This window comes from Citrobacter freundii complex sp. 2024EL-00216 (assembly GCF_043945515.1).
Taxonomy (GTDB): domain Bacteria; phylum Pseudomonadota; class Gammaproteobacteria; order Enterobacterales; family Enterobacteriaceae; genus Citrobacter; species Citrobacter portucalensis.
In genome coordinates, this window is sequence record NZ_JBIMRA010000026.1 from 1 (window position 1) to 57085 (window position 57085).

The 57085-nt window shown below is 50.6% G+C and carries 59 protein-coding genes and 1 pseudogene; 42 read left to right on the plus strand and 18 right to left on the minus strand.

Annotated features, from left to right (window positions below):
• On the minus strand, positions 1-71 hold a 71-nt coding region (locus tag ACHHZ7_RS21975; RefSeq protein WP_001568368.1), incomplete at its 3' end, for an IS1 family transposase.
• 394 nt (positions 72-465) lie between these two features.
• On the opposite strand from ACHHZ7_RS21975, the gene add reads away from it, so the two are divergent.
• Positions 466-1467 carry an adenosine deaminase gene (gene add, locus ACHHZ7_RS21980; protein ID WP_008784687.1) on the plus strand — a complete coding sequence of 334 codons (1002 nt, stop codon included), beginning with the start codon at positions 466-468 and terminating at the stop codon, positions 1465-1467.
• 104 nt (positions 1468-1571) lie between these two features.
• On the opposite strand, the gene ACHHZ7_RS21985 is transcribed toward add, so the two are convergent.
• Positions 1572-2612 (minus strand): oxidoreductase, encoded by a 1041-nt coding sequence (locus ACHHZ7_RS21985; protein ID WP_060682249.1) that lies wholly within the window; start codon positions 2610-2612, stop codon positions 1572-1574.
• A 241-nt stretch (positions 2613-2853) separates the two neighbouring features.
• Between ACHHZ7_RS21985 and blr the strand changes: the two genes are divergently transcribed.
• The 12 genes from blr (at position 2854) to gstA (ending at position 13205) form a co-directional block, all read left to right on the plus strand.
• The gene (blr, locus tag ACHHZ7_RS21990) at positions 2854-2979 is read left to right on the plus strand and encodes a division septum protein Blr (RefSeq protein ID WP_003029134.1); all 126 of its coding nucleotides are present in this window, start codon (positions 2854-2856) and stop codon (positions 2977-2979) included.
• 291 nt (positions 2980-3270) lie between these two features.
• The gene (gene ydgT / locus ACHHZ7_RS21995) at positions 3271-3486 is read left to right on the plus strand and encodes a transcription modulator YdgT (protein WP_008784684.1); all 216 of its coding nucleotides are present in this window, start codon (positions 3271-3273) and stop codon (positions 3484-3486) included.
• Positions 3487-3577: 91 nt separating this feature from the next.
• On the plus strand, positions 3578-4018 hold the full coding sequence (locus tag ACHHZ7_RS22000) for a DUF2569 domain-containing protein (protein ID WP_060682250.1): 441 nt from the start codon (positions 3578-3580) through the stop codon (positions 4016-4018).
• A 75-nt stretch (positions 4019-4093) separates the two neighbouring features.
• The gene (gene rsxA / locus ACHHZ7_RS22005; protein ID WP_003029144.1) at positions 4094-4675 is read left to right on the plus strand and encodes an electron transport complex subunit RsxA; all 582 of its coding nucleotides are present in this window, start codon (positions 4094-4096) and stop codon (positions 4673-4675) included.
• Positions 4675-5253: an electron transport complex subunit RsxB gene (gene rsxB, locus ACHHZ7_RS22010; RefSeq protein ID WP_032943340.1), complete on the plus strand. Its 579-nt coding sequence runs from the start codon at positions 4675-4677 to the stop codon at positions 5251-5253. The genes rsxA and rsxB overlap by 1 nt, the downstream gene beginning before the upstream one ends.
• The gene (gene rsxC / locus ACHHZ7_RS22015; protein WP_192464110.1) at positions 5246-7363 is read left to right on the plus strand and encodes an electron transport complex subunit RsxC; all 2118 of its coding nucleotides are present in this window, start codon (positions 5246-5248) and stop codon (positions 7361-7363) included. Before rsxB ends, rsxC begins: the two co-directional genes overlap by 8 nt.
• The gene (gene rsxD / locus ACHHZ7_RS22020) at positions 7364-8416 is read left to right on the plus strand and encodes an electron transport complex subunit RsxD (protein WP_008784680.1); all 1053 of its coding nucleotides are present in this window, start codon (positions 7364-7366) and stop codon (positions 8414-8416) included. It begins immediately after the preceding gene.
• Between the two features lie 9 nt (positions 8417-8425).
• Entirely contained in the window at positions 8426-9046 is a 621-nt protein-coding gene (gene rsxG / locus ACHHZ7_RS22025; protein WP_032943336.1) for an electron transport complex subunit RsxG, read from the plus strand.
• 2 nt (positions 9047-9048) lie between these two features.
• Positions 9049-9741 (plus strand): electron transport complex subunit E, encoded by a 693-nt coding sequence (locus tag ACHHZ7_RS22030; RefSeq protein ID WP_008784678.1) that lies wholly within the window; start codon positions 9049-9051, stop codon positions 9739-9741.
• Positions 9741-10376: an endonuclease III gene (nth, locus tag ACHHZ7_RS22035; protein ID WP_003029161.1), complete on the plus strand. Its 636-nt coding sequence runs from the start codon at positions 9741-9743 to the stop codon at positions 10374-10376. Before ACHHZ7_RS22030 ends, nth begins: the two co-directional genes overlap by 1 nt.
• A 613-nt stretch (positions 10377-10989) precedes the next feature.
• Entirely contained in the window at positions 10990-12495 is a 1506-nt protein-coding gene (gene dtpA / locus ACHHZ7_RS22040) for a dipeptide/tripeptide permease DtpA (RefSeq protein ID WP_020996425.1), read from the plus strand.
• Between the two features lie 104 nt (positions 12496-12599).
• On the plus strand, positions 12600-13205 hold the full coding sequence (gene gstA / locus ACHHZ7_RS22045) for a glutathione transferase GstA (RefSeq protein WP_060682252.1): 606 nt from the start codon (positions 12600-12602) through the stop codon (positions 13203-13205).
• Positions 13206-13288: 83 nt separating this feature from the next.
• On the opposite strand, the gene pdxY is transcribed toward gstA, so the two are convergent.
• The 5 genes from pdxY to anmK form a co-directional block, all read right to left on the minus strand.
• Positions 13289-14149 carry a pyridoxal kinase PdxY gene (pdxY, locus tag ACHHZ7_RS22050; RefSeq protein ID WP_060682253.1) on the minus strand — a complete coding sequence of 287 codons (861 nt, stop codon included), beginning with the start codon at positions 14147-14149 and terminating at the stop codon, positions 13289-13291.
• Between the two features lie 64 nt (positions 14150-14213).
• Positions 14214-15488, minus strand: a complete 1275-nt coding sequence (tyrS, locus tag ACHHZ7_RS22055) for a tyrosine--tRNA ligase (RefSeq protein ID WP_020996426.1) — start codon at positions 15486-15488, stop codon at positions 14214-14216.
• Between the two features lie 126 nt (positions 15489-15614).
• Complete coding sequence (gene pdxH, locus ACHHZ7_RS22060; protein WP_003029169.1) at positions 15615-16271, minus strand: pyridoxamine 5'-phosphate oxidase; 657 nt, start codon at positions 16269-16271, stop codon at positions 15615-15617.
• A gap of 59 nt (positions 16272-16330) precedes the next feature.
• Entirely contained in the window at positions 16331-16660 is a 330-nt protein-coding gene (mliC, locus tag ACHHZ7_RS22065) for a C-type lysozyme inhibitor (protein ID WP_395149209.1), read from the minus strand.
• An 87-nt stretch (positions 16661-16747) separates the two neighbouring features.
• Positions 16748-17869 carry an anhydro-N-acetylmuramic acid kinase gene (gene anmK, locus ACHHZ7_RS22070; RefSeq protein WP_060682255.1) on the minus strand — a complete coding sequence of 374 codons (1122 nt, stop codon included), beginning with the start codon at positions 17867-17869 and terminating at the stop codon, positions 16748-16750.
• Positions 17870-18143: 274 nt separating this feature from the next.
• Between anmK and slyB the strand changes: the two genes are divergently transcribed.
• Entirely contained in the window at positions 18144-18611 is a 468-nt protein-coding gene (gene slyB, locus ACHHZ7_RS22075; RefSeq protein WP_003029175.1) for an outer membrane lipoprotein SlyB, read from the plus strand.
• 46 nt (positions 18612-18657) lie between these two features.
• On the opposite strand, the gene slyA is transcribed toward slyB, so the two are convergent.
• Positions 18658-19098: a transcriptional regulator SlyA gene (slyA, locus tag ACHHZ7_RS22080; RefSeq protein ID WP_008784672.1), complete on the minus strand. Its 441-nt coding sequence runs from the start codon at positions 19096-19098 to the stop codon at positions 18658-18660.
• Between the two features lie 192 nt (positions 19099-19290).
• On the opposite strand from slyA, the gene ACHHZ7_RS22085 reads away from it, so the two are divergent.
• From ACHHZ7_RS22085 to ACHHZ7_RS22095, 3 genes and pseudogenes are all read left to right on the plus strand, one after another.
• Positions 19291-19527, plus strand: coding sequence for a DUF1656 domain-containing protein (locus tag ACHHZ7_RS22085; protein ID WP_003029180.1), 237 nt, complete (start codon positions 19291-19293; stop codon positions 19525-19527).
• 2 nt (positions 19528-19529) lie between these two features.
• Positions 19530-20393 carry an HlyD family secretion protein gene (locus ACHHZ7_RS22090; protein WP_032941777.1) on the plus strand — a complete coding sequence of 288 codons (864 nt, stop codon included), beginning with the start codon at positions 19530-19532 and terminating at the stop codon, positions 20391-20393.
• Positions 20390-22430 (plus strand): annotated as a pseudogene (locus ACHHZ7_RS22095) (FUSC family protein). Before ACHHZ7_RS22090 ends, ACHHZ7_RS22095 begins: the two are co-directional and overlap by 4 nt.
• On the opposite strand, the gene sodC reads toward ACHHZ7_RS22095, so the two are convergent.
• From sodC to ACHHZ7_RS22110, 3 genes are all read right to left on the minus strand, one after another.
• Entirely contained in the window at positions 22406-22930 is a 525-nt protein-coding gene (gene sodC / locus ACHHZ7_RS22100; protein ID WP_060682257.1) for a superoxide dismutase [Cu-Zn] SodC, read from the minus strand. The pseudogene ACHHZ7_RS22095 and the gene sodC sit on opposite strands and share 25 nt — an antisense overlap.
• Positions 22931-23011: 81 nt before the next feature.
• Positions 23012-23908: an aldo/keto reductase family oxidoreductase gene (locus ACHHZ7_RS22105; RefSeq protein ID WP_048214269.1), complete on the minus strand. Its 897-nt coding sequence runs from the start codon at positions 23906-23908 to the stop codon at positions 23012-23014.
• A gap of 49 nt (positions 23909-23957) precedes the next feature.
• Positions 23958-24197 carry a DUF1289 domain-containing protein gene (locus ACHHZ7_RS22110; RefSeq protein ID WP_003832768.1) on the minus strand — a complete coding sequence of 80 codons (240 nt, stop codon included), beginning with the start codon at positions 24195-24197 and terminating at the stop codon, positions 23958-23960.
• Positions 24198-24298: 101 nt separating this feature from the next.
• Here ACHHZ7_RS22110 and ACHHZ7_RS22115 point away from each other — a divergent pair, with 101 nt between their 5' ends.
• The 4 genes from ACHHZ7_RS22115 to rnt all read left to right on the plus strand — a co-directional run bounded on the left by ACHHZ7_RS22115 (position 24299) and on the right by rnt (position 27298).
• Positions 24299-24898 (plus strand): TetR/AcrR family transcriptional regulator, encoded by a 600-nt coding sequence (locus ACHHZ7_RS22115; protein WP_060682258.1) that lies wholly within the window; start codon positions 24299-24301, stop codon positions 24896-24898.
• Between the two features lie 54 nt (positions 24899-24952).
• Positions 24953-26050 (plus strand): alkene reductase, encoded by a 1098-nt coding sequence (locus ACHHZ7_RS22120; RefSeq protein ID WP_060682259.1) that lies wholly within the window; start codon positions 24953-24955, stop codon positions 26048-26050.
• Positions 26051-26147: 97 nt separating this feature from the next.
• Positions 26148-26555: a lactoylglutathione lyase gene (gene gloA, locus ACHHZ7_RS22125; RefSeq protein WP_003832762.1), complete on the plus strand. Its 408-nt coding sequence runs from the start codon at positions 26148-26150 to the stop codon at positions 26553-26555.
• Between the two features lie 95 nt (positions 26556-26650).
• Positions 26651-27298 carry a ribonuclease T gene (gene rnt, locus ACHHZ7_RS22130; RefSeq protein WP_048226615.1) on the plus strand — a complete coding sequence of 216 codons (648 nt, stop codon included), beginning with the start codon at positions 26651-26653 and terminating at the stop codon, positions 27296-27298.
• A gap of 53 nt (positions 27299-27351) precedes the next feature.
• On the opposite strand, the gene grxD is transcribed toward rnt, so the two are convergent.
• Entirely contained in the window at positions 27352-27699 is a 348-nt protein-coding gene (grxD, locus tag ACHHZ7_RS22135) for a monothiol glutaredoxin 4 (protein ID WP_003832760.1), read from the minus strand.
• Positions 27700-28033: 334 nt separating this feature from the next.
• On the opposite strand from grxD, the gene ACHHZ7_RS22140 reads away from it, so the two are divergent.
• The gene (locus ACHHZ7_RS22140) at positions 28034-28864 is read left to right on the plus strand and encodes a C40 family peptidase (RefSeq protein ID WP_008784666.1); all 831 of its coding nucleotides are present in this window, start codon (positions 28034-28036) and stop codon (positions 28862-28864) included.
• Between the two features lie 127 nt (positions 28865-28991).
• A complete protein-coding gene (sodB, locus tag ACHHZ7_RS22145; RefSeq protein ID WP_003029205.1) occupies positions 28992-29573 on the plus strand; it encodes a superoxide dismutase [Fe] in 582 nt (193 codons plus the stop codon).
• Between the two features lie 39 nt (positions 29574-29612).
• Here sodB and ACHHZ7_RS22150 read toward each other — a convergent pair whose 3' ends face one another.
• Together ACHHZ7_RS22150 and cydH are read right to left on the minus strand one after the other, a co-directional pair.
• Entirely contained in the window at positions 29613-30782 is a 1170-nt protein-coding gene (locus tag ACHHZ7_RS22150; protein ID WP_008784665.1) for an MFS transporter, read from the minus strand.
• Between the two features lie 175 nt (positions 30783-30957).
• On the minus strand, positions 30958-31047 hold the full coding sequence (gene cydH / locus ACHHZ7_RS22155; RefSeq protein WP_003029209.1) for a cytochrome bd-I accessory subunit CydH: 90 nt from the start codon (positions 31045-31047) through the stop codon (positions 30958-30960).
• Between the two features lie 297 nt (positions 31048-31344).
• On the opposite strand from cydH, the gene purR reads away from it, so the two are divergent.
• The gene (gene purR / locus ACHHZ7_RS22160; protein WP_003832757.1) at positions 31345-32370 is read left to right on the plus strand and encodes an HTH-type transcriptional repressor PurR; all 1026 of its coding nucleotides are present in this window, start codon (positions 31345-31347) and stop codon (positions 32368-32370) included.
• Here purR and punR read toward each other — a convergent pair.
• A complete protein-coding gene (gene punR, locus ACHHZ7_RS22165) occupies positions 32367-33299 on the minus strand; it encodes a DNA-binding transcriptional activator PunR (RefSeq protein ID WP_003029215.1) in 933 nt (310 codons plus the stop codon). The two genes, purR and punR, sit on opposite strands and share 4 nt — an antisense overlap.
• A 112-nt stretch (positions 33300-33411) precedes the next feature.
• Here punR and punC point away from each other — a divergent pair, with 112 nt between their 5' ends.
• Complete coding sequence (gene punC, locus ACHHZ7_RS22170; protein WP_032943314.1) at positions 33412-34617, plus strand: purine nucleoside transporter PunC; 1206 nt, start codon at positions 33412-33414, stop codon at positions 34615-34617.
• Positions 34618-34907: 290 nt separating this feature from the next.
• Positions 34908-36056: a cyclopropane fatty acyl phospholipid synthase gene (cfa, locus tag ACHHZ7_RS22175; RefSeq protein ID WP_008784662.1), complete on the plus strand. Its 1149-nt coding sequence runs from the start codon at positions 34908-34910 to the stop codon at positions 36054-36056.
• 41 nt (positions 36057-36097) lie between these two features.
• Here the strand turns inward: cfa and ACHHZ7_RS22180 are convergent, their stop codons facing one another.
• Positions 36098-36745 carry a riboflavin synthase gene (locus ACHHZ7_RS22180; protein WP_003832752.1) on the minus strand — a complete coding sequence of 216 codons (648 nt, stop codon included), beginning with the start codon at positions 36743-36745 and terminating at the stop codon, positions 36098-36100.
• A gap of 217 nt (positions 36746-36962) precedes the next feature.
• On the opposite strand from ACHHZ7_RS22180, the gene mdtK reads away from it, so the two are divergent.
• A complete protein-coding gene (mdtK, locus tag ACHHZ7_RS22185) occupies positions 36963-38336 on the plus strand; it encodes a multidrug efflux MATE transporter MdtK (RefSeq protein ID WP_060682260.1) in 1374 nt (457 codons plus the stop codon).
• Between the two features lie 37 nt (positions 38337-38373).
• On the opposite strand, the gene ACHHZ7_RS22190 is transcribed toward mdtK, so the two are convergent.
• Positions 38374-39072, minus strand: a complete 699-nt coding sequence (locus ACHHZ7_RS22190) for an RluA family pseudouridine synthase (RefSeq protein ID WP_057067234.1) — start codon at positions 39070-39072, stop codon at positions 38374-38376.
• A gap of 129 nt (positions 39073-39201) precedes the next feature.
• Here ACHHZ7_RS22190 and ACHHZ7_RS22195 point away from each other — a divergent pair, with 129 nt between their 5' ends.
• From ACHHZ7_RS22195 to ACHHZ7_RS22225, 7 genes are all read left to right on the plus strand, one after another.
• Complete coding sequence (locus ACHHZ7_RS22195) at positions 39202-39993, plus strand: PhzF family phenazine biosynthesis protein (RefSeq protein ID WP_060682261.1); 792 nt, start codon at positions 39202-39204, stop codon at positions 39991-39993.
• A 36-nt stretch (positions 39994-40029) separates the two neighbouring features.
• Positions 40030-40338 carry a monooxygenase gene (locus ACHHZ7_RS22200; protein ID WP_057067232.1) on the plus strand — a complete coding sequence of 103 codons (309 nt, stop codon included), beginning with the start codon at positions 40030-40032 and terminating at the stop codon, positions 40336-40338.
• Between the two features lie 245 nt (positions 40339-40583).
• On the plus strand, positions 40584-40979 hold the full coding sequence (locus tag ACHHZ7_RS22205; RefSeq protein ID WP_003832744.1) for a RidA family protein: 396 nt from the start codon (positions 40584-40586) through the stop codon (positions 40977-40979).
• Between the two features lie 27 nt (positions 40980-41006).
• Positions 41007-41975, plus strand: coding sequence for a threo-3-hydroxy-L-aspartate ammonia-lyase (locus tag ACHHZ7_RS22210; protein ID WP_060682263.1), 969 nt, complete (start codon positions 41007-41009; stop codon positions 41973-41975).
• A 127-nt stretch (positions 41976-42102) separates the two neighbouring features.
• On the plus strand, positions 42103-42744 hold the full coding sequence (locus ACHHZ7_RS22215; RefSeq protein WP_008784655.1) for a transcriptional regulator: 642 nt from the start codon (positions 42103-42105) through the stop codon (positions 42742-42744).
• 411 nt (positions 42745-43155) lie between these two features.
• A complete protein-coding gene (locus tag ACHHZ7_RS22220) occupies positions 43156-43650 on the plus strand; it encodes a molybdopterin-dependent oxidoreductase (RefSeq protein WP_003832739.1) in 495 nt (164 codons plus the stop codon).
• Positions 43651-43667: 17 nt separating this feature from the next.
• Complete coding sequence (locus tag ACHHZ7_RS22225; RefSeq protein WP_060682264.1) at positions 43668-45596, plus strand: bifunctional diguanylate cyclase/phosphodiesterase; 1929 nt, start codon at positions 43668-43670, stop codon at positions 45594-45596.
• A gap of 12 nt (positions 45597-45608) precedes the next feature.
• Here the strand turns inward: ACHHZ7_RS22225 and ACHHZ7_RS22230 are convergent, their stop codons facing one another.
• The gene (locus tag ACHHZ7_RS22230) at positions 45609-46568 is read right to left on the minus strand and encodes a DUF523 and DUF1722 domain-containing protein (protein WP_008784653.1); all 960 of its coding nucleotides are present in this window, start codon (positions 46566-46568) and stop codon (positions 45609-45611) included.
• Between the two features lie 320 nt (positions 46569-46888).
• Here ACHHZ7_RS22230 and ACHHZ7_RS22235 point away from each other — a divergent pair, with 320 nt between their 5' ends.
• From ACHHZ7_RS22235 to ACHHZ7_RS22270, 8 genes are all read left to right on the plus strand, one after another.
• Positions 46889-47254: a VOC family protein gene (locus ACHHZ7_RS22235; protein ID WP_008784652.1), complete on the plus strand. Its 366-nt coding sequence runs from the start codon at positions 46889-46891 to the stop codon at positions 47252-47254.
• Positions 47255-47553: 299 nt separating this feature from the next.
• Positions 47554-48663, plus strand: a complete 1110-nt coding sequence (locus tag ACHHZ7_RS22240) for an AI-2E family transporter (protein ID WP_003832733.1) — start codon at positions 47554-47556, stop codon at positions 48661-48663.
• A 119-nt stretch (positions 48664-48782) separates the two neighbouring features.
• A complete protein-coding gene (locus ACHHZ7_RS22245) occupies positions 48783-50567 on the plus strand; it encodes a diguanylate cyclase (RefSeq protein WP_060682265.1) in 1785 nt (594 codons plus the stop codon).
• Between the two features lie 215 nt (positions 50568-50782).
• Positions 50783-51787 (plus strand): tryptophan--tRNA ligase, encoded by a 1005-nt coding sequence (gene trpS, locus ACHHZ7_RS22250; RefSeq protein WP_192464111.1) that lies wholly within the window; start codon positions 50783-50785, stop codon positions 51785-51787.
• Positions 51788-52042: 255 nt separating this feature from the next.
• Complete coding sequence (locus ACHHZ7_RS22255) at positions 52043-52528, plus strand: spore coat protein U domain-containing protein (RefSeq protein WP_003832728.1); 486 nt, start codon at positions 52043-52045, stop codon at positions 52526-52528.
• 22 nt (positions 52529-52550) lie between these two features.
• Positions 52551-53267 carry a molecular chaperone gene (locus ACHHZ7_RS22260; protein WP_060682266.1) on the plus strand — a complete coding sequence of 239 codons (717 nt, stop codon included), beginning with the start codon at positions 52551-52553 and terminating at the stop codon, positions 53265-53267.
• Between the two features lie 151 nt (positions 53268-53418).
• Positions 53419-55572 carry a fimbria/pilus outer membrane usher protein gene (locus ACHHZ7_RS22265; RefSeq protein WP_265453686.1) on the plus strand — a complete coding sequence of 718 codons (2154 nt, stop codon included), beginning with the start codon at positions 53419-53421 and terminating at the stop codon, positions 55570-55572.
• Positions 55563-56510, plus strand: coding sequence for a spore coat U domain-containing protein (locus ACHHZ7_RS22270; protein ID WP_008784645.1), 948 nt, complete (start codon positions 55563-55565; stop codon positions 56508-56510). The genes ACHHZ7_RS22265 and ACHHZ7_RS22270 overlap by 10 nt, the downstream gene beginning before the upstream one ends.
• Positions 56511-57085: the final 575 nt, after the last annotated feature.

Sequence of the window (57085 nt, forward strand, 5' to 3'; positions counted from 1 at the left end):
GTGCTTTTGCCGTTACGCACCACCCCGTCAGTAGCTGAACAGGAGGGACAGCTGATAGAAACAGAAGCCACTGGAGCACCTCAAAAACACCATCATACACTAAATCAGTAAGTTGGCAGCATCACCAAATATCCGAGTGAAATAACACTGACAGACAGTAATTAAATAAAAACGAGGTAAATAATCTTAAAATAAAATCATTTTATTACACACATGCTGCAGGAAATGCGTTATTGCTTACTTTACGCCCGTCTTACTACCGCAAGGCAAAAGCATCGTGATACGGTCTCAAGGATCAGGGAGTCGGAACACCACTCTGTTGGTGCGCTAACAGCATGGCCAACAATTTAGCGATGCTTGCTTCCCCATAACCCCGAACTCTGCACTGCTTTTTTTAAAGTTTTTAGAGGAACATTTTTCTGTTGTATAATGGCCTGCACTTTACCTAAATACACGAGTGCGACCATGATTGATACTTCCCTCCCCCTGACCGACGTCCATCGCCACCTTGATGGTAACATCCGTGCACAAACGATCCTGGATCTGGGCCGTCAGTTCAACTTAACGCTTCCGGCACAAACGTTGGAAACGCTGATCCCTCATGTGCAAGTCACATCAACTGAGCCAGATTTAGTGAGTTTTTTATCCAAGCTCGACTGGGGCGTGAAGGTACTGGCCTCGCTGGATGCGTGTCGTCGCGTGGCATTTGAAAATATTGAGGATGCAGCACGTAACGGCCTGCACTATGTTGAACTGCGTTTTTCCCCAGGCTACATGGCGATGGCGCATCAGCTCCCGGTTGCAGGTGTGGTTGAAGCCGTCATCGCAGGCGTACGCGAGGGCTGCAAGACCTTTGGCGTCGAAGCTCGCTTAATTGGCATTATGAGCCGTACTTTCGGCGAAGCCGCCTGTCTGCAGGAACTGGATGCGCTGTTAGCCCACCGAGACCATATTACGGCACTGGATCTGGCCGGTGACGAACTGGGGTTCCCGGGCAGCCTGTTCCTGTCTCACTTCAACCAGGCACGCGACGCCGGCTGGCATATCACCGTACATGCGGGCGAAGCCGCGGGACCAGAAAGCATCTGGCAGGCCATTAAAGAGCTAGGCGCTGAGCGTATTGGTCACGGCGTTAAAGCCGTTGAAGATCGTGCGTTGATGGATTACCTCGCCGAGCACCGTATCGGCATCGAATCCTGCCTGACATCAAACATTCAGACCAGCACCGTTGCCTCACTAGCGAACCATCCGCTGAAAACGTTCCTTGAGCATGGCGTTATCGCCAGTTTGAATACGGACGACCCGGCTGTTCAGGGTGTGGATATTATTCACGAGTACACCATTGCCGCACCAGCTGCAGGCCTAACGCCCGAACAGATCCGCCAGGCGCAAATCAACGGTCTGGAAATGGCATTCCTGAGTAACGAGGAAAAACGAGCCTTGCGCGAGAAAGTCGCCGCAGCGTAACAGGTAAAGTGCCGCATAGCGCTAACGCTTATCCGGCCTACGTTGGTTTTCATTGTAGGCCGGATACAATGCCAGGAAGGTATCGCCTTGCGCCATTTACCTAATCAGGCAAGGCACAGCGTCGAACGATGTTTCGCAGATTCTATACCCAGCTCAATCAGCTCCATAATTTGGATAGCCTGTCTCGCCGGTACCGGGTTTTCACCGTTGCCGTTTAGCGCATCCCGAATGCCAGCATAGTACGCCGGATAGTTGCCCGGTACGGTCAGCCAGGTTTCTTCAACCTGCTCTTCGCCTTCGACTCGCGTCAATACGCCATCGCGCATATCATAACCCCAGTCTTCCTGTGGCAACCGCTCGCCATTTTTCAAACGCTCTTCCTGCGGGTCAAGACCATACTTCACATAGCTGCCGCGCGATCCGTGCACAATATAACGGGCCGATTCTGCAGCGGCAAGCATGGTGCCATGCAGGATCACACGACGCTGCGGATACGTCAGGATGGCATGGAAGTAATCCGTCGCCTGCGCGCCCGGACGCAGCTGGGCCAGGTCTACCGTCAGGCTGACGGGCAAACCAAACAGATTAATCGCCTGATCCAAAAGATGCGGTGCTAAATCGTACCAGATACCGCTTCCCGGACCGCCCTGTTCACGCCAACGGTCACGAACCTGTGGGCGGAAACGATCGAAATGGGATTCGAAATACGCCACCTCTCCCAAAACACCATCCGCCAGCAGAGCTTTCAGCGTCAGAAAATCACTGTCCCAGCGGCGGTTATGGAATACAGACAACACACGCCCCAGGCTACGTGCCAGCGCATCCAACTCACGTGCTTGTGACAGTGTCACGGTAAAGGGCTTATCAACAACCACATGTTTGCCCGCTTCCAACGCTGCTTTTGCTAACGGGAAGTGCGTGTCGTTTGGCGTGGGGATCACAATCAGGTCGATATTTGGATCGTTAAAAAGATGCTTAGGCTCAGCAACAACCGTTACCGTAGGCCAGTCTGCCTTCACTTTTGCTTCATCACTACTGGACACTGCAGCCAGTTCCAGACCCGGCGTGCCCACAATCAGTGGGGCATGGAAGGTTTTGCTGGCATAACCATAGCCAATTAGCCCAACGCGGATGTTGTCACTCATGTTATTGCCTCTCAATTCAGGACTGACCTATTTCACACCATACCTTGCAACGTCTCAATAGTTTAATAACCTTTGCGCTACAAAGGTTGTTTTTTAACTTAAGTCAAACATATGCCACTTATGCTTAACTTGCAGCGAAAAAGAGGTAGAAATCGTTCCCAATCATCTTGCTGTATTAATGAGAGATTAGTAACATTTGCAGCCTGTGTTTATGGATAAATCAAAGCAAATGTCATCAGTAATGAATCGTCTTATTGAATTAACAGGTTGGATTGTTCTCGCCGTCTCCGTGATCCTGCTGGGTGTTGCCAATCATATTGACAATTACCAGCCACCAGAGCCCGTTGCGGCAGTGCAGAAGAAATAAGCATCCGCAGCCTTTTATTGCCCGGCAATTAACATTGGTAGTTGCAGGGTCTGCCGGTAAAAGATCGCTTTCTGTCAAAAAAAGCGAATTATGCCGCGTCCCGCTCCGCTGCATATTGCCAGCGATCGCTAAGCGCGTTACCCTTGCTCAAGACGCGCATAGCGCCTGATTTTTCACAGGTATGAACACTCTTCTTACATTTGCACGTAAATGCGCTTTGACCTGTGCTCGTTGTTTATTTTTATATTTTCTACTCCGTTGGTATTATTTTATTAATATGGATCTGCATTTATGACCGTTCAGGATTACTTATTAAAATTCCGCAAAATCAGTTCGCTCGAAAGTCTGGAAAAACTGTTCGACCATCTTAACTACACGCTCACCGATGATAACGACATTATCAATATGTACCGTGCCGCAGACCATCGCCGTGCGGAGCTTATCTCCGGAGGTCGTCTGTTTGATGTTGGTCAGGTACCTAAATCAGTCTGGCATTACGTGCAATAAAGAAGAAAGTAGCGCTCAACGTTAAAAGCTTTATAATAATTGCCCCAAAATGAATGGCATGATTGATTGCGCGCGTAAACCTGGAGAAGAGATGACTACGACACCGGCACAACGTATCGGAGGCTGGCTACTTGGGCCACTGGCCTGGCTGTTAGTCGCGTTGTTGAGCGCTTCGCTGGCGTTATTACTTTATGTCACTGCGCTGGCTACACCACAAACCTTCAAAACGCTGGGTGAGCAAAGTACGGCAAATTTGCTGTTATGGGGTGTTTCCTTTATTACCGCGATCGCCATGTGGTATTACACACTGTGGCTGACGATTGCGTTTTTCAAACACAGAGCCTGTGTACCTAAGCATTACATTCTGTGGCTGCTGATCTCCGTGTTGCTGGCGATTAAAGCGTTTGCGTTTTCACCCGTCCCAGACGCTTTTGCCGTGCGTCAACTGCTGTTCCCATTACTGGCTGCAGCACTGTTGGTGCCCTACTTCAAACGATCGCAGCGCGTTAAATCGACGTTTGTGAACCCGTAATAACCCTACAGTTAACCTGTTGTCGCCTGTTGAAGATTGTCAGATAATAGGCGGCTTTTTATTTCAGGCCGAAAAATGACTGATTACCTGCTGCTGTTTGTCGGAACTGTACTGGTCAATAACTTTGTACTGGTGAAGTTTCTGGGCCTTTGCCCGTTTATGGGCGTTTCCAAAAAACTGGAAACCGCAATGGGTATGGGCCTTGCCACGACGTTTGTCATGACACTGGCATCCATCTGCGCTTGGCTGATTGATACCTGGATCCTAATTCCGCTCAATCTCATCTATCTGCGCACGCTGGCTTTTATTCTGGTTATCGCCGTCGTCGTGCAGTTTACCGAAATGGTTGTGCGCAAAACCAGCCCTGCGCTGTACCGCCTGCTGGGGATCTTCCTACCGCTGATCACCACTAACTGCGCAGTGTTAGGTGTGGCGCTACTGAACATCAACCTCGGCCATAACTTTTTACAGTCGGCGCTATACGGTTTTTCCGCCGCCGTCGGCTTCTCGTTGGTGATGGTACTGTTCGCCGCGATCCGCGAACGCCTCGCCGTGGCGGACGTCCCAGCGCCGTTTCGCGGCAATGCGATTGCGCTGATTACCGCTGGTTTAATGTCATTGGCCTTTATGGGCTTTAGTGGTTTGGTGAAGTTGTAATGAATGCTATCTGGATTGCCGTTGCCGCAGTGAGTCTACTGGGTCTGGCGTTCGGCGCTATTTTGGGGTACGCCTCACGACGTTTTGCCGTTGAAGATGATCCGGTCGTGGAGAAAATTGATGAAATTCTCCCGCAAAGCCAGTGTGGCCAGTGCGGCTATCCGGGCTGTCATCCTTATGCTGAAGCGATCGGGTCTCAGGGTGAAAAAATTAACCGTTGCGCCCCCGGCGGCGAAGCGGTGATGTTAAAAATTGCCGCCCTGCTGAATGTCGATCCGCAGCCTATTGATGGCGATGAACAAGACGTTACGCCGGTGCGAATGCTGGCGGTCATTGATGAAAATAACTGTATTGGGTGCACTAAGTGTATTCAGGCCTGCCCGGTCGATGCCATCGTGGGCGCGACCCGCGCCATGCACACGGTAATGAGCGATCTCTGCACCGGGTGCAACCTGTGCGTTGACCCGTGCCCGACGCAATGTATTGAATTACGCCCGGTAGCCGAGACACCCGATAGCTGGAAATGGGATTTAAACACCATCCCTGTGCGCATCATTCCCGTGGAACAACATGTTTAAGTTATTCTCTGCATTCAGAAAAAATAAAATCTGGGACTTTGATGGCGGCATTCATCCACCAGAAATGAAAACCCAGTCAAACGGAACGCCGTTGCGACAGGTTCCGCTGGCGCCACGTTTCGTTATTCCGCTGAAACAACATATTGGTGCGGAGGGTGAACTGTGCGTAAACGTGGGTGACACCGTGCTGCGTGGTCAGGCCTTAACCCGCGGACGTGGCAAAATGCTTCCAGTCCATGCGCCAACATCAGGCACCGTTGTTGCCATTGCCCCGCACTCCACCGCGCATCCTTCAGCACTGGCTGAGTTGAGCGTCATCATAGACGCCGATGGCGAAGATCGCTGGATTGAGCGAGACGGCTGGACCGATTATCGCTCCCACAGCCGGGAAGAGCTGATTGCGCGTATTCATCAGTACGGCGTCGCCGGGCTGGGTGGCGCAGGTTTTCCCACCGGCGTTAAACTGCAGGGCGGCGGAGATAAAATTGAAACGCTGATCATTAACGCCGCCGAATGCGAGCCGTACATTACGGCAGATGACCGCCTGATGCAGGACTGTGCCGCTCAGGTCGTCGAAGGTATCCGCATCCTGGCGCACATTCTTCAGCCACGCGAGATCCTCCTGGGTATCGAAGATAACAAACCGCAGGCAATATCTATGCTGCGCGCGGTGCTGGCTGATTCACACGACATTAGCCTACGCGTGATCCCCACCAAGTACCCATCCGGCGGGGCCAAGCAGTTAACACAAATCCTGACCGGCAAGCAGGTTCCCCACGGCGGACGCTCCTCTGATATCGGCGTATTGATGCAAAACGTCGGAACCGCCTATGCAATTAAACGTGCAGTAATCGACGGAGAGCCGATCACCGAACGTGTCGTGACGCTAACCGGTGAAGCAGTCAGTCGTCCGGGCAACGTCTGGGCGCGTTTAGGTACGCCGGTTCGTCATCTGCTCAACGACGCGGGCTTCTGCCCTTCCTCCGACCAGATGGTGATTATGGGCGGGCCGCTGATGGGCTTTACGCTGCCGTGGCTGGATGTCCCGGTGGTGAAGATAACCAACTGTCTTCTGGCCCCCTCTGCCAGTGAAATGGGTGAAACGCCAGAAGAGAAAGGCTGCATTCGCTGTAGCGCATGCGCCGATGCCTGTCCGGCCGATCTCCTGCCACAACAGCTTTACTGGTTCAGTAAAGGGCAACAGCACGACAAAGCGACGGCCCACAATATCGCCGACTGTATTGAATGCGGTGCCTGCGCCTGGGTATGCCCAAGCAATATTCCACTGGTACAGTATTTCCGTCAGGAAAAAGCCGAGATTTACGCCATTAGTCAGGAAGAAAAGCGCGCCGCAGAAGCAAAAGCTCGGTTTGAAGCCCGACAGGCGCGCCTTGAACGTGAAAAAGCGGCACGTCTTGAACGCCATAAGAGCGCCGCTGCTCAGCCGGCGGCCAAAGATCATGATGCCATTGCCGCCGCGCTGGCTCGCGTAAAAGAAAAGCAGGCTCAGGCGCTGCAACCGGTGGTCATTCAGGCAGGTGAAAAACCTGACAATAGCGCCGTGATTGCCGCACGCGAGGCGCGTAAGGCGCAAGCTCGTGCTTCCCGTAAGGAAAATCCGCCGCAAAGTGAAGGCAGCAGCACGGGTACAGACCCGCGTAAAGCTGCCGTGGAAGCGGCAATTGCCCGCGCCAAAGCCCGCAAGCTTGAGCAAGAAGCGGTAACAGAAACGGCCGAGCCGGTTGACCCACGTAAAGCCGCCGTCGAAGCAGCAATCGCTCGCGCCAAAGCCCGCAAACTTGAACAAGCAGCGGTAACAGAAACAGTCGAGCCGGTTGATCCGCGTAAAGCTGCCGTGGAAGCGGCAATCGCCCGCGCCAAAGCTAGCAAGCTCGAGCAGCAGGCGGTAACAGAAACAACCGAACCGATTGATCCGCGTAAAGCTGCCGTGGAAGCGGCAATCGCCCGCGCCAAAGCCCGCAAGCTTGAACAAGAAGCGGTAACAGAAACAGCCGAGCCGGTTGATCCACGTAAAGCCGCCGTCGCGGCCGCCATCGCACGCGCTCAGGCAAAGAAAGCCGCACAGCAGCAGGTTGTAAACGAGGAATAAATGGTATTCAGAATAGCAAGCTCCCCTTATACCCATAACCAGCGCCAGACATCGCGTATCATGATGCTGGTGTTACTTGCTGCATTGCCGGGGATCGCCGCTCAGCTGTGGTTCTTCGGCTGGGGCACGTTGTTCCAGATCGTTCTCGCTGCCATCAGCGCTATTGCTGCCGAAGCGGGTGTGCTTAAACTGCGTAAACAACCCATTGTGGCAATTTTAAAAGACAACTCTGCGCTACTCACTGGGTTGCTTTTGGCCGTCAGTATTCCGCCCCTCGCGCCATGGTGGATGGTGGTATTAGGCACGGTATTTGCGGTTATCATTGCGAAACAGCTGTATGGCGGGCTCGGGCAGAACCCGTTTAACCCTGCCATGATTGGTTATGTCGTGCTGCTCATCTCATTTCCGGTACAGATGACCAGTTGGCTGCCGCCGCATGAAATTGCGGCCACGGTGCCTGGTTTCTTTGACGCCCTGAACGTTATCTTTAACGGGCATACCGCCAGCGGAGGGGATATGAATTCGCTGCGTATGGGTATCGATGGTATCAGTCAGGCAACACCTCTTGATACCTTTAAGACATCCCTGCATGCCGGACGTACCGTTGAGCAGGTGATGCAATACCCGATCTACAGCGGCATGCTGGCAGGCGCTGGCTGGCAGTGGGTGAACCTTGCCTGGCTGGTTGGTGGCATCGTGCTGTTATGGCAAAAAGCGATTCGCTGGCATATCCCGGTTAGCTTCCTGCTGTCGCTCGCCGTTTGCGCCACTTTAGGTTGGATTTTTTCGCCAGACTCACTGGCATCGCCTCAGTTGCATTTGCTTTCCGGCGCGACGATGTTAGGTGCGTTCTTTATTCTTACCGATCCCGTTACAGCATCAACAACCAACCGTGGTCGTCTGATTTTTGGCGCGCTTGCGGGCCTGTTAGTGTGGTTGATACGCAGTTTTGGTGGTTATCCTGATGGCGTGGCTTTTGCCGTGTTGCTGGCCAATATCACGGTTCCCCTGATTGATTATTACACCCGCCCTCGCGTGTACGGACATCGCTAAGGACTAGATATGCTGAAAACGATTCGTAAACACGGTATTACACTGGCGCTGTTTGCTGCGGGCTCAACGGGGTTAACCGCAGCAATCAATCAATTAACCAAGTCAACCATTGATGAACAGGCCGCGATACAGCAAAAAACGCTGTTCGATCAGGTTCTGCCTGGCGATCGCTACAATAATAACTTGTCTGAAAGTTGTTATCTGGTCAATGCGCCAGCGTTAGGCAAAGGTACGCACCGTGTATATATTGCCCGTCAGGACGATCGTCCTGTTGCTGCGATTCTTGAAGCTACGGCGCCAGATGGTTATTCCGGGGCGATTCAACTGCTGGTGGGTGTCGATTTCACGGGTACCGTGTTGGGTACGCGGGTTACCGAACACCATGAAACGCCTGGGCTGGGCGATAAAATCGAACTGCGACTGTCCGACTGGATCACCCATTTTAGCGGTAAAACAATTTCTGCGGATAACACCTCTCACTGGGCAGTGAAAAAAGATGGCGGCGACTTTGACCAGTTTACTGGCGCAACCATTACACCACGTGCGGTGGTTAACGCGGTTAAACGTGCCGGCCTGTATGCGCAGACGCTGCCTGCGCAACTCCCTCAACTTAGCGCCTGTGGAGAATAACCATGAGCGAAATTAAAGACGTGATTGTCCAGGGGTTATGGAAAAATAACTCCGCGCTTGTGCAACTACTCGGGATGTGTCCGCTGTTGGCCGTCACTTCTACCGCAACTAACGCGCTGGGTCTTGGACTTGCGACTACGCTCGTCTTGACGCTGACCAACCTGACGATTTCAGCCCTTCGCCGCTGGACACCGCCAGAAATTCGTATTCCGATTTATGTCATGATTATCGCCTCCGTGGTGAGTGCGGTACAGATGTTGATCAATGCCTACGCCTTCGGCCTGTATCAGTCTCTGGGCATCTTCATCCCGCTGATTGTAACCAACTGCATTGTTGTTGGCCGTGCAGAAGCCTTCGCCGCCAAAAAGGGCCCTGCGTTATCCGCACTTGATGGTTTCTCCATCGGCATGGGCGCAACAGGTGCCATGTTTGTTCTGGGCTCGCTGCGTGAAATAATTGGTAACGGTACACTGTTTGATGGTGCAGACGGTTTATTGGGTAGCTGGGCCAAAGTCTTGCGCGTTGAGATCTTCCATACTGATACACCGTTTCTGCTGGCCATGCTGCCACCGGGCGCGTTTATTGGCCTGGGTCTGATGCTGGCGGTGAAGTATCTGATTGATGAGAAAATGAAGAAACGTCGTGCCGAGGCGGCTGTCGTGGACAGTCCCGCGGGTGAAACAGGGAATGCGTAATGAACAAAGCAAAACGTCTGGAAATACTGACGCGCCTGCGGGATAACAACCCGCATCCAACAACCGAGCTTAATTTTACATCGCCGTTTGAACTGTTGATTTCGGTCTTGCTCTCCGCACAAGCGACCGATGTCAGCGTCAATAAAGCGACGGCTAAGCTATACCCCGTCGCCAATACGCCTGCTGCGATGCTGGAGCTCGGTGTTGAAGGTGTTAAGTCCTACATCAAGACAATCGGTTTGTTTAACAGCAAAGCAGAAAACGTAATTAAAACCTGCCGCATTCTGCTGGAACAACATAATGGTGAAGTGCCAGAAGACCGTGCGGCGTTAGAAGCTCTCCCCGGCGTTGGGCGAAAGACGGCTAATGTGGTGTTAAATACCGCCTTTGGCTGGCCCACTATCGCTGTAGATACCCACATTTTTCGCGTCTGTAATCGCACGCAATTCGCCCCGGGTAAAAACGTCGAGCAGGTTGAAGAGAAGCTGCTGAAAGTCGTACCCAGTGAATTTAAAGTCGATTGCCATCACTGGTTAATTCTTCATGGTCGCTACACCTGCATCGCCAGAAAGCCGCGCTGTGGTTCCTGTATTATTGAAGATCTCTGCGAATTCAAAGAGAAAGTCGATATCTAATGCTGCCGGGGCATCCTCCTAGCCCCTTACATACATCACGATTAGTTATGCACTCCCTAGCGTTTATTTTCCCGACAATGATGCCATTCAATTGCTCATATCTAATGCAATATTCTTGTTAATTAACACCTGAGCAGGTTAATCGTTTTTTTAGCAAAAGAAATTTCTATCTATACGTGATCCAGATCATCCAGCTAACACAATGTTAATAAATTTTTATTTTTTAGTTAAGGTGACAATTAGATGACCTAACTGCACAGTTTCTAAACAAAACATTACACTGCCTATTTTTCAGATAATGGCCTATATCACTGGATTCAACCTTAAATAGCAGAACATATCGCCACATTGCGGTTATGGCGGTGATTAAACAGTGTAAAAATCTGCCATTTTAGAAATGAAGAAATTTAACGCTAGATAACATTTCACAGCCCCGACGATTTCACCAGTCATGATATATGTAACAGATTATTACAAACCACTTGTCTGAAGGGTCAAGATAGTGAACATTACTTGCCGTTTCCCCTCCCACTATAACAATCGGACGGATGAACTTGACTCATCACGTACCTGAACACCCCCGTTGATATGGGATGTAAAAAAAGAGGTAAAAGTGTCTACTGCAAACAATAAACCAACAGAAAGCGTAAGTTTAAACGCCTTCAAACAACCAAAAGCGTTCTATCTCATTTTCTCTATTGAGCTGTGGGAACGTTTTGGTTATTACGGCCTGCAAGGGATTATGGCCGTCTACCTGGTTAAACAGCTGGGTATGTCAGAAGCGGATTCCATCACCCTTTTCTCGTCCTTTAGCGCCCTGGTGTACGGTCTGGTTGCCATTGGCGGCTGGTTAGGTGATAAAGTTCTGGGAACAAAACGTGTCATTATGCTGGGTGCCGTTGTGCTGGCCATCGGTTATGCGTTGGTAGCATGGTCCGGTCACGATGCGGGTATCGTTTATATGGGCATGGCGGCCATCGCGGTCGGTAACGGCCTGTTTAAAGCAAACCCATCCTCCCTGCTCTCTACCTGCTATGCCAAAGATGACCCGCGTCTTGATGGTGCATTTACCATGTACTACATGTCCGTCAACATCGGTTCATTCTTCTCTATGCTGGCAACACCGTGGTTGGCTGCGCGCTACGGCTGGAGCACCGCGTTCGCTCTGAGCGTCGTGGGTATGCTGATTACCGTTGTTAACTTCGCATTCTGCCAGCGTTGGGTTAAACAGTACGGTTCTAAACCTGACTTTGAACCGATCAACTTCCGTAACCTGCTGCTGACCATTGCTGGCGTTGTGGTACTGATCGCGATTGCAACCTGGTTGCTGCACAACCAGCAGATCGCACGTATGGTTCTGGGCGTCATTGCGCTGGGTATCGTGTTCATCTTCGGTAAAGAAGCCTTCACCATGCACGGTGCTGCGCGTCGCAAAATGATCGTCGCCTTCATTCTGATGCTGGAAGCGATTATCTTCTTCGTGCTGTACAGCCAGATGCCGACCTCACTGAACTTCTTTGCGATTCGTAACGTTGAGCACTCTATTCTTGGCATTGCTTTCGAACCTGAACAGTACCAGGCGCTGAACCCGTTCTGGATCATCATTGGTAGCCCAATCCTCGCTGCTATCTATAACAAGATGGGCGATACCCTGCCAATGCCGACCAAGTTTGCGATTGGTATGGTGCTGTGTTCCGGCGCGTTCCTGATCCTGCCACTGGGCGCGAAATTCGCTACCGATGCGGGCATCGTTTCCGTTAACTGGCTGATTATCTGCTACGGTCTGCAAAGTATCGGTGAGCTGATGATCTCCGGTCTGGGTCTGGCAATGGTGGCACAGTTAGTTCCACAACGCCTGATGGGCTTCATCATGGGTAGCTGGTTCCTGACCACTGCCGGTGCAAACATCATCGGTGGCTACGTCGCTAACATGATGGCTGTACCAGAGAACGTGACTGACCCGCTGATGTCCCTTGAAGTCTACGGTCGTGTGTTCCTGCAGATTGGTGTCGCAACGGCTGTTATCGCTGTTCTGATGCTGCTGACGGCTCCGAAACTGAACCGTATGACTCAGGACGATGACGTCAATGAGAAAGCCTCTAAGGCCGCGACAGCGTAATTCTCAGGGAAACTCATTTTCAGGCCGCTAACTGTTGTTAGCGGCTTTTTTTTTGCCTGAGGTAGCACTACCATACGATATACCTCAGCCAAAAGGAGTTACCGATGAAACTGTTCTACAAACCGGGCGCTTGTTCTCTCGCTTCCCACATCACACTTCGTGAGAGCGGTAAAGATTTCACGCTGGATGGTGTTGATCTGATGAAGAAACGTCTGGAAAATGGCGATGATTTTTTCGCGGTAAACCCAAAAGGGCAAGTTCCTGCACTGCTGCTGGATGACGGTACGCTACTTACCGAAGGTGTCGCCATCATGCAATACCTGGCGGACAGCGTGCCAGACCGCCAGCTCCTTGCCCCTACCAGCAGCCTCTCCCGTTACAAAACCATCGAATGGCTTAACTACATTGCGACTGAACTGCATAAAGGCTTTACGCCACTGTTCCGTCCCGATACGCCGGAAGACTTTAAGCCAAACGTTCGTGCGCTGCTGGAGAAAAAAATGCAGTATGTGAACGACTCGCTGAAAGATAACCAATGGATCTGCGGCCCGCGCTTCAGCATCGCCGATGCCTATCTGTTTACCGTACTGCGTTGGGCCTATGCGGTTAAGCTGAATATGGCAGGATTAAGTAATATTGACGCCTATATGGCGCGAATGGCTGAACGCCCGGCGGTTGCCGCTGCGCTGAAAGCAGAAGGCTTAAATTAATTGTTGTTGCCGGGTGGCACTTGCACATACCCGGCCTACAGCTAAAAATATGCCCGATAAGCGTGAGCGCCATCGGGCATCGATTACAGCTGCGTTGCGCTAAAGTAGTGTTCAGGCTTGGCGATACGGTCCTGCGCGGCCACGACCTGCAGCTCATACTCGTGCATCTCTTTGGTAGTGATCATCACTTCGTACACCGCCGCAGTCACATGCTCAAGCGCCTGTTGTAAAGATGCGCCCTGCAGCAGTTTCACCAGCAACAAGCCACTCGTCACATCACCCACACCAACCGGTTGACGTGCGCCAAAATCGACTAACGGACGACTGATATGCCACGCCTGTTCAGCGGTGACCAGCAGCATTTCGAAACGGTCGGTGCTGATACCTGCCCGTGCCAGATGCTTCACCAGTACAATTTCAGGTCCCTGAGCGATCAGTTCACGCGCTGCTGCAACGGCCTCTTCGACATTGTTCACCGCATGCTCGCACAGAATTTCGAGTTCAACCAGATTCGGGGCAATAATGTCACTAGCCGGGAGCGCATGGCGTACATGAAATTCCGCCACTCCGGGTGCGACAATACACCCCTTTTCAGGGTGTCCCATCACCGGATCGCAAAAGTATTTTGCCTGCGGGTTTGCCGCTTTTACCTTGCGAACAATACCCAGAATATGCTCGCCCTGTTCTGCTGAACCAAGATAGCCGCTCAGTACTGCGTCACAGGTCTGGAGTTTATCAATATCAGCAATGCCCTGAACAATTTCAGTCAGGTGGCTCGGCGGCATAACGCAACCGGTCCATTTGCCATACTGCGTGTGGTTTGAAAACTGAACGGTATTCAGCGGCCAGACATTTGCGCCAAGACGACGCATCGGAAATTCTGCTGCACTGTTGCCCGCATGACCAAAAACAACGTGGGACTGGATGGCGAGGATATTCTTCATTTTACTTACCACAACCCTGAAAAAATAAAGGGGCGTAGTTTCCCACGCCCCTGCTAACTCAATCTTACTTCCAGCAAATCAGACAATAGTTCTTCTTGCCACGACGCAGTAAGGTATAGCGCCCGAACAGGATATCACTATCCTGGAAGAAATATTCCGGATCGGACTGCTTCTCACCGTTGATGGTTACCGCGTTTGACGCAATAGTCTTACGTGCCTGACCGCGAGAAGGTTGCAGCTCGGAGTCCACCAGCGCCTGCATCAAATCGGCACCTTTGTCCATCTCGATCATCGGCACGCCATCCTGCGCCAGCTGTTCGAAATCTGCTTCACTCAAATCGCTGAGATTGCCGTTGAACAAGCTTTCGGTAATGCGTTTTGCCGCGACCAGACCTTCTTCACCGTGAACCAGACGCGTAACCTGTTCGGCCAGAACATACTGGGCACGCGGCGCTTTACCGCTGTTTTTATCTTCTTCTTCCAGCGCATTGATTTCTTCAATGTCCATGAAAGTGAAGAATTTCAGGAAGCGATAAACGTCCGCATCGGCGGTGTTGATCCAGAACTGGTAGAATTTGTACGGACTGGTTTTCTTCGGATCCAGCCACACTGCGCCGCCTTCCGTCTTACCGAATTTGGTGCCATCAGCTTTAGTGATCAGCGGAACGGTCAGACCAAACACCTGATTCTGGTGCAAACGACGGGTTAAATCGATACCCGAAGTAATGTTACCCCACTGGTCAGAACCACCAATCTGCAGTGCCACGCCGTGCAGTTTGTTCAGGCAGGCAAAGTCATAACCCTGCAGCAGGTTGTAAGAAAACTCGGTAAAGGAGATCCCCTGATCGTCACGGTTCAGACGCTGCTTAACCGCTTCTTTGTTGATCATCTGGTTAACGGAGAAGTGTTTGCCGATATCACGCAGGAAAGTCAGTACGTTCATACCGCCAAACCAGTCGTAGTTGTTCGCAGCAATCGCCGAGTTGTCACCACAGTCGAAATCGAGGAACGGTGCAACCTGTTTGCGGATTTTATCCACCCACTCCTGCACTGTGTCTTCGGTATTCAGTTTACGCTCGGCGGCTTTAAAGCTCGGGTCACCAATCAGACCGGTTGCGCCACCTACCAGTGCAACAGGCTTATGGCCTGCCTGCTGGAAGCGTTTCAGGCATAACAATGGAACCAGATGCCCCAAATGCAAGCTGTCAGCGGTAGGATCGAAGCCGCAATAGAGCGCGATCGGGCCTTGCGCCAGTCGCTCTGCTAACGCTTCCTCGTCCGTCACCTGGGCCACCAGCCCCCGCTCTTGCAATTGTTTAATCAAGTTACTGCTTGCCATCAAAATCTCCATGTATAAAACGACTGCACCTTTGCCGGTACACGACTTTTCGCCTGATGCGAAAGAAACATAGAATAAAGCGCCGGATTGATCAGCACCAGCGCTTAAAACAAGAAATTTGCATCTTTAGGGGGCCAGACGATCAATTTTCCACGCGTTATCTTCGCGTTGGTATAAAAAACGATCGTGCAGACGGTTTTCACCGCCCTGCCAGAACTCCATTTGTTCAATACTCACGCGAAAGCCGCCCCAGAAACTGGGCAGAGGAACTTCCCCTTGCTGAAACTTCTGCTTCAGTTCGAGGAATTTGCTTTCGAGAATACCGCGCGCGGAGATTCGACTGGATTGTTTTGAGACCCAGGCGCCAATCTGACTGTCGCGTGGGCGACTGTGGAAGTATTTCACCACTTCGAGTGTGGAAAGACGCTCTGCCTTGCCGATCACCATCACCTGCCGTTCCAGCGTATGCCAGGGAAATAAAAGGCTGATGCGTGGATTTTTCTCGATCTGATGCGCCTTACGGCTACCAAGGTTGGTATAGAACACCAGCCCTTTGTCATCATAATGTTTGAGTAACACGATGCGCTGATACGGCTGACCATTTTCATCGACGGTCGCAACGACCATTGCGGTGGGATCGGCCAGTTTGGCATCACAGGCTTGCCCCAGCCAGCGCTCAAACAGCGCAAGGGGTTCGGCGGGAAGATCGCGGCGGCGAAGACCGCCTTTCGTGTATTCACGGCGCAGATGCGCGATTTGCTGCAATTCGTCGTTATCAGACATGATGTTGGGCTACGGATTGTCAGTGGGTGACGCTATTGTGCGCCGCCCAGGTGAAAATCTCAACGCTTCGGGTTCTGTAACTGACAGTTATTTAGCACAATTCTGTCTCGTTTATAGACCGTTGCCTCGTCGCCTTTAGACCAAAATACGTAGAAACCATCGGTATAACGTGCACCTGATGCCGACACGCCCTGTTTGAGGTTCAATAGCTGATTATCATAAACAAAGCTTGCCGTCTGGCGGGTATTGTTCAGCTTCACGGTCAGCGGTTTTTCGTCGCAGCGGTATTCAAGCGTATCCGTTTGCATACGCTCGACAAATTGGTTGTACACACTACAACCGCTAAGCAGTACGGGCAGACACAATAACAACAGTTTTTTCATAGCCATATCCTGAAGACTTTCCTGGTCCTGGAGGGTAATGGCACCCTCCCTAATATCCTTAGTTTACCGGCACACCGCGCTGAATAATTTCAGTTAACTCTGAGTTCGTGGATTGGCAGGATAAATTGCCCCTAAAACACTCGGCTCTGACGCCCCAGTCACAGACGGTAAATTTCCCGGTAATCCGGCCAGCGTTCGCCACGCCAGCCAGGCAAAGGCTAACGCTTCCATATCATCACCGCTGATCCCGGCTTCATCAGTAGAGGTAACCTCTGTACCCGGTAATAATGCCGCCAGACGCATCATCAGCAGTGGATTACGACTGCCACCACCACATACCATGAGTCGATCACAGCCGCCGCTTAACAAGACCTGCTCTGAAATGGTTACTGCCGTCAGTTCGGCAAGCGTCGCCTGTACATCTCGTGGGCTAATTCCCGGAAACTGCGCCAGATGACGCTCTATCCAGCCGTAATTAAAATACTCACGGCCGGTACTTTTCGGCGCAGGCGCGGAAAAATAAGGGTCGTTAAGCATATTCTGCAGCAACGGCAGGATCACCGTTCCTGAAATGGCCCACTGCGCATCTTTGTCGTAGGGCTGGCCACATTGCCGCCAGATCCATGCATCCATCAGCATATTGCCCGGCCCGGTGTCGTATCCGCGAACGGGTTGTTGCGGAATAAGCAGAGACAGATTGGCAATCCCGCCGATGTTTAACACCATTCGCCGTTCCGTTGGATGTGCCAGCAGTGCCTGATGAAACGCAGGAACGAGCGGTGCACCCTGCCCGCCGAGGGCGATATCACGTCGACGAAAATCGCCGACTACGGTTATCCCGGTACGCGCGACAATCTGGTTGTTATCACCAATTTGCAGCGTGTGTGGCGCAGCACCGTTCGGTTCATGCCACACGGTTTGCCCGTGGCAACCAATCGCAATGATATCCTGCGGTTTCAATTTTTCTTGCGCCAACAGCGCATTCACCGCCTCAGCAAATAGATAACCGAGCTGTGCATCTAACTGACCAAACTGAGAAAGTGTAAGCTGCTGCCCCTGGCAGATATCCAGAATCGCTTGTTTAACATAAATGGGGATGGGCCAGGTCAGACTCGCCTGCTGCGCAACCATCGTTTCATCTATTGTCGCCAGCACAACATCGACGCCATCAAGGCTGGTTCCAGACATTACACCGATAAAACGGCCCGATTTCATAGGTCATCCTTTTAAGCAAATTAGCCTTGACACTCAACCATAAAGTGTCGACTAATGCCATGCTTCCTTAATGATTTTTGGTGGCTAATCATTACAATGATCGTTTAATTACATCAATTACATGAATGATTCGTTTATACTCGGTTGATCCGATTTCGGTTAAGATTTTCATATTGTTCCAGTAGAACATGTGACCTTAGGCTCACAAATGCCATATAATTTAGCCATGAAGGGTGCTTTATTAGCGTTTCGTGGTGACAAAGGAGATTTGTAAATGATTAAACGTGTGCTGATTGTTTCATTAATGGGCGTATCTTTAGCGGGTTGCGTTAACAATGACAGCCTTTCAGGCGACGTATATACCGCATCCGAAGCGAAACAAGTTCAGAACGTTACCTACGGTACGATTGTTCATGTTCGTCCGGTGCAAATCCAGGGTGGCGATGACGCAAACGTGATTGGTGCTATTGGTGGTGCGGTACTCGGCGGGTTCCTTGGTAACACCGTCGGCGGCGGTACGGGTCGTTCATTAGCGACGGCTGCAGGTGCAGTTGCCGGTGGCGTAGCGGGTCAAGGCGTACAAGGTGCGATGAATAAAACCCAGGGTGTGGAACTGGAAATCCGTAAGGATGATGGTAATACCATCATGGTGGTTCAGAAACAGGGTGCGACCAAGTTTTCAGCCGGCCAGCGCGTTGTTATGGCTAACAACGGCAGCCAGGTTACCGTGTCTCCACGCTAATCGAATTCACGTGTGGTCAGGCTCTGGCCACACGTAACTTATCGTTTCAACCTTGTGACTGCAGTTCAATAATATTGTGTTCGAGTTTGGCAACCAGCTTAATCAGCAGATCAATTTCCTCAGCTGAAATCCCTTCCAGAATTTCTCCACGTGTTTTGTTGATCACCGCTTCCATATCAGCGATCAGCGGCTCAGCCTTCTCTGTCAGTTTAATTCTCTTAGCTCGACGATCGCTGGCGCAAGTCTGTCGTGAAATGAGTCCCTTTTCTTCCAACTGGTCAAGCGTACGTACCAACGAAGGCTGCTCGATGCCAATCGCTTTAGCCAACTGAATCTGCGATTGATCCGGCGGCAACTGATGAATGTTGTGCAGCGTAACCCAATGCGTCTGCGTCAACTCCAGAGGTTTCAGGCGATGGTCAATCAGAGCACGCCAAATGCGCACCAACCGTGCCAGATCAGAACCTAATGGCGATTCCAATTTCATCTCCTTATAATTAGCTTGCTAAGTTATTGTGCTGATTTTAGAATAGTGTGCAGCATTTGTATTCCCAAAACAAATGTATTGCCAAATTTGCTTACCGGCTGACATTTTTTCAGACATTATGCGTTACGGAGACTCATTGTCTCTTTTTTGCTAAACCTATAGCAATGCTCTCTTCCGCCAAGGATTTTGCCCGTGAAGTTTATGTTTAATGCAACAGGATTGCCCCTACAAGATTTAATGATCGGCGCATCTGTCTACTTTCCTCCTGTTTTCAAGGCGATTGTAGCAGGATTTATTCTCTGGCTGGTTGTTCATCGCCTGCTGCGCGACTGGATTTACTCCGGCGAAATCTGGCATCCCCTGCTAATGGATCTGTCACTCTTTACGCTTTGCGTATGTCTGGCCTTTGTTATGCTGATAGCGTGGTGATTATGTCGCTTAAAACCGTTAAATACTTCTCCACTATTATAGTCGCTGCAATCGCAGTTTTCGCCGGATGGTGGATGTGGAATTACTATATGCAATCGCCCTGGACACGTGATGGCAAAGTACGTGCTGAGCAGGTCAGCATCACGCCGCAGGTGTCAGGCAGCATTAGCGAACTCTATATAAAAGATAACCAGTTTGTGAATAAAGGCGATGTCCTTTTTATTATCGACAAGACGCCATTTCACATTGCTGAACTGAATGCGCAAGCGCAACTGGCAAAAGCGCAGTCTGACCTGGCGAAAGCCAACAACGAAGCCAACCGCCGCCGTCATTTATCGCAAAATTACATCTCAGCCGAGGATCTGGATACCGCAAATCTCAACGTGAAAGCCATGCAGGCAAGCGTTGAAGCGGCTGAGGCCAGTTTGCGCCAGGCCCAGTGGCAACTGACGCAAACGGTGGTCAAAGCCCCCGTGGCGGGTTGGGTCACAAACCTGTCTACCCGTACCGGTGATTACGCCTCAACCGGTAAGCCCCTGTTTGCCCTTGTCGACAGTCACTCTTTTTATGTGATGGGATATTTTGAAGAAACCAAATTGCGCCATATTCGAGAAGGCGCACCTGCGACGATTACACTCTACAGCGGCAATGTAAAGTTACAGGGTCACGTTTCCAGTATTGGCCGTGCCATCTACGATCAAAGTGTGGAAAGTGATTCCGGCCTGATTCCCGACATCAAACCCAACGTGCCGTGGGTGCGTCTGGCGCAGCGTGTCCCGGTACGCATCGAATTCGACGCCCTGCCGCGGGAGGTCACGCTGGTGTCAGGTACAACCTGCAGCGTATCCATCGGCCAGCGTAAATGAAACTGCCCCGCCTGACACCAGGCAATTTGCCGTGGTTTAAAGCCACGGCGGCACAGTGGCGTTATGCGCTGCGTAACACCATTGCGATGTGCCTGGCGTTAACTTTTGCTTATTATCTGAATCTGGATGAGCCCTACTGGGCGATGACCTCTGCGGCGGTGGTTAGTTTTCCCACCGTTGGCGGGGTTATCAGCAAAAGTCTGGGTCGCGTGGCGGGTAGCTTACTGGGTGCCACCGCCGCATTGATTATTGCCGGTCATACTCTCAATGAGCCGTGGCTGTTTTTGCTGAGCATGTCAGTGTGGATCGGTTTTTGTACCTGGGCATGCGCGCACTTCACCAATAACGTTGCCTACGCATTTCAACTGGCGGGTTATACGGCGGCGATCATTGCGTTTCCCATGGTCAATACCGTGGAAATTACGCAATTATGGGATATCGCGCAGGCACGCGTGTGTGAAGTCATCGTCGGTATCCTGTGTGGTGGCGTGATGATGATGATCCTACCCAGCACCTCCGATGGCACCACGTTACTGACAGCATTGAAAAACATGCATTCACGTTTACTGGAACATGCCAGCCTACTCTGGCAACCAGAAACCACGGATGCCATTCGCACAGCCCATGAAGGTGTTATCGGGCAGATTCTGACCATGAACCTGCTGCGTATTCAGGTTTTCTGGAGTCATTACCGCTTTCGTCGCCAGAATGCTTTGCTCAATTCGCTGTTGCACCAGCAGTTACGGATGACCAGCGTGATTTCCAGTCTGCGCAGGATGCTGCTGAACTGGCCTAATCCCCCGTCCAACACCCGGGAAATCATCGAGCAGTTGCTCAGCGAACTAATAAAATCCAATGCGAATAGCTACACCGTCGCACGTATAATTGCCCCACTGCGGCCCGTCGATGCCCGCGACTATCGACACGTCGCCTTCTGGCAACGACTGCGTTATTTTTGTCGGCTCTACCTGCGCAGCAGTCATTATCTGCATTTACTGGAAAATGGTGTTACCGCCGAGCGTATTAATATCGCCCGCACGCCTGGACTTGCCCGTCATACCGATAATGCGGAAGCTATCTGGAGCGGGTTGCGTACGTTCTGCACTTTGATGCTTATCGGCGCATGGAGCATTGGTGCACAATGGGAATCAGGCTCTGGCGCACTCACGCTCGCCGCGATCAGCAGTGTGCTGTATTCCGCCGTTGCCACACCGTTCAAGTCGCTTTCTTTGCTGATGCGTACGCTGGTTCTACTGTCGCTATTTAGCTTTGTGGTTAAGTTTGGCCTGATGGTGCAAATTTCCGACCTCTGGCAGTTTATTCTCTTTCTCTTCCCACTACTCGCCACCATGCAACTGTTGAAGCTACAAATGCCTGCCCTGGCAGGTCTTTGGGGGCAGCTGATTGTATTTATGGGTTCGTTTATCGCGGTGACCAATCCGCCGGTATATGATTTTGCTGATTTCCTGAATGACAATATGGCGAAAATCACCGGTGTGGCGCTGTCATGGCTGGCCTTCGCCATTCTGCGCCCCGGATCGGATGCACGGAAAAGTCGCCGCCATATTCGCGCCCTGCGCCGGGATTTTGTCGATCAGCTCAGCCGACATCCATCACTGAGTGAAAACGAATTTGAATCGCTGACGTATCATCACGTCAGCCAGCTCAGCAACAGTCAGGATGCGCTGGCGCGACGCTGGTTATTACGTTGGGGGGTCGTTTTACTGAACTGCTCGCATGTGGTGTGGCAACTGCGCACCTGGGAGGCGCGTTCCGATCCGCTGGCTCGCGTCAGGGACGTGTGTATCTCGCTGCTACGCGATGTAATGAGCGAACGTGGCGTCCAGCAACGACCACTGAATGCCACGCTGAATGAGCTACAGCGCATCTGCGATACGCTTGCCCACCATCATCAACCCGCTGCGCAGGAACTGTCGGCACTGGTCTGGCGACTACACTGCTCGCTTTCACAACTCGAACAGGCGCCGCTGCCGGGTACTCTCAGTCGTTGATTATTTGATAACACCACAGGCGTAGCGCGCTCCGCCACCGCCAAGCGGTTTCGGTTGATCGGACATATTATCGCCGCCCACATGGATCATCAGCGCTTTGCCTTTGACTTCATCGATCGTTTTCAGCCGCGGTGCAACGACCGGCGTTGTGGCGTTACCGTCGTTATTCACCACCAATAGCGGCAGGTCGCCCATATGACCTGCGCCTTCCGGGCCTTCATGTTTACCGGTTTGATGCGGATCGTAATGGCCACCAGCCGATTCTGCGGCTGAGGCTTTCCCTTCTTTAATCGCGGGTTGGCAACTGCCGTTCATATGCACATGGAAGCCATGTTCACCTGGCGGCAACGCTTTCAGATCGGGCGTAAACTCCAGTCCCTTTGCGGTTTCAGCAATAGTGACCGTACCAATCGCCTGGCCGACGCCTTGCGACGTGACCAGATTCATCGTCACTTTTTCTTCATTGGCAGCCTGCGCACCTGCACAGGCGAGTAGAGTGATGATGGCCAAACTCAAACGCTTCATAAGACCTCCGTCCAAAAGGTGTCTGATTGTTAAGTGTAAACCAGTGACACAAATTTGAACGGAGATGCGCCAAAAACGCGATTAGGGTACGTCGTAACCCAGCGCCGCTTTACGAATGCGGAACCATTGCTGGCGAGACATGTTCAGCGACTCAGACTCAATGGCAGCACGTACACGCTCTATTTTTCCTGAGCCAATAATCGGCAGCGGCTGAGACGGCAGACGTAAAATCCAGGCGTATACCACCTGCTCAATAGATTGCGCATTCAACTCTTCAGCAATCACGGCAAGCTCATTACGTAAAGGCTGGAAAGCATCATCATTAAACAGGCGACCACCGCCGAGACAGGACCAGGCCATCGGGCGAATGCGCAGCTGTTGCAGTTGATCTAAAGTACCATCCAACAGGAGCGGCTGATGTACTGGTGAAATTTCTACCTGGTTGGTCGCCAAAGTAAACGGCAGACGCGATTGCAGCAATGAGAACTGTGCCGGGGTGAAGTTGGAGACGCCAAAGTGACGCACTTTGCCACTATGGTGCAATTTTTTAAAAGCGTCGGCGACATCGTCAGCATCCATAAGCGGATCGGGACGGTGGATCAGCAGCAGATCAATATGATCGGTCGCCAGCAGCTTCAGCGACTCTTCCGCACTGGCAATAATATGTGCACTGTCGGTGATGTAGTGGCCCAGCGCATTTTCCGCGCGCGCCGTCGTCGCGATCCCGCATTTAGTCACAATCTGCATTTTTTCACGCAAATGCGGAGCCAGTTTCATTGCCTCACCAAACGCCGCTTCACACTGGTAGCCACCGTAAATATCGGCGTGATCGACGGTGGTCACGCCAAGATCCAGATGCTCTTCAATAAAGCTGACTAGCTGGCGCGCGGACATATTCCAGTCCATCAGGCGCCAGTACCCCATCACAAAGCGAGAAAATTCCGGGCCTTGCGGCGCAATAGTAATACGCTGAACCATAGCAGCTTCCTTTTAAGTGAATGTGCCTCGAGTATACGCAATTACGCTTTTAAAAGAGTGAAGGTTGTTGCGGTTCTTCCGAAGGGTTGGCTTTGTTTGCACGTAATTTACGCATCAGGCGCTGACGACAAAGCCGCAGCACTTCCTGCTTTTGGGTATCGCTCATCTTTTGCCAGTTAAAACGCTCATCCCGACTGCGAAAACAGCCACGGCAAAAGCCGCGTTCGTCAGACTGACATATTCCACGGCATGGGCTCTGGACGGGGAAAAACTCCAGCTGTTCGGCCACATCCCCTCCTTTAATAAGATTGATATACCTATTGAAGACGTTAACTGAATTTCTCGCAAGCGCTATTGCATTAGACCGACTGGTCTATTACACTCCTTTTCATGAACAAAATCACTGAACACGATACACGCGAACATCTGCTGGCGACTGGCGAACTGCTGTGTATGCAGCGCGGCTTCACCGGCATGGGTTTAAGCGAACTACTGAAAACCGCTGAAGTACCCAAAGGTTCGTTTTATCATTATTTTCGCTCTAAAGAAGCGTTCGGTGTCGCGATGCTGGAACGCCACTATACGGCCTATCATCGGCGACTGGCTACGCACTTTGATACGGGAGCGGGAAACTATCGCGACCGCATTCTGGCCTACTATCAGGAAACCCTGAATCAGTTTAGTCAGCACGGCATTATTAGCGGCTGTTTAACAGTAAAACTGTCTGCCGAAGTGTGCGATCTGTCAGAAGATATGCGCACTGCGATGGATAAAGGCGCGCGGCACATTATTGTGCTGTTAGCGCAGGCGCTGGAGAAAGGTCAGGCCAGCCATTGTCTGTCTTTTGTTGGCGAGCCGTTACAGCAGGCGCAGGTACTGTATGCGCTGTGGCTTGGCGCCAACCTGCAGGCCAAGATTTCTCGTAGCGCCACTCCGCTGGAAAATGCGCTGGCGCACGTTAAAAACATCATCACAACGCCTGCCGTTTAACAGGCGTTTTTATTTTCTTTATTACTAGACGACCGGTCTATTCAGGAGTGCCACATGTCATCTGAAAAACTGTTTTCCCCACTGAAAGTGGGTGCCATTACGGCAGCAAACCGCGTATTTATGGCGCCACTGACGCGTCTGCGCAGTATTGAGCCTGGCGACATCCCTACTCCGCTGATGGCCGAGTATTACCGTCAACGCGCCAGCGCGGGTCTTATCATCAGCGAAGCGACGCAGATTTCCGCACAGGCGAAGGGCTATGCCGGAGCACCCGGCTTACACAGCGAAGCGCAAATTGCCGCATGGAAGAAAATCACTGCTGCCGTACACGCTGAGCAAGGTCATATTGCTGTCCAGTTGTGGCACACTGGACGCATCTCTCACGCCAGTCTGCAGCCAAACGGTCAAGCTCCAGTTGCACCTTCCGCGATTAGCGCTGGAACCCGCACCTCGCTGCGCGATGAAAACGGCCTGGCAACGCGTGCCGATACCTCAATGCCGCGTGCGCTGGAAACCAAAGAGATTCCGGGCATCGTTAATGACTTCCGTCAGGCGATAGCCAATGCGCGCGAAGCGGGTTTCGATATGGTTGAACTGCACTCTGCCCACGGCTACCTGCTGCACCAGTTCCTGTCGCCAACGTCTAACCAGCGTACCGATCAATACGGTGGCAGCGTCGAAAATCGTGCGCGTCTGATACTGGAAGTGGTTGATGCCGGAATTAAAGAATGGGGTGCCGATCGCATTGGTATTCGCGTCTCCCCGATTGGCACTTTCCAGAACGTAGACAATGGTCCAAACGAAGAAGCCGATGCGCTGTATCTGATTGAACAATTGGGCAAGCGCGGAATCGCTTACCTGCACATGTCTGAGCCGGACTGGGCCGGTGGCGAGCCGTATTCCGATGCGTTCCGCGAAAAAGTTCGCGCGCGCTTCCACGGCCCTATCATTGGTGCTGGTGCTTACACCCCAGAAAAAGCAGAAGCGCTGATCGAGAAAGGTCTGATCGACGCCGTTGCTTTTGGTCGCGCCTATATTGCTAACCCGGATCTGGTGGCGCGTCTGCAACGAAAAGCAGAACTGAATCCGCAACGTGCCGAGAGTTTCTACGGCGGCGGCGCGGAAGGTTACACCGACTATCCTACCCTCTAACGTCACAATCTCCGTTCTGCCATTGATAGCGGCGTAACAACGCCGCTATACTAAAACAACATTTTGAATGTATTAGCCATTTTCGAAGGGGAAAAAGATGCGTTTACTCCATACCATGCTGCGCGTGGGTGACCTGCAGCGTTCCATCGAGTTTTATACCAACGTGCTGGGCATGAAGCTGCTGCGTACCAGCGAAAACCCTGAATACAAGTACTCTCTGGCTTTTGTCGGCTACGGTCCTGAAACCAGTGAAGCAGTAATCGAACTGACCTATAACTGGGGTGTCGACAAGTATGATCTGGGTACTGCCTATGGCCATATCGCCCTGAGCGTAGACAACGCGGCTGAAGCCTGTGAACGTATTCGCCAGAATGGCGGTAACGTAACGCGTGAAGCAGGTCCAGTAAAAGGCGGCACCACAGTGATTGCGTTCGTTGAAGATCCGGACGGCTACAAAATTGAGCTGATCGAAGAGAAAGACGCTGGGCGCGGCCTGGGCGATTAATCTCCCCCTCGGGCGCAGATCGTCTGTGCCCATAGTTTTATACTCATCATTTTGCCATAATACGCGCTGCAATTTTCCCGTATTAAGAGACCCAGATGTCCGATAACGCTCAACTTTCCGGTCTGTGTGACCGTTTTCGTGGTTTTTATCCTGTCGTCATTGATGTCGAAACCGCAGGGTTCAATGCCAAAACCGATGCGCTGCTTGAGATTGCCGCCATCACACTGAAAATGGATGAACAAGGCTGGCTGATGCCGGACACGACGTTACATTTCCACGTAGAGCCGTTTGAAGGTGCCAATTTGCAACCGGAAGCGCTCGCCTTTAACGGTATTGACCCTAACAATCCGCTACGCGGTGCGGTCAGCGAATATGATGCTTTGCATGCCATCTTCAAAATGGTGCGTAAAGGCATTAAAGACAGCGGCTGCAATCGGGCAATCATGGTGGCGCATAACGCTACGTTCGACCACGGTTTTATGATGGCGGCGGCAGAACGCGCCTCGCTCAAACGTAATCCGTTCCATCCATTTGTCACCTTTGATACGGCGGCATTAAGCGGCCTGTCACTGGGGCAGACTGTGTTGTCAAAAGCGTGCCTGGCGGCGGGAATGGAGTTTGACGGGAATCAGGCGCACTCGGCGCTGTATGACACCGAACGTACGGCCGTGCTGTTTTGCGAAATCGTTAACCGCTGGAAACGTCTCGGCGGTTGGCCTCTTCCCGTGCCTGAAGAAGCGTAACGGCGACATAAAAAAAGCGACCATTTCAGGTCGCTTTTTTACTTCTGCTGGTATTACTCAGCGTCCGGCTCTTCGGTTTTGTATTTCGCTGCTGTTTCTTTAATCAGCTGCTGCAACTCACCGCGCTGGTACATTTCGATCAAAATGTCACAACCGCCAACCAGCTCACCATCAACCCACAGCTGTGGGAAAGTTGGCCAGTTTGCGTATTTCGGCAGTTCGGCGCGAATATCCGGGTTCTGCAGAATATCAACATAAGCAAAGCGTTCACCACAGGCTGACAGCGCCTGCACAGCCTGTGCGGAGAAACCGCAGCTTGGCAGTTTAGGGGAACCTTTCATGTACAGGAGAATCGGGTTTTCAGCGATCTGGCGCTGGATTTTTTCGATAGTGGTGCTCATTATCTTGCTTCCTTAAACTTCTTTTACGGCAGTAGTCTGACATTGTAACGGGTCAGACAGGCAACGGAAAATAACATTTTCATTACGCGTTATTATTTTATCCCCTGACGCTAAAAGTTGCATTCACAATCTCACTTATCCCCTTCAAACATGTGGATTTGATTATCCGTTCACCAACTCAAACGTTAATTGCTGTTTTTTTTTGCGGTCGGTTACGAAACATAGTTTTAAACAAAAAAAGCTATTAACTTTCCCTCTTTCTATAGATTAGAATCATCAAGTTTTGAAAATCACACGCAGGCACGATAGACCTGCCTTACCAGAGGACTGCTCAGTGGCGCGGATAAACCGAATCTCGATCACGCTCTGTGCTTTGCTTTTTACTACACTGCCTTTTACGCCTATGGCTCATGCTTCCAAGCAGGCCAGGACGACACCTACCAGTACTCACCCACTCAAGACGGTAGATAAAAAGAAAAGCGCAACAACCAGCCAAAAAACAACAAAGACCAGCAAGAAAACGGCGACAAAGACCACCAGCAAAACCAGCACCAAAACCGCTTCCTCTTCTAAAAAACGCACAGCCACTCCGGCAAAGTCGACTAAAACTGCAAATCGCCGTGGTAAAACTGCCGCAGCACAAACCGCAGCCGTTACCTGGACGGAAAAATGCACACCGCGCAAAGGTCATAAACCACGCTGCGTGAAGGTGAAAACCACTGCACCGACTACGCTTGCTGACGCACATAAAGTGAAAGTGCAGAAAGCGACTAAAACCGCTATGTCCACCTTGATGAACCAAATCGGTAAACCTTATCGTTGGGGCGGCTCCTCGCCAAGAACCGGGTTTGACTGCAGCGGTCTGGTTTATTACGCCTATAAAGATCTGGTGAAGTTCCGCATTCCGCGTACCGCGAATGAAATGTACCATCTGCGTGATGCCGCACCAATTGAACGTGGCGAGCTGAAAAATGGTGATCTGGTATTCTTTCGTACCCAGGGTCGCGGAACAGCCGATCACGTCGGCGTCTACGTCGGCAACGGTAAGTTTATTCAGTCACCGCGCAGCGGGCAGGAAATTCAAATCACCTCTCTGAGCGAAGATTACTGGCAGCGCCACTATGTGGGCGCTCGTCGGGTAATGACGCCAAAAACAATTCGCTAAAAACTTACCCTACAGAACATGCTGTAGGGTAAGTTCTTCTTTTGCATAACCTTTCAATTTGCTACCCTATCCTTACTCACAATGAGGCTATTGTGTGTACTCAATATAAATAATAAGGAGAGAAGCAATGTCGTTTGAATTACCTGCATTACCGTATGCCAAAGATGCTCTGGCACCGCACATTTCTGCCGAAACGCTGGAATATCACTATGGCAAACACCATCAAACCTACGTGACCAATCTGAACAATCTGATTAAAGGCACGGCGTTTGAAGGCAAATCACTGGAAGAGATCGTTCGTAGCTCTGAAGGCGGTGTATTCAATAACGCAGCACAAGTATGGAACCACACGTTCTACTGGAACTGCCTGGCACCAAACGCAGGTGGTGAACCGACCGGTAAACTGGCTGATGCAATTGCCGCCTCCTTTGGCAGCTTTGCAGATTTCAAAGCGCAGTTCACCGATGCCGCTATCAAAAACTTCGGTTCTGGCTGGACCTGGCTGGTAAAAGGAACGGATGGCAAACTGGCTATCGTCTCCACCTCCAACGCAGGTACTCCGCTGACTACCGACGCGACGCCGCTGATGACCGTTGACGTATGGGAACACGCCTACTACATCGATTATCGCAATGCCCGTCCTGGCTACCTGGAACATTTCTGGGCACTGGTGAACTGGGAATTTGTTGCGAAGAACTTCGCAGCATAAAAAAGATAACGCAGAAGGACTTCCTTCTGCGTTTTTGCATTAATTCGCGGTAGTGAAAGCCTCTTCAGGCTGTCTTCTTGCGGAAATGAACACCAGCAGCAGCGCAAGTCCCGCCACAATCGCCCCCATCACCGGCACAAAACTGTAGCCCAGGCCGCCAGATATCACCGCCCCACCGGCCGCTGCACCAAGGGCATTCCCCAGATTAAACGCGCCAATATTGACTGACGATGATAATCCAGGCGCTTCGCTGGCAACGCGCATCACACGCATCTGCAACGGTGGAACGACCGCAAACGTCGCCGCGCCCCAGACCACCATACTGACCGCCGCTCCCAGCTCATTACGCGCAAGGAAAGGAATGGCCAGCATAATAACCATCAGCAGCAGTAAAAAGCCTTTCAGCGTACCGTTGACTGAACGGTCAGCCAGTTTGCCGCCAAAATAGTTACCGATCGAGAAGCCAACGCCTATCAACACCAGCATCCCGGTAACAAATGCCGGTGTAGCATGAGTGATAGTATGCAGAACCGGCGAGATGTAGGTATACAGCGTGAACATCGCCCCAGCACCCAGTACGGTAGTCAGTAACGCCGACAACACCTGTGGGCGCATAAGTACCGCCAGTTCGCTACGGACATCCGGGCGCTCTCCTGCTCCACCCTTGGGTAATGAGAAGAACAGGCTGACCATCGCAATGACACCCAGCCCCGCAGTGGCCATAAACGACATGCGCCAGCCGATGGTTTCACCAAGCCAGGTCGCCGCCGGAACGCCGCCAATATTGGCGATGGTTAACCCCATAAACATCGTTGCCACGGCGCTGGCCTGCTTATGTTTGGGTACCACACTGGCTGCAACCACAGAACCGAGACCAAAAAAGGCTCCATGGTTAAGACTGGTCAAAATACGCGATAGCATCAGCGTGGTGTAATCCGGCGAGATAGCCGAAAGCACATTACCCAGCGTGAAAATCGCCATCAGGAATATCAAAGCATTACGTCGCGCACGATGAGACAGCAGCAATGTCATCAGCGGTGCACCTACCATCACACCTACTGCATAAGCGCTGATCAGCATGCCAGCCGCCGGAATCGAGACGTCCACACCTTTGGCAATGACGGGCAACAACCCCATTGGCGAAAACTCGGTGGTGCCAATACCAAACGCCCCGATTGCCAGCGCCAGTAAAGGGTAATTGATTTTCATATTTCGACTCCGTATCGTCGAGCCGTGGCACGACATAAAATAAGAGTCAAAAGCATGACATTGATCGCAAAATTAATAAAGTTAACAAAACTGCAAAAGACTTTTGCTTATTCGCAAACAATAGAGGGGAAAAACGAGTCGAAGGGATGAGGGAGAGCTAACTCCCTCGGGGAAATCAATGCAGCGCTGCGGTCAGACCACCCGCGACGATCAAACCCAGAACAATAATGGTAGTCACTAACGAAAATTTCAGATCGGTGCTCATCAAGTTTTCTCCTTTTTATTCCCACACAAAAAGTGATATTGCGCATTTTTACACACTTGAAAGCAAAAATCTCTCACGATTTATATTGATAACTGCTTTTAACTCTTCCCCTTTTCGTTAAGATCAGACAAAATTCCACGCTTACTTGATTAGCGTACCGGCCATTGACCCCTTCCTGACGTTCCGTGTCGTTTTCCCGGCGTGCCGCAACCCTTACGTTGCGATAAGGGTGTGTAAAGGCAAACGTTTACCTGGAGTATTCTCAGGAGCTTAGGATATGGTCTGGAGTGAGATGTAATGGCAACAATTAAAGATGTAGCGAAGCGAGCAAACGTTTCCACTACAACCGTATCACACGTAATTAACAAGACGCGCTTTGTCGCGGAAGAAACACGTAATGCTGTCTGGGCAGCAATCAAAGAACTGCACTATTCTCCGAGCGCAGTTGCCCGCAGCCTGAAGGTAAATCACACCAAGTCTATCGGCTTGCTGGCGACCAGCAGCGAAGCGGCCTATTTCGCCGAAATTATCGAAGCCGTTGAGAAAAACTGTTTCCAGAAAGGCTATACCCTGATCCTGGGTAACGCATGGAACAGTCTCGAAAAACAGCAGGCTTATCTGTCGATGATGGCGCAAAAGCGCGTTGATGGTCTGCTGGTGATGTGTTCTGAGTATCCGGAGTCGCTGCTTTCGATGCTCGAAGAGTATCGCCATATCCCGATGGTCGTCATGGACTGGGGCGAAGCAAAAGCCGACTTTACCGATACGGTCATTGATAACGCCTTCGAAGGCGGTTACATGGCGGGCCGGTATCTGGTAGAACGCGGTCATCGTGAGATTGGCGTGATCCCTGGCCCAATGGAACGTAACACCGGGGCCGGGCGTCTGGCTGGCTTTATGAAAGCGATGGAAGAAGCGCTGATTAAAGTGCCTGAAAACTGGATTGTTCAGGGCGATTTCGAGCCTGAATCCGGCTATCGCGCCATGCAGCAAATTCTGTCGCAGTCACATCGTCCGACCGCTGTCTTCTGCGGTGGCGATATTATGGCAATGGGTGCGCTGTGCGCCGCTGACGAAATGGGGCTGCGCGTACCGCAGGATGTCTCACTCATCGGCTACGACAACGTGCGCAACGCCCGCTTCTTCACGCCGGCCTTGACGACCATTCACCAGCCGAAGGATTCACTGGGTGAAACGGCCTTCAACATGCTGTTAGACCGTATCGTGAATAAACGTGAAGAGTCACAGTCTATCGAGGTGCATCCGCGCCTGGTTGAGCGTCGCTCCGTTGCCGACGGTCCGTTCCGCGATTACCGCCGTTAAGCCTGTTGTGCGGGAGTCTCATCTGGCTCCCGCAGCCATTCCTTGTTCAACGTTTCACTATCCCCTAAATAGTCCAGCAGCCAACTCAATGCCGGTGACGTATCGTTCTGCTGCCATGTCAGACAACATGCGGCATCAGGAAAGGGGTTCTCCAGTTGCAGCGCAACCCATTTACCACTATCGATCCACGGCTTGGCAAAATGCGTCGGTACCATGCCCACGCACAATCCCGCGGACAAACAGGTCGCAGAGGATTCCCAGTCCGGCACGACGACGCGCTTTTGGTTATCCAGCAGCCAGGTAATACGCTTCGGCAATGTTCGGGAGGTATCTTCGCGCACCAGTGACGGCCAGTTGCGCAACGTGTCATCACTTAGCGGTCCGGGCATTGAAGCCAGTGGGTGATGACTGGCTACCACGCAGCTCCAGCTCAGCATTCCCATATCGCGGAAGGTATACCGCCCCCCGACCGGAATGGCCTGTGTGGCCCCGATGGCCAGCTCCACACGCCCATCAGACAGTGCGTCCCACACGCCGTTAAACACTTCCTGAAAAACTAACAACTCCACATCATCAAAGTGACGGTAGAAATCCACGATCATCTGTCGGGTACGATCCGGGCGGACAATGTTATCGACGGCGATCGCCAGCTGTCCGCGCCAGCCGTTGGCAATTTGCTGACATTGCTGGCGCGTGATCTGCATTTTTTTGATAACAGAGCGGCCTTCTTTTAAAAACCATGCCCCGGCAGGCGTTAATTCCACATCCCGATGGCGTCGCTCAAAAAGTGGCACCGCCAGCCATTCTTCCAGCTGGCGCACGGTGTAGCTTACTGCCGAAGGTACACGGTGCAGCTCCTGCGCGGCCGAACTAAAACTGCCGTTACGCGCAACCGCATCAACCACTTCAAGTGAATATTCCGACCACATATTCTGCCTGCAAAAAATTTGAAATCAGTAAGCAAATATTAGCGTTTCACAGCGAGAATTACACTCACTACACTCAGCGGCATTGTTCTACTGCTAAAAAAGAGAAATGATGATGCAACCTGGGAAAGGGTTTTTAGTCTGGCTGGCAGGTCTTAGCGTGCTCGGTTTTCTGGCAACGGATATGTATCTACCCGCCTTTGCTGCTATTCAGTCCGATCTGCAAACACCTGCATCTGCCGTCAGCGCCAGCCTGAGCTTGTTCTTAGCGGGGTTTGCCGTCGCGCAACTGCTGTGGGGGCCGCTTTCTGACCACTATGGTCGCAAGCCTATTTTGCTGCTGGGTTTATCTATCTTCGCACTGGGCAGTCTGGGCATGCTATGGGTTGAAAACGCCACTGGTCTGCTGGTACTGCGATTTGTTCAGGCCGTTGGCGTCTGTGCGGCATCGGTTATCTGGCAAGCGCTGGTTACCGATTATTATCCTTCACAAAAAGTAAACCGCATCTTTGCCACTATTATGCCGCTGGTCGGGTTATCTCCTGCACTCGCCCCGCTTTTAGGCAGTTGGATCCTGGTACATTTTTCCTGGCAGGCCATTTTTGCAACTCTGTTTGCCATTACTCTGATTCTGATGCTTCCGGCTCTGCGTCTAAAGCCAACGGCTAAAGCGCGCGATGACAGCCAGGATAAACTGACTTTCGCCACCTTGCTGCGCTCGAAAACTTACCGTGGAAACGTGCTGATTTATGCCGCCTGTTCCGCGAGCTTTTTCGCATGGCTGACAGGTTCCCCGTTCATCCTCAGCGAAATGGGTTATAGCCCAGCGGTAATTGGTCTGAGCTATGTTCCGCAAACTATCGCCTTCTTAATTGGTGGTTACGGCTGTCGTGCAGCGCTGCAAAAATGGCAGGGTCGTCAGCTGCTACCCTGGTTACTCATTCTGTATGCCTTCAGCGTTGTAGGCACCTGGGCGACCGGCTTTATTCATCATGTTGCATTGGCTGAAATCCTGATCCCATTCTGCGTTATGGCGATTGCGAACGGCGCAATCTACCCTATCGTTGTCGCGCAGGCATTACGCCCTTTCCCACAGGCCACGGGACGCGCAGCCGCATTGCAGAATACGCTGCAACTGGGTTTATGCTTCCTGGCAAGCCTTGTCGTTTCCTGGTTGATTGCCACCCCACTGCTCACCACCACCAGCGTTATGCTGACAACAGTATTGCTGGCTGCTGTGGGTTACAAAATGCAGTCGCAGAAAACTGACGCCCCGCAAACAGATGATCGTGCGCAAGTTGCCCACGGAGAGTCGCACTAATAATGGTTGCGGGCATTTAGTTAGCCCGCTAACAATTATTGGTTGAATCGTCAAAAATTCAGGCATATACTGATTTTCAGTTGTTAAAAAAACGATAATTTTAATGCGTTAACGGGGACAAGAACGTTCCCGTTTTACCACGGATGGCCTTTTCGGCAAGGGTTTCTCCCTTCCTCTGTTCTACGTCGGATTATAGATTCGCGGATTAATTCCGTGAGATTTCTCACAAAGCCCAAAAAAGCGTCTACGCTGTTTTAAGGTTCTGATCACCGACCAGTGATGGAGAAGCTATGAGTTCATCATGTATAGAAGACGTCAGCGTACCGGATGATGACTGGTACCGCATTACCAATGAATTATTGAGCCGTGCAGGCATTGCCATTAATGGCAATGCACCGGCTGATATTCGAGTAAAGAACCCCGATTTTTTCAAACGCGTATTGCAGGAAGGATCGTTAGGGTTGGGTGAAAGTTATATGGATGGCTGGTGGGAATGCGACCGGCTGGACATGTTTTTTAGTAAAGTCTTGCGCGCCGGTCTTGAAAACCAACTCCCCCGCCACTTTAAAGATACGCTACGTATCGCCACGGCTCGCCTGTTCAATTTACAGACCAAAAAACGTGCGTGGATGGTCGGCAAAGAACATTACGATTTGGGCAACGATCTCTTTACCCGCATGCTTGACCCCTATATGCAGTATTCCTGCGCCTACTGGAAAGATGCCAACACTCTGGAATCTGCCCAGCAGGCGAAGCTCAAAATGATTGCTGAAAAATTGCAACTGAAGCCAGGAATGCGGGTGCTTGATATTGGCTGTGGCTGGGGTGGTTTATCCCAGTTTATGGCATCGCAATATGGCGTGAGCGTGGTGGGTGTGACCATTTCGGCAGAACAGCAGAAAATGGCACAGGAACGTTGCGCTGGGCTGGATGTCACCATTTTGCTGCAGGATTATCGCGACCTGAACGACAAATTCGACCGCATTGTCTCCGTCGGCATGTTTGAACATGTTGGACCGAAGAACTACGCCACCTATTTTGAGGTGGTCGATCGTAATTTAAAACCGGATGGTCTCTTTTTACTGCACAGCATCGGCTCCAAAAAAACCGACAATAACGTTGATCCGTGGATCAATAAGTATATCTTCCCAAACGGGTGTTTGCCGTCAGTTCGCCAGATTGCCAACGCCAGCGAACCGCATTTTGTGATGGAGGACTGGCATAATTTTGGCGCGGATTACGACACGACGCTGATGGCATGGCACGAGCGTTTCATGAGCTCCTGGCCTGAAATCGCCGATAACTATACCGAACGTTTCAAACGGATGTTCAGCTATTATCTGAACGCCTGCGCCGGGGCGTTTCGTGCTCGAGATATTCAGCTATGGCAGGTGGTATTTTCCCGCGGTGTTGAACACGGTCTGCGCGTTCCCCGCTAATCGTTTTCGCCCCCGTAGCAACGGGGGCTTTACTCTCAGGCTTAGGCTCCCGCTTCGCCCGTTATGTTGCTGATGGCGCTTTCACGCGCCGCCAGGACACGCTCAACGGTATCAACCACCGCCTGCGTTTGGGGATCGATTTCGATATTAACCCGTGCGCCCAGCTTTTTCTTGCCAAGCGTCGTACGCTCCAGCGTTTCCGGGATCAAATGTACACAGAAACGCGTCGGCGTCACTTCACCGACCGTCAGACTGATACCGTCAATACCAATAAATCCTTTGTACAGGATATATTTCATCAGCGACGGATCCTGGACTTTAAACCACACCTGACGGTTATTCTCCGAGGTCAGAATTTTCGACACTTCGGCAGTGGTCATAATATGGCCCGACATTAAATGTCCGCCAATCTCATCACTGAATTTTGCCGCACGTTCAACGTTAACCAAATCTCCAACCTTCAGATCGCCCAGGTTGGTGATACGCAGCGTTTCTTTCATCAGGTCGAAGCTTATCTGGTTACCGTTAATTTCGGTGACCGTCAGGCAGCACCCATTGTGGGCAACCGATGCGCCGGTCTCCAGCGCATCCAGCATATATTCAGGCAACTCCACAACATGCGTACGAAAATTTGGTTTTTCATCAATGGACACCAATTTTGCGGTGCCCTGCACAATACCCGTAAACATACTTCCTACTCCTGAACTCAATTAAGACATCTCTGCACAGCACAATAGCAGGTGGAAATTCAGGTTGCCAGCAATGCACCACCAGCGCCTGTTTTTTCACTGGAGAATTACGTATTCCTCGCTACAATAGACTGAAATTTCCCCTGCTTTTTCTCCTTGCTGCCATATAAGGCGGCTTTTTTAGTCTCTCAAATAACAACAATATAGTGGTGTACACGTGCAAAAGTATGTAAGTGAAGCGCGTCAGTTATTAGCTCTGGCAATTCCGGTGATTCTTGCGCAAATCGCTCAAACCGCAATGGGATTCGTTGATACCGTCATGGCGGGCGGATACAGCGCGACGGATATGGCGGCAGTCGCCATTGGTACGTCCATCTGGCTACCGGCCATTCTGTTTGGTCACGGACTACTGCTGGCGTTGACGCCGGTAATTGCGCAACTCAATGGTTCCGGACGCCGCGACCGTATCGCCCATCAAATACGTCAGGGATTCTGGCTGGCGGGCAGCGTCTCCGTGCTGATTATGGTTGTGCTATGGAATGCGGGGTACATTATTCGCTCCATGCATAACATCGACCCGGCGCTGGCGGATAAAGCCGTTGGCTACCTGCGTGCCCTGCTGTGGGGCGCACCGGGTTATCTGTTCTTCCAGGTAGCCCGTAACCAGTGCGAAGGATTAGCCAAGACTAAACCGGCGATGGTGATGGGTTTTCTCGGCCTGCTGGTGAACATTCCGGTTAACTATGTTTTCATTTATGGGCATTTAGGCATGCCGGAACTGGGCGGCGTGGGTTGTGGTGTGGCAACAGCAGCGGTTTACTGGGTGATGTTTATCACCATGCTCTCTTACATCAAACGTGCGCGTTCAATGCGCGATATCCGTAATGCGCGTGGTTTCCAGAAACCTGACACCGCAGTAATGAAGCGTCTGGTACAGCTGGGTTTACCTATCGCGCTGGCGTTATTTTTCGAAGTGACGTTGTTTGCGGTGGTCGCGCTGCTGGTTTCTCCACTGGGGATTGTCGACGTAGCCGGACACCAGATCGCACTGAACTTCAGCTCGTTAATGTTCGTCCTGCCGATGTCTCTGGCTGCCGCCGTCACCATTCGTGTCGGTTATCGTCTGGGCCAGGGTTCCACGCTGGATGCCCAAACCGCAGCCAGAACGGGTCTGGGTGTTGGTGTGTGCATGGCGGTCGTAACAGCGATTTTCACCGTGACATTCCGCGAGCATATTGCCCTGCTCTATAACAATAACCCGGAAGTTGTCGCCCTGGCCGCGCAGCTCATGTTACTGGCCGCGGTGTATCAAATATCGGACTCTATCCAGGTTATTGGCAGCGGGATCCTGCGTGGTTATAAAGATACGCGTTCCATTTTCTTTATTACCTTTACGGCATACTGGGTGCTGGGCCTGCCGAGCGGTTATATTCTGGCGCTTACCGATCTGGTAGTTGACCGGATGGGACCGGCGGGATTCTGGATGGGCTTTATTATCGGCCTGACCTCTGCGGCGATACTGATGATGCTGCGGATGCGGTTTCTACAACGCCAGCCGTCAGCGGTTATTTTACAACGCGCTGCGCGATAACCTCATAAAAGCCGCCACCAGACGGCTTTTTTTCGCCTCAAAACGGGCTGGCGTTTTTGGCGTTCATCCACGCTTCACTAATGGGATGCCTGAAATGCAGTTCACTGGCATGCAGCATCAGCCGTGGCGTTTGTTCAGTCCCCGGCAGCAGACGTCCACCGTACAGATCGCACCCCAAAATAGGATGTCCCAACTGCTGACAATGGATCCGTAGTTGATGGGTGCGCCCGGTTTCAGGGGTCAGTTGTACCCGCGTCAAGGGGAGCAACGTCCCCTCTTCCTGACGATGATAAAAACGCTCGACAACCTGATAGCGCGAGCGCGCGGGTTTGCCGTTGAGAGCACAAATCGACATCAATGGAAACAGCGCCGGGTCTTTGGCAATTGCGGCGTCGATAACCCCTTCGTCGTTTTCCAGATGCCCGCATAACAGCGCACTGTACACCTTAGTGATCGTCCGCTGGCTGAACTGCTGGCAAAGCGCGGCGTTAATAGCCTTGTTACGAGCGACCACCATCAGCCCAGAGGTGCCGAAATCAAGCCGATGTACCAGCGTGCAGCCAGGGTAAATCTGTACCAGCCGGTGATGTACCGAATCGAGATTCTGCGGATTTTTGCCCGACAGGCTAAGCAACCCGCTGGGTTTATTGATGAGCACCAGATGCTCGTCCTGATAGAGGGTCTCTATCTCGTCATGGCAAGGCGGGGCAATAAAGGTATCGAAGATCGTAGACATCAGGCGGCCAGAATGAGGTGTGGGAACGGATGATAACGAATTTTCACCACAGTGGCGAATCTGAGCATTGACCCAATGGCTGGCATGATAGAGTGTGATTTATCCTGAGTGCGATGAGAGGGTTACTCTGTGCAACAAATCGATTTTTACATGGTGGATGCCTTTACCACCACGACATTTGGCGGTAATGCCGCAGCAGTCTGTCCGCTCACGGACTGGTTGCCCGATGAAACATTATTAAAGATGGCGCAGCAGCATAACCAGTCAGAAACCGCTTTTTTTGTCGCCAATGAGAATGGCTTTGAGCTGCGTTGGTTTACCACTCAGAGTGAAATTAATCTGTGTGGGCATGCCACGCTTGCCGCCGCGCATGTCATCTTTGAACATCTGGATTACCCGGATACCAAAATCCAATTTGCTACCCGCTTTGTGGGACCGCTGACGGTCACGCGCTGCGGTGAATGGCTGACGCTTGATTTTCCAGCCTGGCAAAGCGAATCTGCCGTGCCGCCCGCTTTACTGCTGGAAACATTAGGCATCACCGAATACAAAGAGATGCGTGTGGCACGCGATTACATGGTGGTGCTGGAAAATCAACAGCAGGTTGAGGCTGTGCGCCCAAACATCCACGCCATGATTCCGCTGGGGAAAATGGTATGCATCACCGCGCCGGGTGACGGGGAATACGATTTTGTCAGCCGTTTCTTCTGCCCGGGCGAAGCCGTCGCGGAAGACCCGGTCACAGGCTCGGCACATAGCATGCTGATCCCTTACTGGGCTGGAAAACTGAATAAAACACAGATGCTGGCACGCCAGGTCTCTGAACGCGGCGGGGATTTACGCTGTCAGTTAGCAGGAACGCGTGTATATATCAGTGGGCAGGCGATAACTTATCTGACCGGTAAAGTGCTGTTGCGCTAGCAGCCTTACCCAAAATAACCAATCCATGGAGGATTTATGTCGAACAAACTCGTGCAGATACACTTTGATTTTCATGGTCCGTTTGGGGCTGAGATGTCGAATCAGCTCGTTGAACTGGCCGAATCAATCAACCAGGAGCCGGGGTTCATCTGGAAAATCTGGACCGAGAACGAAGCAAATCACGAAGCGGGAGGCATCTACCTGTTCCAGGACGAAGACACCGCTCAGGCCTATATCAAAAAGCATACCGCCCGCCTGAAGCACCTGGGTGTGGAGGAAGTAACGTTCAAAATCTTCGATATCAATGAACCGCTAAGTAAAATTAACCACGGTCATATCAGCTAAACTTTTGCCTTAGACGCCCCCTCCCGGGGCGTTTCTTCATTTCCCCCTGCTTTCCCCTTTCAACAGCGATATCCCCGTCACCGCTCCAGGACAGTGATTTAGCCTGGGCCACGTTTGCAGTAGTTCACAAAATCAGCGTTAGCGAAAACTATCGCTGGCCGAACGCACTATGAAGGAGTATAAAATAATACAAACAGTATTATTTTATACAAAATGAATCAAAAACGGCGACTGGAGATTCTCATATGACCGCGGACATTACACTGAACTCATCTGCTGGAAGCTTCCCGCCAGCAGGTCATTACTCGCACAGTACAACGGCTGGCGGATTCGTCTTCATTTCCGGGCAGTTGCCGGTCACTTTCGACGGCGAGAAAAAAGCGGATGCCTCTTTTGAAGATCAAACCCGGCTGGTACTCAAGAATATTGATGCTTGTCTGGCTGGTGCTGGGGCATCACGTCAGCATCTGGTGTCTGTTCGCGTCTATGTGACGGATATGAACCAGTGGCCGACGTTTAACAAAATCTATGGAGAGTGGATCGGCGATTTCCGTCCATCCCGTGCAGTAGCAGGTGTTGCGGAACTTCATTATGGTTTTGCGCTGGAAGTTGAAGCTATTGCGTTGGCCCCGCAAGCGTGACGTTTAACAACATACAGGTGAACAACAATGACTGAAATGACACTGCCTGATTATAACGATGTTGCCGCTGCGGCAGAGCGCATCGCAGATTATGCTAACAAAACGCCGGTGATGACCTCCCGAACGGTAAATGAAGAATTTGGCGCGGAAGTCTTCTTTAAGTGCGAAAACTTCCAGAGAATGGGCGCCTTCAAATTTCGTGGCGCTATGAATGCGCTACGCCAGTTCACGCCACAACAACGCGCTGCGGGCGTCGTGACGTTTTCTTCCGGCAACCATGCACAGGCCATTGCCCTGTCGGCAAAGTTGTTGGGTATTCCAGCAACAATTATCATGCCGCATGATGCCCCGGCGGCCAAAGTTGCAGCGACGAAAGGCTATGGCGGAAAAGTGGTAACTTACGATCGCTATACTGAAGATCGTGAAAAAATTGGTCGGGACCTGGCAGAGAAACAGGGGTTAACGCTAATCCCCCCTTACGACCATCCGCACGTGATAGCAGGCCAGGGCACCGCCACAAAAGAGCTAATTGAAGAAGTGGGTCTGTTAGACGCTCTTTTCGTGTGTCTGGGCGGTGGCGGCCTGCTCTCAGGATCCGCCCTGGCGGCCAGACATCTGTCTCCTGACTGCATCATCTATGGTGTCGAACCTGAGGCGGGTAACGATGGTCAACAATCGTTCCGAAGTGGAAAAATAGTTCATATCGATACGCCCAAAACCATTGCTGACGGTGCTCAGACTCAACATCTCGGGAACTATACGTTTCAGATTATCAAGCAAAATGTGAACGATATCCTGACTGTTTCAGACGCTGAGTTAGTTGCCTCAATGAAATTTATCGCTGAACGCATGAAAATCGTCGTAGAGCCGACCGGGTGTCTGGGTTTTGCTGCCGCCAGAGCGCGTAAAGCTGAGCTTCGCGGCAAGAAAATCGGCATTATCATCAGCGGCGGAAACGTGGATATCAGTCGCTACAGTGAATTTCTGGCCGGATGATAAACAGGGTATCTGCCATGCAGATACCCTACTTTTACTGTCTGTACACTCCCGTCTGGAAAAACACTCCCAGGTCACTGTAAACTGCTCGCAATCATGGCAACAGACATCACCGCAGGAGACTGGCATGCCAAAAACCGACAATAACTCGCTTCTCAGCCAAATTGATACTATCGCCAGGGGATTGAGTGAGACCTTCTCTCCGTTTTGCGAAGTGGTGGTTCATGACCTCAAAAATCCAGAACATGCCATTTTATCCATCCATAATAATCTTTCCGGACGTCAACCTGGCCAGCCAGCAACCGAGCTTGGCCTGGCGAGAATCGCATCACCTGACTTTCCCAGCATCATTGCGAACTACAGCAATCAGTTTGCCGATGGCCGCCCGGTGAAAAGTACATCGATTGGCATTAAGGACGAAGACGGCAAATACGTAGCGGCACTTTGCCTGAATGTCGATATGACGCTGTTCCGTGGTATGCAGAGTGCTCTTGCGCGTTTTACTGAAACTGAAAATTCCCCCATTAAGGAACATATCGATCCCGGCAGCAATGAAGTCATCCGCCAGCGTATTGATGACTTTGCCGCTAAACGCGCGACGACGGCCCGAGCCCTTAAACCTCAAGACCGTAAGCTGCTGATTCAACAATTACGCCAGGACGGTTTGCTGAACGTACGCAAATCTATGGATACGGTTGCACAGCATCTGGGCGTATCGAGGGCCACCGCCTATCTGTATGCCCGCCAGTCAGCTCAGGCGGGTGAATAAACGGGTTCAGATAGACCACACTTGCCGCGTATAGAATTTTTGTCCTTGATTACCGACACGAAGCGCTCCCGCTACACTAAAGGCGGCTTCGTGCCCGATATAGTTACCCACCAGTAAACAACCAAATCCAACTGCAGTGAAAAAAATAAACCTTTATTTTCGTGCGTATTTATTGGCACTGAGTAAATAGATGATTTATTTTTGTACATACATAGTGAAATTTAGCTTTACTCAAATAACACACTAGCATTTTTAATGCACCACAGCAGAACAGGTAACAACTAACTCACTGATTTAAAAGAGTTAAAAAGCCATTGAAGTTATTACACCAATAATACCCATGCAATATATATAAATAGCGTGATATCTAAATTATAATTCTTTAACATCCGGCTGATTGGTGAGGTAAGAATGCGATTAATGGTCATGTTGGTAAGCTTTGTACTCTCCACCCAGCTATGGGCAGGTGAACTTTCCAGGCCCACCGGTAAAGTGCTTTTAACGCTGTCGGGTAATATTGAAAATACAAATGCAGACGGGAAAGCCGTTTTTGATACCGCCAGCCTTGAGAAGCTGGGCATGGTCAGTTTCCAGACCACCTCCCCCTGGTATAATGGGCGCACTACCTTTACGGGTATTCCGCTACAAAAACTCATGGATTATGTCGGGGCGAACGGCTCTGTTGTTAAGGTCACTGCACTCAATGACTACACCACTGTTATCCCTCTTAGTGATTTCAAAAAATACAATGCTATCCTTGCGTTAAAAATCAACGGAAAATATATGCGCATCCGTGACAAAGGCCCGTTATTCATTGTGTACCCCTATGACAGCATGCCAGAATTGAATAATCAGATTTATTATTCAAGGTCTGCATGGCAGGTCAGTAGTATGGATATTGAGTAAGCGTTCAGAGGAACATCATGAACAGAATACTGGCTGGCATCATCTTTTTTCTTTTTATATCTACCGGGTATATCTCTTTCCTCGTGCATGAACGGCAACAAGAGTTACAGAAACTGACTCACTACACCGATTCCTGGTCTGCTGCTCAGCTGGTATCACAATATTACCGATTTGAATCGTTGCTTGGTCTTTACACTATCGATGATACGATGAATCTCGATGATGTACGCATGCGCCTCGACATTATGCTTAGCCAGAGTGATTTGATAAAAGAAGGTGACCTGGGGCGCTACATCGAAAGCAATATAGCCCACCGCGAGCTGGCGGTAAAACTTGAAAATACCCTTAGTTTTCTGGATGTTAATCTAGAAAAAATGAACCATTCAGCACTCCAGGCTTATCTGAAAAAAATGCATACTCTGGATGCGCCACTGGGTCGTCTTTCATCTGGTGCGTTAAACAAAGATGTTAACTCGATCAATAACGCCAACCAAAAAATCCAGACGCTGTACTATATTTATTCTGCAACCTCTGTGCTGCTGATAATACTGAGTGCGATTCTGGGCGTGCTCATTTTCTATCAAAACAGAAATATTCTGCGGGCGCACCTGCAGGTCAAGAGTCTTGCCGAAGAACTGCAGAAATCTAAAGAAAAACTGCAAATTCAGAATGCTAAACTGGAATATGACGTCTACCATGACTCTCTTACCGAGATGAATAACCGTCAGCTATTCTGGAGCGATTTAAATAAAACAATTGAGAGAGCAGAAAAAAATCACGATTCTGTGACTGTGATGTTGTTTGATTTAGATCGATTCAAAGAAGTAAATGATACGTATGGTCATGATGCCGGTGATATGTTGCTACGCCAGATATCTGACCGACTGGTTTCGATGAGCCTTACTTCGGATACGCTGTATCGCCTGGGTGGAGATGAATTTGCGTTTCTCTCAAGTGGCCTGACAGAAAGCCACGCTGTTTCGCGCGCCCAGAAAATATGTGAATTTATCAGCCAGCCCTACACTATTTATAACACGATTATCAACATAACCACCTGTGTTGGCATTGTTATCTCAGACACTGAACGTCGTTCCGACTATCTTTATAAATTTGCCGATCTGGCCCTTTATGAAGCCAAAGGTGAAGGCTCTGGTAAGATAAAAGTCTTCCGACAACGAATGTTAGAAAAGCTACAAGAAAGCAGAACGCTTGAGCATGATATGGCATTGGCAATAGTGAACAAAGAATTCGTGGTTTATTATCAGCCCATTGTTGACTCCTTCAGCCAGGAAATTTATAGCTATGAAGCCCTAATTCGTTGGCTCCATCCTCTAAAGGGCCTCCTGTCGCCGGATAACTTTATTCCTGTTGCTGAAAAAACCGGAATGATTAATGAGATGGGGAAAGCTGTGCTTGAAATTGCCTGCCGGGAAGCGGCTTGTTGGGCGGTTCCGGCTAAAATTTCAGTGAATGTCTCTCCTGTCCAGCTAAGCAGCAAAGCCTTTGTCGGTATCGTACTGTCTATTCTGAAAGAAACTGGACTCCCAGCCGATCGTCTTGAACTGGAAGTAACAGAATCCTCTCTCTTCACTGAGAGTACGACGCCGATGAACACACTTAACAAACTCAGAGCCATGGGTGTAAAAATCTCCATCGATGATTTTGGCACCGGATATTCTTCCCTTTCGCGCCTGAGCAGGCTTGCCTTCGATAAAATTAAAATAGACAAGTCGTTTGTCCATTCAATATCCACACAGGAAGATGCGCTTAATATCATCAAACTGATCACCGGCATGGCGAAATCCCTCAATATGAAGGCTGTTGCTGAAGGTGTTGAAACGCAGGAACAACTAAAAAGCCTTCAGGCGCTGGGCTGCGATTTCGCCCAAGGATATCTGTTTGGTAAACCTCAGCCTTGTATCGATGAGAAAATCAGAAACGGTTGAATCGCTCTCAGACTATTTGATCATCAACCGTAGCGCTAAATCATTCGGATAAGGATCAAAATAGTTCTGGGTAAGCAGATAGCTGTCTGGGTATTCAGCCAGATAGTGCTTGAGTAGCGTCAGAGGCGCCAATATTGGCAGCAGCCCACCGCTATAGTTGAGGATAACGTCACGTAACTCTCCACGCTGGCGGGAGTTCAACCGTTCGCGGAAGTAGCCCTGGATATGCATCAGTACGTTGGTGTGATTTTTTCGTGAGGCGGGCTTTTTGAGGATCGTCATGAGCTTTTCACGATAGACAACGAAAAAAGCGTCCAAATCATCCCACTGGTGAAGCGAGGCAACGAATGGGCCGATTTCCCGGTAACCGGCCTGGTGATGAGCCAGAAGCTGTAGCTTATAGCGACTGTGAAAGTTGAGTAAGCCATGGCGAGTAAGACCATTGGCCCGCAGCCTATTAAGCTCATGCAATGCGAACACGCGTTCGACAAAGTTCTCCCTCAGCACTGGATCGTGCAAGCGGCCATCTTCTTCGACTGGCAACCACGGGTAGGTTTCCATTAACGCGCCAGTAAACAGACCAGTCCCTTCTTTTCGCCCACGATTTCCCTTCTCGTCATACAGTCTCACTCTTTCCATACCGCAACTCGGTGATTTAGCACAGACGATAAAACCCGAGAGGCCACCAAGTCCCTGAAGATATGAGTTGGTGAAATCGGACATTTTATCGGTTACATCCTCACCAGGCGCATGGCTAAAACAGATGCGGACATTCCCTTGGGCGGTTTGAACCAGACGCAACGCGGGACGTGGTACAGGCAAACCGATGGACATCTCTGGGCAGACAGGTTTGAAAGTCACCCACTGAGCCAGGTCGTCCATCACAAACCCCATCCGTTTATGCCCACCGTCGAATCGCACGGCTGAACCAGTTAAACATCCACTAATCCCGATGACAGGCTGAGTGTTCATAGCGCCCCCCTCGTTAATTGACGACCCTTTTCGGGAAAAAATGACGGTTTCACTATTAAATCATAGCGTAAGTTATCTGCTGTGAGTTCAACTGATAGATGCAAGTGTAAGTATCCCCCATAATCGTGCCATTCCTAATGAATATTTAGGCGGGATACAAACCAGGCAATCAAAGAATCCAATTAAAACAGCAAAGGCAGGTACTGTAGATATATAGATCTCTAAATTGATGTTCATCACATTGACAGGTTCTTACGTGAATTCGACTTCAATCTCTTTATATACTCTTTATTTGTTCATATCTTCATGAGGAATAAAGAATGTTCGATCATGTGAAAATCGGTGTAAGTGATTACGAAAAAAGTAAAATTTTCTTTCTCAACGCGCTTCAGCCGCTTGGCGTAGAACTCATCGATGAAGGCACACCAAGCTACGGTGTTGAAATGGGCTCCGAGAATGTTTCACTTTGTCTGTTCCACACGAATGACAAACCGGCTCCTCTGCATCTGGCGTTTGTCGCAAAAACCCGGCAGCAAGTTGATGAATTTTACAATGCTGCTTTGCGCACGGGAGCCCAGGATAACGGAGCACCTGGCTTACGTTCCTATAGCGAAAACTACTATGCCGCATTTGTCATTGCACCTGATGGCCATAATATTGAGGCGGTCTGCCATGCGCCGGACTGATTAAGGAGCAGTTTGGATATCGAAAAATTATTCGATGTTGATTTTGAATCTGCCTGAAGAGCTGTAATAACCCTGCTTATTTGAACTCATAGCATAAAAGTATCGTTGAAAAGAAGGAATTCGTATATGTCTAAGATTAAGTTTGAACTGAGGCGAGGATAGCTCTCCCGCCAGTGAAGCAAGGACAATAAGAATGTAGCCTTAGTGCAACATCTTTATTCTAAATATCTGCAGCTAAAGTTGGTAAATCCCCTGAACGGTTCTATAGTCGGGACTGCTTCTCATTACAGGGTTCACTAATGCGATTTAACGGACTGACTAAAGGCTTCTTCATTTTCATACTTGCCCTCGTGACCTGGGCGTTCTTCGATGTATTGTCCCCCTACTTTTCCGCCATTTTGTGGGCCGCGATATTAACGACTATCTTTAACCCGGTAAAAAACAGACTGCGTAGCGCGCTTGGCGAACGCAACGGGCTGGCATCGTTGATTACCATCGTCATTATCTGTCTGATTGTCTTTATCCCGCTGATGGTAATCCTGTCATCGCTGGCCATTGAACTGAACGTGGTGTACACCAAACTGCAACAGAATGACACGCAGTTCCCGGAAGTCGTCACTTCTATTCTTTCGTACCTTCCTGACTGGGCCAGAGGGTTTCTGGCAGAACACAATCTGGATGATGTCGCGCAGATCCAGAAAAAACTGTCCGATGTCGTGCTGCAAGGCGGGCAGTACCTTGCTGGCAGTGCATTTCTGATTGGGAAAGGGACATTCGGCTTTGCTATCAGTTTTGGCATCATGCTGTATCTGCTGTTCTTCTTACTGAAGGATGGACCGTATCTGGTGCGCCAGATTCTGGACTCATTACCCCTTTCTGACTTTGCCAAACAGCACCTGTTTGCCAAATTCGTCGGCGTGACGCGGGCAACCGTCAAGGGCACGGCGGTCGTCGCTTTGGTTCAGGGTATTCTTGGCGGCATCGCGTTTGCAATTGTGGATATCGACGGCAGCGTTCTGTGGGGGGCGTTGATGGCGTTTCTCTCGCTCGTGCCTGCAGTGGGCTCAGCGATCGTCTGGGTACCTGCAGCAATATTCCTGTTCGCCACCCACCAGCTATGGCAAGGGCTGTTTATCGTTGGCTTCTTCGTGATTATCGTTGGGCTGGTGGACAATATCCTGCGCCCGCTGCTGGTAGGTAAAGACACCAAAATGCCGGACTATCTGATTTTGATTACCACTCTCGGCGGCATGGAGATCTACGGCATTAACGGCTTTGTGATTGGCCCCCTGATTGCTGCACTATTCATAACCTGCTGGAACCTGTTTTCCGGGCGTGACCATGAAGGTAACGTGGAAGGAATCGACGAAGCCTTTATGGAAGAAGGAAAAAATCCTCCAGATTTATGATTGCAGGACGATAACAGAAGGCGGTTTCTGGACCGCCTTTTTTATTTTCACGCAAAATCATGCGTTTCCTATAATTGCAATCATGCGTATTCATTAATCGTCGCAGAAGGAACTAATCAGTGCGAATTGCCACAATCACCAACTGGGCCTATAGCGCGACGGTATGCCTGACCATCGCTTCAGGCGTTGTCATGCTGATGGCATCCAGCGCCGATAACACAGAACGCCAGGTGGTAGAACAGCGTTATCAGTTCGATCAACTTACCGAAGAAGTCGAACTCGATGCCTGGTCGCTGTCCGACCTGGCGCGCGACTATGTTATTGCAAAAGATCCTGAGGTGCTTAACGCCTACCGTCAGAAAGAAGCGACGCTGAAAGCTGTTGAGCATCGGCTGTCAAAGCTCAAAGACCTTGGGGCTACGGATGAAGAGCTGGCGCTATTGCACGAAGGGCTACAGATTGTTGATGCCCTGCAGGACGAGCAAGCTGCGGCGCTTGCCAGCGTCGCGCGCGCAGAAGAGTCGCAGGCTATTGCCCTGCTCTATGGGAAAAGCTATGAACAGGAACTGGAACGCGCCCAGGACCGGATAGATCATTTCCGCCAACTGCTCGATAACCGCGTACGCAATACAATTGAAGATGCAACCCAGTCATCCCGCATGCTGCGGACAGCCTCTGAAGTGATGGTCGGTCTGACAGCGCTGCTGTTTTTATTCGTTCTCGGTTTCATTTTAAAGCGTCGCGTCCTGCGCCCCGTTGTACGGCTGAGCGATGTGGTTAACCGTCTGGCGTCGCAGGATTACGCCGTGGAAACGCCCAGCTTTAACCAGATCGATGAAATCGGCGATATGGCGCAGGCGATCCGGATATTTCGCGAGAACGGTCTGGCGCGTCAGAGACTGGAGAAAGAGCGAGATGCCGACTGGGCAATCCGCGATCTGCTGGCGCGCATGACGCAACGTCTGCAGGGTTGCGAGAGTTTTGCCGATGTCATCAATGTGGCAGAGCTGTTTGCACCGAATATTGCTCCAGGTATTGCCGGGCGGCTTTACATACTGGACCAGGAACCCTGGCAAATGCGCTGCGTTGCACAATGGCTTTCTCCGCAGGGTAAAGCGGATGCGTTCCACCCGGACGAATGCTGGGCTGTGCGCCGCGGCCAGAGTCATCCTCCGGTACAAGGTGAACCCGATATCGCCTGCTACCATCTGCCAGAGTCATGCCAGCACCACACTCTGTGCGTCCCGCTGATTGCCCAGGGCGAAGCCATCGGCCTGCTCTCATTCCAGAACCTTAGCGATGATTCCGCCCCCTCCCGTGCATATCTGGAGCTGATGGCAGAAGCACTCGGCCTCGCATTAGCCAACCAGCGTCTGCGTGACGCCCTGCTGGAGAAAGCGCTCTACGATCCGCTAACCGGACTGCGCAACCGTCATCATCTTGAAGATACACTGCGTACCCAGATGAGCCAGGCAGTGCGTAACAAAGAACCAATCAGTTGCCTGATGATCGATATCGATCATTTTAAAAGTATTAATGACCGCTTTGGCCATGAGGCTGGCGATAGCGTGATTAAAAGTATCGCTGCGACTATTCAGCGCGTTGTCCACGACAGCGGCATGGCCTTCCGCTACGGCGGTGAAGAGTTTCTGGTACTGCTGGCCAATACGGATGAACAGGCCGCTAACCGCTTTGCTACGGAAATCTACAACGGCGTACGCGAACTGTCGCTGCGCTTTGGCGTTTCCGATATTGGACACGTGGATGTCTCTATAGGTGTCGCCAGTTACCCGCAGCATGCCCAGAGCGACAACCTGTTACGCGCCGCAGATGTCGCACTGTACCGCGCGAAAGAGTTAGGTCGTTCGCGCATTGTGAGCTTTGGCATGCTGGAAGCGAGCTGATATGCGCCAGCACTTCGGGCATTGCTTTACCTCTACGCCAGGTGGTATGTTAATTGGATGAACACAAAACACGATATCAACGGTTTTAATCACAACCTGTGGTGGCTGCCTTCTTAAAGGCGGTCAGAATGTGTTTTCCTCATTTTAAATAACCGCCGAAAGGCGGTTATTTGCATTTAGAGACCCCTTTCGGTTTTATGACTAAGGAGTCTTACATGAACAATAAAACCATCATCCTCACTGGCGATCGTCCCACCGGCCCGCTGCATCTTGGCCATTATGTGGGGTCATTGCGCCAGCGCGCCACGCTGCAACACGATTATCAGCAGTTTATATTGGTGGCTGACCTACAAGGGTTAACCGATAACGGCAGCACACCGCAAAAGATCCGCAACAATATTCCCGAAGTACTTGCCGACTATCTTGCCGCAGGAATAGACCCGTCACTTACCACCATCTGTCTGCAATCTGCACTGCCTGCTCTCGCAGAGTTAACCGCGCTTTATATGAACATCGTCACCGTGGCTCGCGTGGAGCGTAATCCTACGGTCAAAAACGAAATTGCGCAGAAAGGGTTCGCCCGCTCGTTACCGGTTGGTTTTCTGGTTTATCCCATCAGTCAGGCGGCAGATATTACGGCCTTCAAAGCCGAAGTCGTTCCCGTCGGCGACGATCAGTTGCCAATGATTGAACAGACTAATGAGATAGTGCATAAGATGAATAGCCTGTTACCGGCCCCCGTCCTATCGCACTGCAAAGCGCTGCTGAGTGAAACCAGCCGCCTTCCAGGGATCGACGGAAATGCCAAAATGTCAAAATCGCTTGGTAACACATTGCTCCTGTCAGCCAGCGAAGGAACCATTCACCGCGCGGTCAGCGCAATGTACACCGACCCTAATCATCTGAAAGTGTCCGACCCTGGGCAAATAGACGGCAATATGGTATTCACTTACCTCGATGCTTTTCATCCGGATAAAGCAAAAGTGGCGGAAATGAAAGCGCATTACCAACGGGGGGGACTGGGTGATCGGACATGCAAAAACGAGCTGGAAGTGTGCTTGCAAGAACTCATCGCGCCTATGCGCGAGCGGCGTGCAACCTACATTCAGGATAAAGGCATGCTGATGGCGATGCTCAAAAAAGGAAGCGAGCAGGCGCACGAGATTACGCAGCAGACATTAAGAGAAGTGAAGCAAGGACTGGGTTTGCCGGTGTTTTAATCTGGATTGATGTCTCTCCCGGTGGGAAATAAGCATCGGGAGGGATGACTCTTTATGGCGCTAATTCAACTCATATCACGTGACACCCGAGGTTGTGATTCATTGATACCCTGCTGAATGTAACTACCCTTTCCAGCCATTTACATGATTTACACATAGCACAAATACATAATCAAAATTAACCAGTAATCTCTATCCTTCCTCGCCTTTTCCCACCCTTATAAAATCGATTATATAACCTTAGCGAGTTTTAAAATGATTAACCGTAAAGCCACTGCATTATCTCTGACTGCGATTAGCATTTTATTTTCATCCGCTGTCTTTGCAGATGATTCAGGCAGCGTTAGCGACCAAATGACGGTAAAACTGACCGTCGAAAAATCATGCAAGGTCAGCGTTGATGATATGGATTTTGGTTCACACGGTAGTAATGATGGGGCTGTTACAGCCTCTGCCAAAGCTTATGTAACCTGTACAAACGGCACAGGGTATATGCTCGGAACGGATAAAACTCACGATTTCGAAATGAGTTCTAACGACACCGCCGATGCAAAAAAAGTAGCCTATACCCTTTCTACCGATCATCCTGGCGGCACTTCTCTGGCTGATAACGGTATTTCAGCTATTGGTACCGGTGAACAGCAAGCATTGCCCATCTTCGGGAAAGTAACGGCAAATGCCCTGAAACAGGCCTCTGCTGGGGACTATACCGATACCGTTACATTAACAGTTACATATTGATTTAATATTAAAGGTGCAGCATATGAAACGATTTATTTTATGGGTTGGTGTTAGCGTCTTGAGCCTGGCCTGCACAATAAATTCATACGCTGCCACCTTGCAGGTGTACCCGGTCACCCTGGGATTCTGTGGTAAAGAATCAGCCCAGGCTATCTATGTACGTAACACGGGTAGCGCCACTATCGGGGCACAGATCCGTGTCTATGCGTGGAAACAGCAAAATAATAAAGACAACTTGACCGAGACCCAGGATGTAATGGTTAGCCCTCCTATGACCACAATCCCGGTCTCCCGCCAGCAATTGATCCGGGTTATCTTAGCAACGCCAGGTAGTGGTGATACCGAGCAGGCCTACCGTATTATCGTTGATGAACTCCCTGGTGAAAATAATATGGCTGATAAAGATGGGGTTCGTTTCTTGCTGCGTTACTCCATCCCGGTATTTGTTAATTGTAAAGATACCCAACCCGTCAGTAGTCAACTAGATGTATCAATCGATCGTTCAGTTCATCCATTAATGTTAAAAATAAAAAACAATGGTACCCAGCATGTTAAATTAAGCGATGTTTTTATTTTCTCTGGCAAGAAAAGTGTTGCCATGAGCAATGGATTACTCGGGTATGTATTACCGCATAGTGAAAAGGAATGGCCGTTACCAAATGGAATAACTACTGCGTCATCTTTATCACTTAATTTGAATGACAATGCTAAAACGCAGATCATTAACATTACACCTTAAATCCATTGTTGTTTTTTTATTGGTATGTCCTTCTGTCCAGTCAGCAGAAAATGAGACACTGTATCTGACTGCAACGATAAATGATCAACCAGTTAAGGGGTTTATCAAAGCCAAAAATAGCAATAATAAGATTTATATTGCTGCTCAAGATATGGATAAGCTTAACCTGAAAGTGTCATCCCTGCCGGAACAAAAGGGGTATTTTGATATCAGTTCACAAGATGGCCTCAGTGTTACCTTCGACAACCTGAATCAAAGCCTGATTATTACTGCCAGTAAAAACTGGCTCGACAGAGAAAGCCATCTTTCCAATAGCAATAGCTCGCGCCTTATCCGTATGTCCGAGTTATCACCTGAAGTGCGGGGTTTGGCACTTAACTACGATTTATTTGCCAGCAATGAAGACGGCGTACAAGAGACTTCAGCCTATAGCGAGTTTCGCACCTTTGGCGTTGGCCCCGGCTTTTTCTCGACCTCTTTTAACACACAGGAGTCGAGCAGCAACGAGGCACAAACAGGTACTCATCGCCTGATGAGCAGTTGGAACTACGAAAACGTGGATAAACTGCTCACACTCAGGATCGGCGATGGTTTTACATCCTCGCAATCATGGACAAATAGCGTTCGTTTTGGCGGCGTTAGCCTTGCGCATAACTACAGTACCCAACCCACCTTCAATACGTCATCGCAGGATATCCTGACCGATAGTGTTACGCTCCCATCCACGGTTGATCTGTACGTCAGAGGAATCAGAACCTCCTCGCAGAAAGTTCAGCCCGGACAATTTACGCTTAACACAGCGCCGATTTTTACCGGCAGCGAAGGTGCGCAGGTGGTCATCACCGATGTGAATGGTAAACAACGCGTGGTGGATTTGAATCTGTACGGCACCAACCAACTCCTTTCTGATGGCCTTACAACCTGGGGTATGAGCCTGGGTTGGGTACGTGAAGATTATACCTATCGTTCTTTTGCCTATGATCCACAACTGGTAGGTGTGGGCGACTGGCGTCACGGGATGAACGACAGTACCACCATCGGCATGCATACCGAACAGAGTGGCAGCCTGCATAATCAAGGGATCGGTTGGGACTATTTGCTCTCTCCGTCACTGGGGACGCTACATGCCAACGCAGCCACCAGCCGTTATCAGGCCAATAGTGGCAACCAATGGGGTTCCGGCTGGCAGTGGAACAATCAGATTTTTAATTTCTCGCTCTCACACTCACAGGCCACTCGGGGATTTCGCGATATTTCATCTATAGCAGATAATGATATTGCCACCCGTGAAGATTCTGCATTTGCCAGCGTGTCGTTTGATATGACGGGCACTTTCGGTGCGAGTTGGGTCAGCCAGACATTCCCTGAGTATGCGGAACGCTATCTGGGATTATCCTGGTCAAAAAGTTTTGATAACCAGATCAACATTTCATCCAGCATCACACAAGCACTTGGCGACGATCACAACACTACCGTGTACGTCACGTTCAGTATTCCACTGTTCCGTCATCAGGATTACCTCTCAATCCAGGATAACCATGATAAAGACGGAAATTCCGTGCAAGCTAACCTAACGCGCTCACTGGAATCTAATAAACCGGGCTGGGGTTGGAATCTCTCTGCACAACAAGGTAAGAATAGAAGCATCCATGCAAGCCTCCAGCGCCGCAACACCTGGAGCGATCTGGCGTTAGGCTATAATCGTGATGAACAACAAAATAACTACTACGGTTCAATGACCGGTGCCGTAGGTTTGTTTATGGGGCACTTTTACGCCACCCGCGAATTGGGTAGCGCTTTCGCCCTCGTAGATACGGCTAAGGTACCGAATGTGCCGGTTTATCTCGAACATCGCCCGGTTGGCCATACGGATAGTAATGGCATGCTGTTTCTGAACAACCTTAATCCGTACCAGGCAAACCATATCGACATCGATCCTCTTAGTCTCGATGAAGATTATCGCGCCCCCTACACTAATGAAATCCTGATCCCGCAAACCGGGCGCGGTGCCGTCGCCAATTTTAACATTTATCGCACACATGCCGTTCTGTTAACCGTCACTATGCGTGATGGTAAAAATGTGCCCTTCTCCGCAAAAGTTAGCGTGCAGGATACTCATGGACAGACGCCCAGTCAGGGCACCCCACAAACCATTGTTGGTTATGAAGGTAAAATTTATCTGGAAGATCCCCCGACAGGCGGAACGCTGAACGTTCAGTGGGCATCTAACTCTTGTTCGCTAAAACTGCCATCACAATTTAACTCTTCTCATTCGGTGGAGAAAATAAACGCACTATGTCAGTAACTCGTTCCCTTTGGTTTATCGCCCTTTTTGTGGTGATGATGTTTAAATTCAGCCCAGTAGCTGAGGCCGCTAACTGCTGGAATGGTAGCCCTGCTGGACTGGATTTTGGTACTGTCACCCCCGGACAAACTGAGACAACCGCAACCCGACTTTCGTTTACCTGTAATAATTACGACGGTCAGGCCGAGTATGTCCGCGCCTGTCTAAAGGTTATGGCGAACAATCCGCTGGCGATGAGCCAGAACGAACCTTCAAGTACCCCGCTCTATTTTTCGGTCTACTCGATTTACAATCAACATTCACCGCTGAGTCAAAACAACAACGTGTATGCTCAAATCGATTTTGCTTTATCTACAGGCGGAACCGCTGAACATGACATACCGCTTATCGGCAAGATAAACCCCGGTCAGACTAATGTCAGCGCCGGGATATACTATGATTACGCCACAGCAATCCAAATTACATACACCTCAGCCAGTTCATTACAAGCGCTCCCGGCCTGTGGCACCCTGAATGGTACAACAATTACTGACCAGATTAGCGCCTCTGCCACGGTGAAAAACGGCTGTGAAGTTGTCAACGTGGATGATATGGCATTCGGCAGCAAGAGCCCCGCTCAGAGCGATTTGCTACAGGCGACATCCACGGCGAATATTACTGTCCAGTGCCCAACCGGGACGGATTATTCCGTCAGCATCGGTCATGGTCTGCACCCCAAGGGGAACCAGCGTTCAATGTGTCATAACGGTGAGTGCGTAAACTATGCGCTGTATCAGGATGCAGCACACTCCATGGAATGGACGCAGGGCAATCCGGAAAAACAGTATTCCGCTGATGGGCAAGCGCAGAGCCTGGTGGTTTACGGCTCCGTCCCAGCGCAGAAATGGCCATCACCAGGGGGTTATACTGACACTGTAGTGATTACGTTAACTTATTAACTCACAGATTTTTCGGTCAGTGAGCCAATGCGCTGGGTGTTTTTTTGCAATGACGCCCTGTCACGCTATGTGCACGAAAACACGCTGCAATTACACAGGGAAAAATCAATCAACCACAAAGTTAAACACATATAAATCAGTAAGATAATAAACTTAAGGATCAGGGTATAGCAGCTATTAATGTGTGCCTGTTTATGCCCCAATTTGCCTCCAAAATCACGCCCTCAAGTAGGGTAAAACCGCTCCATAACCACACAGATCATTCATTCCTCTCATTAACATATTTCCATAGCCCATTTCGAGCCATCGCACATTGTTCAGTCTTTGACTTGTTGTATGCCTACCTTTTGCACATCACATTCTCATCACCGATTTGATCATTCGTACTTATAACCTTCAACTAATCAAATCTTACGTGATAAACAGTGCCCTCTCTTACGACTGCTTAGTGCCAACAGCGGAAGTTGCTAACCGGATTTTTACTGAAGCTTGAGCAGCGATGCCACTTACTGATGCCTATCAGTAATGGGGCTCTTGATGATTCAAATAAAAAAGATTAAATTGATTGAGATTAT

Excerpts from the sequence above, each read along its gene's own strand:
- gstA (WP_060682252.1), top strand. The coding sequence starts at position 12,600 with ATGAAACTGTTCTACAAACCGGGCGCTTGTTCTCTCGCTTCCCACATC.
- grxD (WP_003832760.1), bottom strand. The coding sequence starts at position 27,699 with ATGAGCACCACTATCGAAAAAATCCAGCGCCAGATCGCTGAAAACCCG.
- ACHHZ7_RS22090 (WP_032941777.1), top strand. The coding sequence starts at position 19,530 with ATGTCGCTTAAAACCGTTAAATACTTCTCCACTATTATAGTCGCTGCA.
- tyrS (WP_020996426.1), bottom strand. The coding sequence starts at position 15,488 with ATGGCAAGCAGTAACTTGATTAAACAATTGCAAGAGCGGGGGCTGGTG.
- ACHHZ7_RS22200 (WP_057067232.1), top strand. The coding sequence starts at position 40,030 with ATGTCGAACAAACTCGTGCAGATACACTTTGATTTTCATGGTCCGTTT.
- slyA (WP_008784672.1), bottom strand. The coding sequence starts at position 19,098 with ATGAAATTGGAATCGCCATTAGGTTCTGATCTGGCACGGTTGGTGCGC.
- ACHHZ7_RS22225 (WP_060682264.1), top strand. The coding sequence starts at position 43,668 with ATGAACAGAATACTGGCTGGCATCATCTTTTTTCTTTTTATATCTACC.
- ACHHZ7_RS22240 (WP_003832733.1), top strand. The coding sequence starts at position 47,554 with ATGCGATTTAACGGACTGACTAAAGGCTTCTTCATTTTCATACTTGCC.
- rsxA (WP_003029144.1), top strand. The coding sequence starts at position 4,094 with ATGACTGATTACCTGCTGCTGTTTGTCGGAACTGTACTGGTCAATAAC.
- ACHHZ7_RS22190 (WP_057067234.1), bottom strand. The coding sequence starts at position 39,072 with ATGTCTACGATCTTCGATACCTTTATTGCCCCGCCTTGCCATGACGAG.
- rsxD (WP_008784680.1), top strand. The coding sequence starts at position 7,364 with ATGGTATTCAGAATAGCAAGCTCCCCTTATACCCATAACCAGCGCCAG.
- add (WP_008784687.1), top strand. The coding sequence starts at position 466 with ATGATTGATACTTCCCTCCCCCTGACCGACGTCCATCGCCACCTTGAT.
- ACHHZ7_RS22230 (WP_008784653.1), bottom strand. The coding sequence starts at position 46,568 with ATGAACACTCAGCCTGTCATCGGGATTAGTGGATGTTTAACTGGTTCA.
- ACHHZ7_RS22180 (WP_003832752.1), bottom strand. The coding sequence starts at position 36,745 with ATGTTTACGGGTATTGTGCAGGGCACCGCAAAATTGGTGTCCATTGAT.
- nth (WP_003029161.1), top strand. The coding sequence starts at position 9,741 with ATGAACAAAGCAAAACGTCTGGAAATACTGACGCGCCTGCGGGATAAC.
- ACHHZ7_RS22255 (WP_003832728.1), top strand. The coding sequence starts at position 52,043 with ATGATTAACCGTAAAGCCACTGCATTATCTCTGACTGCGATTAGCATT.
- trpS (WP_192464111.1), top strand. The coding sequence starts at position 50,783 with ATGAACAATAAAACCATCATCCTCACTGGCGATCGTCCCACCGGCCCG.
- cfa (WP_008784662.1), top strand. The coding sequence starts at position 34,908 with ATGAGTTCATCATGTATAGAAGACGTCAGCGTACCGGATGATGACTGG.
- gloA (WP_003832762.1), top strand. The coding sequence starts at position 26,148 with ATGCGTTTACTCCATACCATGCTGCGCGTGGGTGACCTGCAGCGTTCC.
- ACHHZ7_RS22220 (WP_003832739.1), top strand. The coding sequence starts at position 43,156 with ATGCGATTAATGGTCATGTTGGTAAGCTTTGTACTCTCCACCCAGCTA.
- ACHHZ7_RS22210 (WP_060682263.1), top strand. The coding sequence starts at position 41,007 with ATGACTGAAATGACACTGCCTGATTATAACGATGTTGCCGCTGCGGCA.
- ACHHZ7_RS22000 (WP_060682250.1), top strand. The coding sequence starts at position 3,578 with ATGACTACGACACCGGCACAACGTATCGGAGGCTGGCTACTTGGGCCA.
- punC (WP_032943314.1), top strand. The coding sequence starts at position 33,412 with ATGCAACCTGGGAAAGGGTTTTTAGTCTGGCTGGCAGGTCTTAGCGTG.
- ACHHZ7_RS22120 (WP_060682259.1), top strand. The coding sequence starts at position 24,953 with ATGTCATCTGAAAAACTGTTTTCCCCACTGAAAGTGGGTGCCATTACG.
- rnt (WP_048226615.1), top strand. The coding sequence starts at position 26,651 with ATGTCCGATAACGCTCAACTTTCCGGTCTGTGTGACCGTTTTCGTGGT.
- slyB (WP_003029175.1), top strand. The coding sequence starts at position 18,144 with ATGATTAAACGTGTGCTGATTGTTTCATTAATGGGCGTATCTTTAGCG.
- punR (WP_003029215.1), bottom strand. The coding sequence starts at position 33,299 with ATGTGGTCGGAATATTCACTTGAAGTGGTTGATGCGGTTGCGCGTAAC.
- ACHHZ7_RS22105 (WP_048214269.1), bottom strand. The coding sequence starts at position 23,908 with ATGGTTCAGCGTATTACTATTGCGCCGCAAGGCCCGGAATTTTCTCGC.
- cydH (WP_003029209.1), bottom strand. The coding sequence starts at position 31,047 with ATGAGCACCGATCTGAAATTTTCGTTAGTGACTACCATTATTGTTCTG.
- ACHHZ7_RS22205 (WP_003832744.1), top strand. The coding sequence starts at position 40,584 with ATGACCGCGGACATTACACTGAACTCATCTGCTGGAAGCTTCCCGCCA.
- rsxC (WP_192464110.1), top strand. The coding sequence starts at position 5,246 with ATGTTTAAGTTATTCTCTGCATTCAGAAAAAATAAAATCTGGGACTTT.
- ydgT (WP_008784684.1), top strand. The coding sequence starts at position 3,271 with ATGACCGTTCAGGATTACTTATTAAAATTCCGCAAAATCAGTTCGCTC.
- ACHHZ7_RS22270 (WP_008784645.1), top strand. The coding sequence starts at position 55,563 with ATGTCAGTAACTCGTTCCCTTTGGTTTATCGCCCTTTTTGTGGTGATG.
- ACHHZ7_RS22150 (WP_008784665.1), bottom strand. The coding sequence starts at position 30,782 with ATGAAAATCAATTACCCTTTACTGGCGCTGGCAATCGGGGCGTTTGGT.
- purR (WP_003832757.1), top strand. The coding sequence starts at position 31,345 with ATGGCAACAATTAAAGATGTAGCGAAGCGAGCAAACGTTTCCACTACA.
- ACHHZ7_RS22215 (WP_008784655.1), top strand. The coding sequence starts at position 42,103 with ATGCCAAAAACCGACAATAACTCGCTTCTCAGCCAAATTGATACTATC.
- anmK (WP_060682255.1), bottom strand. The coding sequence starts at position 17,869 with ATGAAATCGGGCCGTTTTATCGGTGTAATGTCTGGAACCAGCCTTGAT.
- sodC (WP_060682257.1), bottom strand. The coding sequence starts at position 22,930 with ATGAAGCGTTTGAGTTTGGCCATCATCACTCTACTCGCCTGTGCAGGT.
- pdxY (WP_060682253.1), bottom strand. The coding sequence starts at position 14,149 with ATGAAGAATATCCTCGCCATCCAGTCCCACGTTGTTTTTGGTCATGCG.
- ACHHZ7_RS22260 (WP_060682266.1), top strand. The coding sequence starts at position 52,551 with ATGAAACGATTTATTTTATGGGTTGGTGTTAGCGTCTTGAGCCTGGCC.
- ACHHZ7_RS22235 (WP_008784652.1), top strand. The coding sequence starts at position 46,889 with ATGTTCGATCATGTGAAAATCGGTGTAAGTGATTACGAAAAAAGTAAA.
- rsxG (WP_032943336.1), top strand. The coding sequence starts at position 8,426 with ATGCTGAAAACGATTCGTAAACACGGTATTACACTGGCGCTGTTTGCT.
- mliC (WP_395149209.1), bottom strand. The coding sequence starts at position 16,660 with ATGGCTATGAAAAAACTGTTGTTATTGTGTCTGCCCGTACTGCTTAGC.
- ACHHZ7_RS22265 (WP_265453686.1), top strand. The coding sequence starts at position 53,419 with ATGGATAAGCTTAACCTGAAAGTGTCATCCCTGCCGGAACAAAAGGGG.
- rsxB (WP_032943340.1), top strand. The coding sequence starts at position 4,675 with ATGAATGCTATCTGGATTGCCGTTGCCGCAGTGAGTCTACTGGGTCTG.
- ACHHZ7_RS21985 (WP_060682249.1), bottom strand. The coding sequence starts at position 2,612 with ATGAGTGACAACATCCGCGTTGGGCTAATTGGCTATGGTTATGCCAGC.
- ACHHZ7_RS22030 (WP_008784678.1), top strand. The coding sequence starts at position 9,049 with ATGAGCGAAATTAAAGACGTGATTGTCCAGGGGTTATGGAAAAATAAC.
- sodB (WP_003029205.1), top strand. The coding sequence starts at position 28,992 with ATGTCGTTTGAATTACCTGCATTACCGTATGCCAAAGATGCTCTGGCA.
- ACHHZ7_RS22115 (WP_060682258.1), top strand. The coding sequence starts at position 24,299 with ATGAACAAAATCACTGAACACGATACACGCGAACATCTGCTGGCGACT.
- blr (WP_003029134.1), top strand. The coding sequence starts at position 2,854 with ATGAATCGTCTTATTGAATTAACAGGTTGGATTGTTCTCGCCGTCTCC.
- pdxH (WP_003029169.1), bottom strand. The coding sequence starts at position 16,271 with ATGTCTGATAACGACGAATTGCAGCAAATCGCGCATCTGCGCCGTGAA.